We start from the raw sequence: 57,671 nt of genomic DNA on the forward strand, positions 1-57,671 counted from the left end.
GAAAAACCCCGCCTAGCGGCGGGGTTTTGTGCGTTTCAACGCCAATGGTCGATCAATGCCCACCGCCCGCGGACGCCGCACCCGCGCCTGCGCCGAACGGCGGCTTGGCCAGCCACAGGAAGGTGATGATCGCCAGGAAGATCCAGCCCAGCAGGAAGAAGATGTCGTTGAAACCCATCTGCGATGCTTGGTGGTTGATCATGTTGTTCAGTACCGCCGCGCCATGTTGCAGGTCGCCCTGCCCCATTGCCGTGACCTGCTCCTGCATGCCCGGCTGATAGGCCGAGATGTGCTCGGTCAGGTCGGCATGGTGCACCTGGGTACGCCGCGCCCACAGCCACGTCGTCAGCGAGGCCGCGAAGCTGCCGCCCAGCGTGCGCAGGAACGTCGCCAGGCCGGAGCCCGCCGCGATCTCGCGCCCATCCAGATCCGACAGCAGGATCTGCAGCACCGGCATGAAGAACAGCGCCACGCCAATGCCCATGATCAGCTGCACGCCGGCCACGTGCATGTAGTCCACCTGCAGGTTGAAGTTCGAGCGCAGGAAGCTGGTCATCGACAGCACGATGAAGGCCACGGTGGCCAGCATCCGCATGTCGAAGCGCGACGCATACTTGCCCACGAACGGCGTCATGATCACCGGCAGGATGCCGATCGGCGCGGTCGCCAGGCCTGCCCAGATCGCGGTATAGCCCATGTCACGCTGCAGCCACTGCGGAATCAGCAGCGCCACGCTGAAGAACGCCGCGTAGGCCACCACCATCGCCAACGTGCCGGCACGGAAGTTGCGGTGCCGGAACAGCTTCAGGTCGACGATCGGATCCTTGTCGGTCAGCTCCCAGATCAGGAACACCGTCAGCGTCACCACCGCCACGCAGGCCAGCACCACGATCTTCATCGACGAGAACCAGTCCTCGTCGTTGCCCAGGTCGAGCACCAGCTGCAGCGCGCCGACACCGATCACCAGCGTGATCAGGCCGACGTAGTCCATCTTCGGCTTCTCGATCTGCTCCGGGCGTCCCTTCAGCTGGTTGCCCACCACCAGCGCGGCGAAGATGCCCAGTGGCACGTTGATCAGGAAGATCCATTCCCAGCTGTAGTTGTCGGTGATCCAGCCACCGAGGATCGGGCCGCAGATCGGCGCCACCACCGTGATCATCGCCAGCAGCGCCAATGCCTGCCCGCGCTTCTCACGCGGATAGATCGAGACCAGCAGCGACTGGGTGATCGGGTACATCGGGCCGGCCACGAAGCCCTGCAGCGCACGCGACACCACCAGCATGCCCATGCTCTGCGCAAGGCCGCACAGCAGCGAGGTGATGACGAAGGCCAGGGTCGCCCAGACGAACAGTCTGCGTTCGCCGAAACGGCGGCTGAGCCAGCCGGTCAGCGGCAGCGCGATGGCGGTGCTGACCGCAAACGAGGTGATGACCCAGGTCGCCTGCTGCGAACTGGCACCGAGGTTACCGGCGATGGTCGGCAGCGAGACGTTGGCGATGGTGGTGTCGAGCACCTGCATGAACGACGCCATCGCCAGGCCTACGGTGCACAGGGCGACGCTGGGCGGCAGGAACCCGGAGGCCGCAGCCGGCGCCGCCGGTGCGCCCGGAGCGCCGGGCGCGGCTGGAGCTTGTGCGGACATGGCGACCTCAGCCCACCTTCGCCTGCTGCTGCGGCAGGTTGCCCTGGATGATCGTGTGGATCACCTCGTCGGCATCATGCAGCTGCTTGGCATACACGTCGGTGTCGAACACCGTGCCCTTGGCCGGGGTGCTCGGCAGCACTTCGCCCTTCTGGTCGCGCAGGCTCACTTCGGCCTTCATCGACAGGCCGATGCGCAGCGGGTGCTCGGCCAGCTGCTTGGCATCGATGGCGATGCGCACCGGTACGCGCTGCACGATCTTGATCCAGTTGCCGCTGGCGTTCTGTGCCGGCAGCAGCGAGAACGCCGAGCCGGTGCCCAGGCCCAGGCTCTGGATGCGACCCTTGTACTTCACGTCGCCGGCGTACAGGTCCGACTTCAGCTCCACTTCCTGGCCCAGGCGCATGTGGCGCAGCTGGGTTTCCTTGAAGTTGGCCTCGACCCACATCTGCTCGGTCGGCACCACGGCCATCAGGGCATTGCCCGGCTGCACGCGCTGGCCGACCTGCACCGAACGACGGGCGACGTAGCCGGAGACCGGCGCGACGATGCCGGCGCGGGCGTTGTTGAGGAAGGCCTGGCGCAGCTGTGCGGCGGCGGCCTGCACGTCCGGCTGGGTGGCGATCACGGTGTCGTCGACCAGCGCGCGGTTGCGCTCGACGGTTTCGCGCGAACCGGCCACGGCCGCTTCGGCCGCGGCCAGCTCGTCGCAGGCGTGGGCCAGTTCTTCGTTGGAGATGGCGCCGGTGGCGGCCAGGTCCTTGCGGCGGGCGTAGTCTTCGCGCACGCGCTTCAGGGTCACCTGGCGGGCGTTCAGGTCCGCCTGCGCGCCTTCCACGCTGCGGTACAGGCCGCGGGTCTGGCGCACGGTCTTGGCCAGGTTGGCTTCGGCCTGCTGCAGCGCCACTGCGGTGTCGGACGGGTCCAGCTGCACCAGCAGCTGGCCGCGCTCCACGCGCATGCCGTCATCGGCGTTGATGGCGACCACGGTACCGGCCACCAGCGGGGTGATCTGCACCTGGTTGCCCTGCACGTAGGCATCGTCGGTCTCTTCGAACCAACGGCCGAACATGAAGTACCACAGCGCCAAAGCGGCAAGCAGCAGCACGACGATCACGAACAGGCCGCGCAGCAGGTTGCCGCGGCGGTTGGGGGCGGCCGGGGCCGCGGTGTCTTGGGTCTGGCTCATGTCGGAGATCTTCAGGAATGCGAGGAATCGGAATGGGAGGCGATCGGTGCGCGGTCGGCGTCAGTGGGTTGGAAACCACCGCCCAGCGCCTTGCTCAGGCGCACCGAGGACTGCACCTGCTGCGACTGCAGGCCGGCCAGCTGCTGCTGCGACTGCAACAGGGTGGACTGCGCGGTCAGCACGTCCAGGTAGCTGCCGATGCCGGCACGGTAGCGCTGCTGGGCCAGGTCGAAGGCAGCGCGTGCGGTGTCCACCGCCTGCTGCTGCGACTGCGCCTGCTGTGCCAGCGAGCGCACCGCGTTGACCTGGTCGGCGACGTCCCGCAGTGCGTCGAGCACGGTCTGGTTGTAGTTGGCCACCGCCAGGTCGTACTGCGCATCGGTATTGGCCAGGTTGGCGCGCAGCTTGCCGCCCTCGAAGATCGGCAGGCTCAGCGCCGGGCCGATATAGGCAAAGGTGGAGCTGCTCTTCAGCAGGTCGCCCACGTTCGGGGCGACCACGCCGGCCAGCGCGGTCAAGTTGAAGCTCGGGTAGAACTTGGTCTTGGCGACCTTGATCTGCTTGTCGGCCGCTTCCACGCGCCAGCGTGCGGCGACGACGTCGGGGCGACGGCCGAGCAGTTCGCTGGGCAGCACGCCCGGCAGCTGCAGCGCCATTGGGTTCAACGGCTGCGGGCGCTGGATCGACAGGCCACGGTCCGGGCCCTTGCCGACCAGCGCGGCCAGTGCGGTGCGGGCCGCGTCGATACGCTGCTGGGCGGCCTGCACCTGCTGCTGCGCGGCCGGCACACGGGCCTCGGCCTGGCGCACCTGCAGATCACTGTCGATGCCGGCGCTGCGGCGCTGGCGGGTCAGTTCAAGTGACTTCTGCGAACGGGTCAGCTCTTCCTCGGCCACGTCGTTGAGCTGCCACGCGTAGGCCAGGTCGGCATAGGCCTGGGTGATGCCAGTGGACAGGTTCAGGCGTGCAGCCTGCGCTTCAACGGTGGCGGCGTGCGCACCGTCCACGGCGGCTTCCCAGGCGGCGCGCTTGCCGCCCCACAGGTCCACGCCATAACTGAAGTCGAAGGCGACCTGGCTGCTGCCGCCGTAACGGCCACCCATCTCGCTGCCGACCATCGATTCGGGCAGGCGCAGGCCGGTGTAGCCACCGGACACCGACAGGCTCGGCAGTTCGTCGGCACGTGCGGTGCCGACCTGGGCTTGGGCCTGGCGCAGGCGGGCATCGGCGGCGTCAAGGCTCGGGTGGCCGGCCAGGCCCTCGGCGACCAGCGCGTCCAACTGCGCATCACCCAGTGCCTTCCACCAGTCCTGCGCCGGGAAGCCGGTGGCGCTCAGGTCAGTGTCGGCCAGGGTGCGTTCGCTGTGCAGGCTGTCCAGGTCAAGCACGTGGCCCTGCGGGTTGAGGCCACGACTGCTGGCGCAGGCGGCCAGGGCCAGGGCCAGCGCTGACACCAGCAGCGCGCGCCCGGACCGGCGGAAAGTGGAATGCGGGATCGGGTTCATGGGGTCGTCAGTGAATCGCGGATTCGGGTAAGGAGGGACAGCAGCAGCGTGCGCTCGTCGGCGGAAAGATCACGCAGGGCGTAATCCATCACCGCGTCGCCACGCAGCTTCAAGCGCGCCCACAGCGCGCGGCCTTCGTCGGTCAGCACGATCTGCAATGCCCGCCGGTCCTGCGCATGCGGTTCGCGGCGGACGCAGCCCAGCGCTTCGAGCTTGTCCAGCAGCCGGGTCACCGCGCTGGGCACCTGATCGATGGCCTGGGCCAGTTCGTTGGCGGTGCACGGCGCCATGTTCGAAAGCACCTTCAACCCGATGTAGTGGGTGAAGCCGATGCCCAGATCTTCTTCAGCCATGGACGCGTCGAGTTGGCGGACCAGGCCGTCGCGCACCTGGCGCAGCAGCAGGCCGAAGCTGGGGGGAGTGGTTGCAGGACAGATCATGGGGGAGCATTCTCTTCCAAAAAAAATATTTCTCAATGGAAATATTTGATCTGGCATCGAATGCTGTGTTGCAGCAGTGGGCTGGATCAGTGAAGGCGCCTACCTTAATGACCTGGTCATGTGGCCCGGTAGTACAATCCAGCCAATGGATGACACATTTCAGCCAGCAGACATGATGAACAAGGCAGAAATCCCTACTCCCAAACGCCTGCTCAGGGACGAAGCGCTGGACTGGTTCGAGCGCAACGACGGCCCCCCGGTGGTCGGTTTCCGTTTCGACAGCCCGCAAGGGCTGGTCCGTGAAGTGGATTGGCATCATCACCAGCGCGCGCAGCTGATCTGCGTCGAGCGCGGCCTGCTGACCACCCGTACCTCGCACGGCACCTGGTCGCTGGCGCCGGGCTCGGCCGGCTGGATGCCACCGCTGGAGCCGCACACGGTCACCCTCGACGGCCCCCTGCGTGGCTGGGGCATGGCGCTGGCGGCTCCGGTCTGTGCCACCCTGCCCTCCGATCCCTGCGTGCTGGGCCTGTCCAAGCTGGCGCAGGCGCTGGCCGAGCGCATCTGTGACTGGCCACCGGGCTACGACACCACCTCCGAACGCCAGCACATCATCGAGGTGCTGGTGGACGAGATCCGCACAGCGCCACGCCAGCGCATGCACTTGCCGATGCCGCATGACCGGCGCCTGCTGAAGATCGCCTCGCAGCTGCTGGCCGACCCGTCCGACGAACGCAGCCTGGCCGAATGGGCGCACTGGGCCGGCCTGTCACCGCGCAGCCTGACCCGCCACTTCCGCGACGAGACCACGCTCAGCTTCGCTCAGTGGCGGCAGCAGGCCCGGCTCTCCGAAGCCCTGCGCCAGTTGACCGATGGCCGCAGCGTCGCCGACATCGCCCATGCACTGGGCTTCAGCAGCGCCAGCGCCTTCGTCACCGTGTTCCGCCGCCACTTCGGGCTGCCACCGGGGCGCTACCTGGCGCGGGCCGGCCACGGCCTGGAAACCGGGCTGGACCCTGCACGCGGCTTGGCATCCCCCGCCGCATCCGGATAATCACAGGATTGCGAGCGGCGACCTCCGTCGCCGCATCCCGACATAGGTAACAACGCCGCATGACCGAACTTGCCCGCCCCGTGTTCCACGGATTCGAACAACTGCCGCTGCGCGAGTACGCCGAACGCGCCTACCTCGACTACTCGATGTACGTGGTCCTGGACCGTGCCCTGCCGTTCATCGGCGACGGCCTGAAGCCGGTGCAGCGCCGCATCATCTATTCGATGAGCGAGCTGGGCCTGAATGCCGCGTCCAAGCCGAAGAAGTCCGCGCGCACCGTCGGCGACGTCATCGGTAAATACCACCCGCACGGCGACAGCGCGTGCTACGAGGCGCTGGTGCTGATGGCGCAGCCGTTCTCGTACCGCTACCCGCTGATCGAGGGCCAGGGCAACTTCGGCTCCAGCGACGACCCGAAGTCGTTCGCGGCGATGCGATACACCGAATCCAAGCTGACCCCGATCGCCGAAGTGCTGCTGGGCGAACTGGGCCAGGGCACCACCGACTGGGCACCGAACTTCGACGGCACCCTGCAGGAGCCGACCTGGATGCCGGCGCGGCTGCCGCACCTGCTGCTCAACGGCACCACCGGCATCGCCGTGGGCATGGCCACCGACGTGCCGCCGCACAATCTCAACGAGATCGTCAGCGCGCTGCTGCACCTGCTGGACAACCCCGACGCCACCGTGCGCGACCTGTGCGAACACGTGCAGGGCCCGGACTATCCGTCCAGCGCCGAGATCATCACCGCGGCCAATGACCTGCGCAACATCTACGAGACCGGCAACGGCAGCGTGCGTGCACGCGCGACTTTCACCAAGGAAGCCAGCAACATCGTGATCACGGCGCTGCCGTTCCAGGTGTCGCCGTCGAAGGTGATCGAGCAGATCGCCGCACAGATGCGCGCCAAGAAGCTGCCGTGGCTGGAAGACATCCGCGATGAATCCGACCACGCCAACCCGGTGCGCGTGGTGCTGGTGCCGCGTTCGAACAGGGTAGACGCCGAGCAGCTGATGGGCCACCTGTTCGCTACCACGGACCTGGAGCGCAGCTACCGCGTCAACCTCAACGTGATCGGGCTGGACGGCCGTCCTCAGGTGAAGAACCTGAAGATGCTGCTCAGCGAATGGCTGACCTTCCGCAGCAACACCGTCACCCGCCGCCTGCAGCACCGCCTGCAGAAGGTCGAGCGCCGCCTGCACCTGCTGGAAGGCCTGCTGGTCGCCTTCCTCAACCTGGACGAGGTGATCCACATCATCCGTACCGAGGACGAACCGAAGGCGGCGCTGATCGCGCGCTTCGGACTGTCCGAGGAACAGGCCGAGTACATCCTGGAAACCAAGCTGAAGCAGCTGGCCCGCCTGGAAGAGATGAAGATCCGCGGCGAGCAGGACGAGCTGGCCAAGGAGCGCGAGAAGATCCTCGGCATCCTCGACAGCAAGGCCAAGCTGAAGAAGCTGATCCGCGATGAACTGACCGCCGACGCCAGGAAGTTCGGCGACGCACGCCGTTCGCCGCTGGTGCAGCGTCAGGCGGCGCAGGCCATCGACGAGACCGAGCTGGTGCCGAGCGAGCCGATGACCGTGGTGCTGTCGGAGAAGGGCTGGATCCGTGCCGCCAAGGGCCACGACGTCGATGCATCTGCCCTGTCCTACCGTGAAGGCGACGGACTGCAGGGCGCGGTGCGCGCACGCAGCACCCAGCAGGTCGCGTTCCTCGACAGCGAGGGCCGCGCCTACTCGACGCCGGTGCACACCTTGCCCTCCGCGCGTGGCAATGGTGAACCGCTGACCGGCCGCTTCTCGCCGGCACCGGGCACCAGCTTCGTGACCCTGGCCAGCGCCGAGCCGGACACCCGCTTCGTGCTGGCCTCCAGCCACGGTTATGGCTTCGTCACCCGCTTCGAGAACCTGATCGGCCGCAACAAGGCCGGCAAGGCGATGCTGAACCTGTCGGCCGGTTCGTCGGTGCTGACCCCGTCGATGGTCGCCAACGTGGCCACCGACCGCATCGTGGCGGTGACCAGTTCCGGCAACCTGCTGGCGATCGCCGCCAACGACCTGCCAGAACTGGACAAGGGCAAGGGCAACAAGATCATCGAGATCCCGAAGGCCAAGCTCGCCACCGAACGCGTGGTCGCCATCGTGGCGATCAGCCCGGGGCAGACCCTGCAGGTGCGCAGTGGCCAGCGCACGATGGGGCTGAAGTTCAACGAGCTCGACGCCTACCTCGGCGCCCGCGCCACCCGCGGCCACCTGCTGCCGCGCGGCTGGCAGAAGGTGGAAGGGTTGTCGGTGGAGTGAGGAGCACCGGGGTCAGAGCCCTTTCCACCGGAAAGGGCTCTGACCCCGGACAACGCCCCTGGCAGGTGTCAACATTGGTTGACACGCATTACCCCGGTACACGCCAACCTCGGTTGGCAATTTCCAAGCCAATGGGATCAGAGCCGTTTTCGTCGAAAACGGATCTGACCCCGGACACGAAAAAGCCGGGGCATTCCCCGGCTTTTTCGTTGTCGGCTGGCAGGCGGTGGAGCGGCTGGCGGGCGAAGGCTGGCTGGCGGTGCTCCGGTGCTGGCGGGCGACAGAACGCTGTACTTCTTCTGGTAGAGCCGACCGCTGGTCGGCTGCATTTCGCAGAGCAGCCGACCAGCGGTCGGCTCTACCGGAACGCAGCCGAGCATTGGCTCGGCTCTACAAAAAGCGGTGCCGGCTCAGTGCGCCGCGGCGCCGGTGCCGTCGATCTTGCTCAGCTGGTACAGCTCCAGGCCGATGCGCTTGATCAGGCCCAGCTGCTGTTCCAGCCACCAGGCGTGGTCTTCCTCAGTGTCCTTCAGCTGCGCCAGCAGGATGTCGCGGCTCACGTAGTCGCCCTTCTCCTCGCAAAGCTTCATGCCGGCGGCCAGATTGTTCCGAACGGCGTATTCAGTGTCGAGATCCTTCTGCAGCATCTCTTCGACGGTTTTGCCCGGCTCGGTGGCGTGCGGGCGCATGTCCGGGTCGCCGCCCAGGAACAGGATCCGGCGCAGCAGCGCATCGGCGTGCTGGGTTTCCTCTTCCATCTCGTGGTTCAGGCGTTCGTACAGCGCGAACAGGCCCTGGTCCTCGTAGCGGCGGGAATGGATGAAGTACTGGTCGCGCGCAGCAAGCTCGCCGCGCAGCAGTTCCTTCAGGCAGGCGATGACGTCCGGGTTGCCTTTCATGAGGGGGGCTCCTGTGAATCGATGCGGCATAGGGTGCCGCATTTCAAAATACGGTGATCTAATCGGAATCAGTCGCAGTTGCGCCTGCGGCTACAATCGGCCCACGAGTTCGGAAAGGACGTGCGATGCGACGTACATGGCGTTGGGTGCTGGGCGTGTTGGTCGCCATCGTGCTGGTCACCGCACTGGTCCTGTGGCTGCTGCTGCGCGGCAGCCTGGCCGACCTGGACGGCGAGCATGCGCTGCCCGGCCTGGCCAGGCCGGTCACCATCGAGCGCGATGCGCTGGGCGTGGTCACCATCACCGCCACCAGCCAGGCCGACGCGATGCGCGCATTGGGCCGCGTGCATGCGCAGGAACGCTATTTCGAGATGGACCTGATGCGCCGTAGCGCCGCCGGCGAACTGTCCGCACTGTTTGGCCCGAAGGCGATCGATGCCGACAAGCGCATGCGCGTGCATCGGCTGCGCGCGCGCACCGAGGCGAACATGCAGGCTGCGCTGGGCGACAACGTCGACGCCGTGAGCGCCTATGTCGGTGGGGTCAATGAGGGCCTGGCCGACCTCTCCGTGCGGCCGTGGGCGTACCTGCTGCTGCGGCAGTCACCGCAGCCTTGGCAGGCCAGCGACAGCGTGCTGACCGGGCTGGCCATGTACGCCGACCTGCAGGATCCCGGCAACCAGACCGAGCTTGCGCTCAGCCGCATCCGCGCGGTGGTGCCGTCGGCGCTGTACGCACTGATCGCCCACGACGGCACTGAATGGGATGCACCGCTGTTCGGCGAACCGACCGGCAACGCCACGCTGCCCGATGCCAGCCAGCTGGACCTGCGCACGCTGAAGGGAAAACCGGGCACCGGGCAGGAAGAAGCCGACGCCGTCGGCAGCAACAACTTCGCGGTGGCCGGTGCGCTCACCGCCGACGGCCGCGCCATTGTTGCCGACGACATGCACCTGGGCCTGCGCGCACCCAGCCTGTGGTTCCGCGTGCGCCTGCGCTACCCCGACCCGCAGGCCGCTGGCGGCCAGGTCGACGTCACCGGCTTCTCGCTGCCGGGCCTTCCGGCCGTGATCGTCGGCAGCAACGGGCACGTCGCCTGGGGTTTCACCAACAGCTACATTGACACGGCGGACTACCGCACCGAACCGGCCCATGCCGCAGTGACGGTGCATGAAGAACGGATTGCGGTGGCCGGCCAGGCCGATGTGCGGTTCCCGGTACGCGAAACCGCCTGGGGACCGATCCTGCACACGCATGCCGATGGCAGCGGCGACGCGCTGCGCTGGGTCGCCCAGCTGCCCGGTGCGGTGCGCCTGGACTTCGGTGACCTGGCCCGCGCCGGTGATCTGGACGCAGCCCTGCAGTTCGCCGACCACGCCGGCATTCCCGCACAGAACCTGGTGATCGGCGACCGCACCGGACGCATCGCCTGGCGCCTGATCGGCGCCCGCCCGGATCGCGGTCCGGGCTGCGCGCCGGCCGGCTTCAACGCCGCCCACAACCAGGACTGCGCCCCCTGGCCGATCCGCAGCGATGCCTCGCCGGCATTGATCGATCCCCCCAACCATCGCCTGTGGACCGCCAACGGCCGCGTCCTCGACGGCGAGGCGCTGGCTACCGTCGGCAATGGCGGTTATGACCTGGGTGCCCGTGCGCGGCAGATCCGCGACCTGCTGGCGATCCAGGAGCGCTTCGATGAACACGACCTGCTGGCGATCCAGCTCGACGATCGCGCGGTGTTCCTGCAGCGCTGGTGGGCGCTGCTGCACGACGTCATCGAACGCAGTGACGACCCTGCACTGAAGCGCTTGAAGGAGGCCAGCCATCAATGGGGCGGCCGTGCCTCGGCCAGCTCGGTCAGCTACCGGGTGGTGCGTGAGTTCCGTACGCAGGTGATGACAACACTGTCCGATGCACTGCTGGCACCGGCCAATGCGCAGCTGGGCGATGACTATCTGGAGCCGCGCCTGGCGCAGCTGGAAGGCGTGGCCTGGCCGATGCTGCAGCAGCGGCCGGCCAATCTGCTGCCACCGGCCTTCGACAGCTGGGATGCGCTGCTGATCGACGCCGCACGCCGCACCGAGAGCGAGCTGGCCAGGCAGGGCCCACTGGCCAAGCGCAGCTGGGGCGAACGCAATACGGCGGCGATCTGCCACCCCATCGCACGGGCGCTGCCGGACATCGCCAAACACTGGCTGTGCATGCCGGCCGACCGCCTGCCCGGCGACCGCGACATGCCGCGCGTGCAGACGCCGAACTTCGGCGCTTCCGAGCGCATGGTGGTTTCACCGGGCCACGAGGCCGACGGCATCGTGCACATGCCCGGCGGCCAGAGTGGGCATCCACTGTCGCCCTACTGGGGTGCCGGCCACGAAGACTGGGTGCATGGCCGGCCGACGCCGTTCCTGCCCGGCAAGGCGCAGCACACCATGACGCTGGTGCCAGCGCGCTGACGGCGGCACCCACATGCCCGAGGGTGCGCTGCACGCTGTAGAGCCGAGCCCATGCTCGGCTGCTTCTGGCGCAGAGCCGAGCCCATGCTCGGCTCCGCGCCAGAAGCAGCCGAGCATGGGCTCGGCTCTACAGAATGCCCGCGCGGCGCTACCGGGTCAGCTTCTACGCCGCTCGATCAGGTTCAGCAGTGGCCCGGTCATCGCCGTTGTCACCAGCGCCATGATCACCAGCACCGCGAACAGCCGGTCACCGAGCAGGCCAAGTTCGTAACCCAGGTTGAGCACGATCAGCTCCATCAGGCCACGGGTGTTCATCAGTGCACCCAGCTGCCACGCCTCACGGGTGGGCATGCCGGCACTGCGTGCGGCACTGAAGGTGCCCAGCAGCTTGCCGGTCGTCGCTACCGCGATCACCACCACGCACAACAGGACATCGCTGGCCTGCAGCGTATCGGCGCGCATGCGCAGCCCGGTCATGGCGAAGAACAGCGGCAGCAGCAGCGTCACCGCGAACGGTTCGACGCGCGCCATCAGCAGCTCGCGCAACTGCACATTTGACGACACCGCCACGCCAGCCGCGAACGCACCGAACAGCGCATGGATGCCGAGCATCTCGGTGACCAGGGCACTGGCCAGCGACAGCAGCAGGATGCCGAGCAGCCAGCGTCCCTCACGACCCGGCGCGATCTGCTGGCGGGCGAACCACGGCTTCACCAGCCCCAGCATCAGCGCCACGAAGGCGACTACGCACAGCAGGTTGAGGCTGGCCGGCAGCCATCCGCTGGCCTGTGCAGCCGCCACGATCAGCGCCAGCAGGCACCACGCGGTGGCATCACCCAATGCAGCGCAGGCAATCGCGGTCTGCCCCAGTGGCGCCTGCGTGATACCGCGGTCGGCAAGGATGCGCAGCAACACAGGGAAGGCCGTGATGCTCATCGATATGCCAACGAAAAGTGCGAATGCGGTGAAGCCCACGCCCTGCGGACCGTGCTGCGGGTACAGCCAGATCGCCAGGGCGACGCCAAGCACGAACGGCACCGCGATGCCGGCATGGCTGACCGTAAAGGCAAAACGCCGGCGTCCACGCAGCGCCGCCAGGTCCAGCTCGGCACCGGCCACCAGCAGGAACATCAGCACACCCAACTGGCTGAGCATGCCCAGCGGGCCCAGCGAGCTGGGCGGGAACAGGGCTCCATGCAGCGGCGGCAACAGGCTGCCGAGCATCAATGGGCCCATCATCAGGCCGGCGGCCATCTCGCCGATCACCGCCGGTTGTCCAAAGTGCTTGAGCAGCGCGCCTGCGCCCTTGGCCACCAGCAGCAGCACCAGCAGCTGCAGCAGGAACAGGCCCAGCGGCGACGCCAGATGCTGCACCCAGGTGGCTTCGGCCGTGGCCGTGGCCGTGGCACGGGCAACAGCCTCGGGCGCCGCCGGCCCGGCATAACGGGCCAGCAGCACGCCAGCCAGCAGCGGGACCCCGACCCAGGCCAGATAGCGCCATCCCCACTTCGTCGGTGGCGCCGGGCCCCCGCTGTGTACTTCCATGAACATTCCCCAATGTGCAGGGGGGCGATCATACAAAAAGGGGACGGAGGGGATTAAGTCGTTAGTGGCACAAGCGCCCCGGCCCCCCTCCGTCCCTTTTTCGGGGCTTACGCCAGTGCCTGCTCGTGCACGCCAGCGATCGCGCGCCCCGACGGATCTGCAGCTGCGGCGAAGCTGGCATCCCACGCGATCGCCGCCGGCGACGAGCAGGCGATGGACTTGCCACCCGGCACGGTCTCGGCGGCCGCACGGCTCGGGAAGAACTGCTCGAACAGATGACGATAGTAGTAGGCCTCCTTGGTCTGCGGCGGGTTGTGCGGGAAGCGCTTGTCGGCCGCTGCCAGCACACGGTCGCTCACCTGAGCTTCGGCATGCGCCTTCAGCCCGTCGATCCAGCCATAGCCAACGCCATCGCTGAACTGCTCCTTCTGCCGCCACAGGATGCTGTCCGGCAGGTAGCCTTCGAACGCCTCGCGCAGCACCGCCTTCTCGATGCGGCGGCCACCAAAGCCCGCACCGACCATCTTGTGCGCGGCGTCGAAGCGCATCGCCACATCGAGAAATTCGCGATCCAGGAACGGCACACGCGGCTCCACGCCCCAGGCCATCATCGACTTGTTCGCGCGCAGGCAGTCGTAGTTGTGCAGCGCGTCGAGCTTGCGTACCAGTTCGTCGTGGAATTCACGCGCATCCGGCGCCTTGTGGAAATACAGGTAGCCACCAAAGATCTCGTCGCTGCCCTCGCCGGAAAGCACCATCTTCACCCCCATTGCCTTGATCCGCCGTGCCAGCAGGAACATCGGCGTCGATGCGCGGATGGTGGTGACGTCGTAGGTCTCGATATGGCGGATCACTTCCGGCAGTGCATCAAGGCCCTCCTCAAACGTGTACTCGAAGCCGTGATGCACGGTGCCCAGCGCTTCGGCGGCGATTGCAGCGGCGGCCAGATCGGGAGAGCCCTTCAAGCCGATCGCGAACGAGTGCAGGCGCGGCCACCAGGCTTCGGTCTGCCCCCCATCCTCGATGCGACGGCGTGCATAGCGCGCGGCCACCGCCGCCACCAGCGACGAGTCCAGGCCACCAGACAGCAGCACGCCGTACGGCACATCGCTCATCAGCTGGCGTTCCACCGCATGCTCGAAGGCCTGGCGCAGTTCGGCCAGATCGGCCTGGCGACCCTGCACGTCAGCGTAGTCGCGCCACGGCTGCTGGTAGTAGCGCACCAGCTCACCGCTGGCACTGTCGAAATAGTGACCCGGCGGGAACTGGGCGACGTCGGCACAGGTATCGACCAGTGCCTTCATTTCCGAGGCCACTCGCAGACGTCCCTGGGCATCGTGGCCCCAGTACAGCGGCACCACGCCGACCGGGTCGCGCGCCACCAGCACACGACCGGCACCACGGTCCCACAGCGCGAACGCGAAGATGCCATTGAGCTGCTCCAGCCACTGAGCCGGCGAAGCGCCCTGGCGGTACAGCGCATTGATCACTTCACAGTCCGAACCGGTCTGGAAGTCATAGGCGGTGGTCAGTGCGGCCTTCAGTTGCTGGTGGTTGTAGATCTCGCCGTTGACCGCCAGCGCCAGCTGGCCGTCGGCCGACAGCAGCGGTTGCGAGCCGCCGGCCGGGTCGACGATGGCCAGCCGCTCGTGGACCAGCAGCGCACCTTCGTCAAGATACACGCCGCTCCAGTCCGGGCCGCGGTGGCGCTGGCGCTGCGACAGTTCCAGCGCATGGCGGCGCAGGGCCGGAAGATCGTCACCGGCCTGCAGGCCGAAGATTCCGAAGATCGAACACATGGGGGAGCTCCTGTTGGGGAAATTTCACGGGTGGGAGGGTGTTCGACCGGCCATCCAGGCCCGGGTGGGGCTGCGCCCGGGCACAAAAAAACCCGCATCGACCGATGCGGGTTTTCTGGTGTCCGGGCGTGTGTTGCTGTCTATCTACCCAGGGCGCAGTCCCGCATCGGCCGCGCACGATTATTCGCGCGCAGATTATTGCGGTTGTTGTTATTGACGGCGGTGGCCAGGCGGATCGACATGGCATCGACCCTACCCCGGTTTCCGGCACGGCGCAACCGTTGCGTTGGCAACCAGGTGAAGGTGTGCCGACCAACGGTCGGCACCCAGCAGTCGGCACCCACAGGGGTAGCGCCGGGCCGTGCCCGGTGCCATGCCTCACACCAGCAGCCGCTCCACCAGCCGCTGGTACAGCCCCGGCAGTGCTTCCAGATCGTCCACACGCACGTTCTCGTCCACCTGGTGGATGCTGGCGTTGACCGGCCCCACTTCGATGCACTGCGCGCCCAACGGCGCGATGAAGCGCGCATCGGAGGTGCCGCCACCAGTGCTCTCCTCAGGGGCACGACCGATGTGCTCGGCCAGCACCGCGCGCGCGGTGGCGCGCAGGGTGCCTTCCGGGGTGTAGAACGGTTCGCCGCTGCGATGCCACTTCAGCGTGTACTGCAGGGCATGCCGATCCAGCAGCGCGGTGATCTCCGCTTCCAGTTTCGGCGCATCCCAGTGCGGGTTGTAGCGGATGTTGAAATCCACCTCGAGCTCGCCGGGAATCACATTGTTGGCGCCCGTACCGGCATGGATGTTGGAGACCTGCAGGCTGGTCGGCGGGAAACTCTCGTAGCCGTCATCCCAGCGCCGTGCGCTCAGCTCGGCCAGGGCGGGCGCCGCCTGGTGGATCGGGTTGCGTGCCTTCTCCGGGTACGCCACATGGCCCTGTACGCCCTGCACCCGCAGCTTGGCCGACAGGCTGCCACGACGGCCCACGCGCAGCAGGTCACCGAGCGTCGCCGTCGACGACGGCTCGCCGGTGATGCACCAGTCGATGCGTTGGCCGCGCTCGGCGAACAGCCGTGCGACGTGGCGCACGCCATCGATGGCATCGCCCTCCTCGTCGCTGGTCAGCAGCACCGCCAGCGTGCCGGGATGATCGGGATGCGCGGCCACGAACTGCTCGGCGGCCACCACGAACGCCGCCACGCTGCCCTTCATGTCGGCGGTGCCACGGCCGTACAGCACGCCGTCACGGATCTGCGGCGTGAACGGGTCGCTGGCCCAGGCCTCGCGCGGGCCCGCCGGCACCACGTCGGTGTGGCCCAGCAGCACCAGCACCGGCGCGCCCTGGCCATGGGTCGCCCACAGGTTGTCGACCTCGCCCAGCCGCAGGTGATCGCACTGGAACCCGGCCTGCTTCAGGCGTGCCGCCAGCAGTGCCTGGCAGCCGGCATCGTCCGGCGTCACCGAGGGCCGTGCGATAAGTTCGCAGGTCAGGTCGAGGACCGCGCTCATGCGTCACCCACGCCGAAGCGGGCCTTGAAGCCATTGTCACTGAAACCCTGGCTGACCGTGCCGTCGGCGGTGACCACCAGCGGGCGCTTGATCAGCTGCGGGTACTCGCGCAGCAGCAGCTTCCATTCCGCCTCGGAATCTGCGGCCTTGCGGTTGTCCGGCAGCTGCCGCCAGGTGGTTGAGGACCTGTTGACCATCGCGGCCAGGCCACCCAGCTGCTCAGCCCACGCCAGCAGTGTTTCCGGGCTCGGCTTGTTGTCGCGGTAGTCGACGAAGGTGTACGGCACGCCGAAGCGGTCCAGCCACTTGCTCGCCTTCTTGCAGGTATCGCAATTCTTCAAACCGTAGACAGTGGTACTCATGGCCATCTGTGATGCTGGAAAACAGAGGCCCAGAATCTCACAACAGGCGCTCGGACACGACCCGGAACGGTACCCTTGGCAGCCGGAAGGCCAGCCCCTCGTGCAGCGCCACGTCCATCGCCTGCAGGCGCGGGCACTGCAGTTCGCCTTCCAGCTGCAGCGGCTGCAGGCTGTCGACATCCACCTGCAGTGCGATGCGGGTGCTGGCCCAGCGCCGGTCACAGGTGCGCGCAATGGCCTCGTCCTGGCAGGTCAGGAAGCGCAGCAGGGCCTGATGGCCCCCGAAGGCCCCCCGCCACGCCCCGTCCTCCCAGCCCGCAGCGGCCCGCCACTGCAGGTGCAGCGCAGGCGCACTCCCCTGCCCGCCTTCGATCAGGGTGTGCCCATCGCCATCGACGCGCACCACATGCTCGAAGCGCGTGGACAGGTGTGGCTGCATGGCATCGCTGAAAGCGCGCGCGCCGGCGACGAAGGCCAGCTGGTCCATCACGTTGCGATCGAACAGCACGACCGGGGTCCCGCCCGGATCATCGTCACGGCGCAGGTACCAGCGCCAGTTGCTCTGCCCTGGCGACGGCATCAGGCAGCGCAGCGGTCCCGCCAGCGCCGGCCCGAAGTGGCCATGGCGATAGCTGAGAACGGTGTAAGGCGTGCGTCCTGCATGGACCACGTAGTGATGGCCACGTGGCGCTGGCGGGGCATGGCGCACATCGACCCACCAGCTCGCGTAGACCACGTCGCGCACGTCGCTGACCAGCACCGGCATCGGCCAGCGCCGTGACAGTGCCCGGCGCAACCGGGTCCAGCGCGGAGCGTGCAGCAGGCGCGGCAGCATCCGTCCGAACGCGTTGTCGGACGGATGCCGGTAGATCGCGGACTGCGCCAGGTCCTCCGGCGCACTCACCTTCAGTCGGCCAGGCCGCGCAGCAGGTCGTTGACGCTGGTCTTGCTGCGGGTCTTGGCATCAACCTGCTTGACGATCACCGCGCAGTACAGCGAGTGGGTGCCGTCCTTGCTCGGCAGCGAGCCGGACACCACCACGCTGTACGGCGGGATGTAGCCGTAGCTGATCTCGCCGGTGGCGCGGTTGTAGATGCGGGTGCTCTGGCTGAGGAACACGCCCATGCCGATCACACTGTGGTGGCCCACCACCACGCCCTCCACCACTTCCGAACGCGCACCGATGAAGCAGTGGTCCTCGATGATGGTCGGGCTGGCCTGCAGCGGCTCCAGTACGCCGCCGATGCCGGCGCCGCCGGACAGGTGGCAGTGCTGGCCGATCTGCGCGCAGGAACCGACGGTGGCCCAGGTATCGACCATGGTGCCTTCGCCGACGTAGGCGCCGATGTTGGTGAAGCTCGGCATCAGCACTACGTCCTTGCCGAAGTACGTGCCGCGGCGGGCGATCGCACCGGGCACAACGCGCACGCCGCCACGGCGGAACTTCGCTTCGTCATAGCCGGCGAAGCGCGATTCGACCTTGTCCCAGAACGGTGCCGGCCGTGCATCGACCACCGCCATGTCGTTGACGCGGAAATACAGCAGCACGGCCTTCTTCAGCCACTCGTTGACCTTCCAGCCGCCCTGGCCGTCCGGCTCGGCGACGCGGAATTCACCGCTCTCGAGACCGTCGATCACGCGGTTGACCAGCGGCCTGGTCGAGCCTTCCAGCTCATGCAGGGTCAACGTGGCGCGGCGCTCGAAGGCGCTTTCGATGCCGAACTTGAGTTCTTCCACGCCGGGTGCCGACGGCTTGCGCAGCGACTTGCGGGCGATGGTTTCGGCGCGGACGGCTTCGGCGCTCTTGGCCGGGGCTGGCTTCTTCACAGCACGCTTGACCGCAGCCGTTTTCTTCGCCGGGGCCTTCACCGCAGCGGCCTTCTTCGGCGCAGTGGCCTTCTTTGCGGCCGGTGCGGCTGCAGCAGGTTTCCGGGCCGCTGCGCTCTTGGGGGTCGCGGCGGTCTTCTTGGCGGGCTTGGTGGCCATCAGGCGGGGTCTCCGGCGTTTCGATCAGGGTCCAGGCAGGCCAGCATTGCGTCATGCAGCTGCTGCCGGGCAGGTTCAGTCAGGGGGAGGTCGTGTTCGTCACTGATCACGAAGGTGTCTTCGGCGCGCTCGCCGAACGTGGCAATGCGCGCATCATGCACGCGCAGGCCCTGGTTGCGCAGCACGAACGCCACGTCGGCCAGCAGGCCGGGACGGTCGGGAGCGACCAGGGCAAAACGGGTTGCGCCCGGTTCATCGCGGAACTCGATGCGCGGGGCGAAGCGGAAGTGCCGCAGTTGCCGCGGTACCACACGGCGCGACGGCCGCAGGCGCGACAGGTCACCACTGAGTGCCTCGCGCAGCGCCGCCTCCAGGTTGGCACTGCTGCCATCGGCAAACGTGTCGGCCGGGTTCACTTCGAAGGTATCGAAGATGGTATCGGCCGGACCGTCCAGCACGCGTGCGCGGTGAATGCCATAGCCCTTGCGGTCCAGGGTCATCACGATCGCGGCGAACAGGCCGTCGCGGTCGGGCGAGTGCACGAACACTTCCAGCGCCGGGTCATCCACACTGATCCGGCGCACCTTCACCAGCGCCTGGCCCTGCTTCACCGGTACCAGCGCGGCTGCCTGCCAGGCCAGCTGCTCGGGGCGCAGACGAATGAAGCCCTCATCCGGCATCACCGCGAACTGGCGATCGATGATGGCGTCGTCGTAACCCTGCTCGCGCACCAGTGCGCGCACGCTGTCACGTGCCTCGGCCACGCGTTCGGCGGCCGGTACCGGATGCTCCAGCCCCTCGCGCAGCGCGCGCCGGGTGGCGAAGTACAGGTCGGCCAACAGGCGGTCCTTCCAGGCATTCCACAGCTTCGGGCTGGTGCCGGCGATGTCGGCACAGGTCAGCAGGTACAGGTAGTCCAGGCGGTCGCGGCTGCCGACCAGGGTGGCGAAGCGATGGATCACCACCGGATCGGCGATGTCCTGCTTCTGCGCGGTCACCGACATGCGCAGATGCTGTTCGACCAGCCACGCCACCAGCTCGGTATCGGTGCCACTGAGCGCATGCGCCTGGCAGAACGCACGCGCGTCCACCGCACCCAGCTCCGAGTGGTCGCCGCCGCGGCCCTTGGCGATGTCATGGAACAGGCCGGCCAGCAGCAGTAGTTCCGGCTTGCGCAGGCGGGGCCACACTTCGTGCGCGATCGAGAAGCGTTCGTCGGCACGGCTGCTGGCGAACTGGCCGATGTTGCGCAGGACCATCAGCGTGTGCTGGTCGACCGTATAGACATGGAACAGGTCGAACTGCATGCGCCCGCTGACCTGGGCAAACGCGGGGATCCACTGGCCAAGCACACCCAGCCGCGCCATGCGCGAAAGCGTGTCGACCGGACGCTGGCCGCGCAGCAGGGACAGGAACTGCTCGCGTGCATCGGCATCGGCCTGGTCGTAGGCCGGCAACAACGGCAGCGCTTCGGCCAGCGCGCGCGCGGTCAGCGAATGCAGGCCTCGCACCTGTGGATTGTTGGCCCAGCTGGAAAACAGGGCGAACACCTGGCCGATGTCACCGCGCGGCCAGTCGGCCTCGTTGGCGGCCAGGTAGCCGCGGCGCAGGGAGAAGCCCACGGTCAGCGGTTCCGGCTGGGCCTCGCCATCGAACTGTTCCTCGAAGCGCTGCAGCAGGCGGTCGCTGATCCGGCGCACCACCAGCGCGGCGCGGTAGAAGCCCTGCATCATTTTCTCGACACCGAGATTCTCGGCATCGTCTTCGAAGCCCAGGCGCGCGGCCAGGGTCTTCTGGTAATCGAAGCGCAACCGTTCTTCCGGGCGGCGCGCGACCAGGTGCAGGCCGAAGCGCAGCCGCGCCAGCACCGCACGCTCGCGCTTCAGCGCAGCCGCTTCGTCGGCACCCAGGTGGCCCAGGCCGACCAGCGCTTCCAGGTCGCGTACGCCGAAGGCGCGCAGCGCCATCCAGCCCAGCGTGTTGAGATCGCGCAGGCCGCCGGGACCATCCTTGAGATCCGGCTCCAGGTTGTCGGCAGTGTCGCCGAAGCGCTGGTGGCGGTTGCGCAGCTCTTCCAGCTTGGCCAGGAAGAAGGCACGCGCCGGCCACAGCTCACGGTCGTCGATGGCCTCGCGCAGCGCACGGCGCGCCGCATCATCGGCCAGGATCGGACGCGCCTCGATCAGCGCGGTCAGCACGGTCTGGTCAGCCGCCGCCTCGCGGCACTGCAATGCAGAACGCACCGCATGGCTGACCGCCAATCCGCAGTCCCACAGCAGCGCGAACAGGCGTGCCAATGCCGCTTCATGCGCCCGTTGTGCGGGCGGGTCGCCGAACACCAGCAGGTCGATGTCCGAACGCGGAAACAGTTCACCCCGGCCATAGCCACCGACCGCGAACAGCGACAGGCCGCTGTCGGCCGGCAGGCAACGCTGCCAGGCCAAGCGGATCAGATGGTCGGCCGCGCGCGCCCGCAGCGCCAGCAGGCGCTCGATGTTGTCGCCCTGGTCGAAGCGGCGATACAGGCGCGCGTCGGCCTGCTGCAGCGCCTGGCGCGCGGCAGCAGCCCAATCCGGGTCGTTGAGCGACGCGGCCGGCGTGTCCAGCAGCGAACTCGCCGGCAGCATCGTCAGGAGACCTGCGACTCGCCCGGCGACAGCGTCAGCACGTCGACGCCGGTCTCGGTGACCGCGACCATGTGCTCCCACTGCGCCGACAGCTTGCGGTCCTTGGTCACCACGGTCCAGCCATCCGGCAGCACCTTGTTGTAGCGGGTACCCTCGTTGATCATCGGCTCGATGGTGAAGGTCATGCCCGGCTGCAGCACCAGGCCCTGGCCCGGGCGGCCGTAATGCACCACCTGCGGCTCGTCGTGGTAGACCTTGCCGATGCCGTGGCCGCAGTACTCGCGCACCACGCTGAAACGCTCGCCTTCGGCATAGCTCTGGATGGCATGGCCGATGTCGCCCAGGGTGGCGCCCGGGCGCACCGCGCGGATGCCGCGCCACATGGCTTCGTACGTGGTTTCCACCAGGCGGCGCGCCATCACCGACGGGGTGCCGACGAAGTACATGCGGCTGGTGTCGCCGTGCCAGCCGTCCTTGATGACGGTGACGTCGATATTGATGATGTCGCCATCCTTGAGCACCTTCCCTTCGCTGGGGATGCCGTGGCAGATGACATTGTTGACCGAGGTGCACACGGTCTTCGGGAAGCCGCGGTAGCCGACGTTGGCCGGAATCGCGCCCTGCACGTTCACGATGTGGTCGTGGCAGATGCGGTCCAGTTCCTCGGTGGTGACACCGGGCTTGACGTGGGGGGTGACGATGTCGAGCACTTCGCTGGCCAGGCGGCCGGCGATGCGCATCATCTCGATTTCCTGCGGGGTTTTCAGATTCACGCTCATGGCACCCATTATCGCCGATCCGGCCGCAATCTGAACGAACGCCACCCAACTGCCGATCCGGGTGATGCACGGTTCCGGCAAGGAAAGTGAAAGCGTGATGGTCTCCGCTCTTTCGTCTGCCTAATTATCACGGATTACAGACACTTACGCCTCCTAAGCTGCACTCACCGTCGTCAAAGCGGCACCGAACGTGCCGTCTTCGCCTTGTTCAACGGACCTTCGGGTTAGGGAGGTTGTTCATGCGATCCCCAGTTCGATCCCCGCTGGCATGGGCCGTGGCCGGGTTCCTGCTGTCCAGCCCGGCACTGGCCGCCGACACCACCACCTTCAATGTCACCCTGGTGGTCACCAAGGCCTGCACCATCACGGCGGCGGCCGCCACCAACGTGGACTTCGGCACCGCGGCCTCGACCACCACCACGCCCACCCTGGGCCAGGGCACGGTGACCGCGCAGTGCTCGGCACTGACCCCGTACACGATCTCGCTGAATGCGGGCGCCAATGCCAGCACCGCCAACGACGTCACCACCCGGCGGATGAAGAACACCAATGCAGCGGTGACCGCCAACAACTATGTTGGCTACCAGCTCTACCAGGATGCCGCACATACCCTGGTCTGGGGCGCCACGACCGGCACCAACACCCAGGCCGGCATCGGCACCGGCCTGGCCGTGCCCTACATCGTCTACGGCCAGATCCTGAACCTGAGCACCAACAACCCGGCCGCCGGTAGCTACCTGGATACGGTTACCGCCACGATCACCTATTGATGGAGCACGCCCGCATGGCCGGATCCCGCCCGTGGCGCGCCACCGGCGTGGCGCTGCTCGCCCTGTACCTGCTTGCCATCGCGGCCGCCGGCGCCACCAGCCTGCAGGTGGCCCCGACCAGCCTGCAGCTGGAAGCCCGCCAGCGTGCCGGCGAATTGTGGCTGACCAACAGCGGCACCTCGCCGGTGAAGCTGCAGGTACGCGTGTTCCGCTGGGTGCAGCAGGACGGCCAGGAACAGCTGCTGCCCACCGATGCGTTGATGGCCACCCCGCCGATGCAGGAACTGGCCGCCGGACAGCAGCAGCTGGTGCGGGTCATGCGTGCGGACAAGGAACCGCCAGCGGCACAGCAACATTACCGCCTGATCGTTGACGAGGTGCCCGACCTGGCCATCCGCGCGGGTGGCATGCAGTTCGTCCTGCGCTATTCGATCCCGGTGTTCGTGCAGCCCTCGGCCGGCACGCTGGCGCCGCAGCTGCAGGCCCGGCTGGCAAAGCTGGCGGACGGCCGCAACGGCGTCGAAGTAGCCAATTCGGGCAACAGTTACGCTCAGATCGCCGATCTCGCGCTGGGCAGCGCCACGCGCCCACGCATCGTCCATCCCGGGCTGCTGGGCTACGTACTGCCCGGCCAGGTGATGCGCTGGCCGATCGAACGCACGGCGATCGACCGCGACAACGACCAGATCACGGCCAAGCTCAATGGCGAGTCGGAACAGACGCCACTGTCGCCCCCACCGGCTCGCTGAGGCCATGATGGGCGCGTTGCTGGCTGCCCTGGTTCCCGCGGCGACCGAGGCCGCCGATGTGTCCGGCGTGGCCACGGCGGCTGATGTGTCCGGCATGTCGGCCGATGCGATCCTGCCCCCCCCCACCCCGCTGACCGCCAGCCAGACGCTGTACCTGGATGTGTCGCTCAACAGCACGCCGCGCGGCCTGCTGCCGTTCACCGAGAACCGTGGCCGGCTGCAGGCCAGCCCCGAAGTGCTGCGCCAGCTCGGCTTCAACGCCAGCGGCGATGCACCGGTCTACCTGGACCAGATCAGCGGTGCGGTGGTGCGCTACGACGCCCACATGCAGACCTTGGCGCTGGACGTGCCGCTGGACCAGCTGACACTGCCCACCACCGTGCTCAGCCGCCCGCAGACGCGCGCCCCCACCGGCAGCGCCTCGCCCGGCGTGCTGCTCAACTACAACGTCTACGGCAGCCGGGTGGACACGCTCGGCAACCTCAGCCTGAGCTCGGAGCTGCGCGTATTCGGTATCGGCAATGGCACTTTCGAGAACACCGCCATCAGCCGCCGCTACCAGCAACCCGGCGACCGCCATTGGCGCGGCGAGAGCGTGCGCCTGGACACGCGCTGGAGCCTGGATTTCCCCGATAGCGCAACGACCCTGGAGATCGGCGATTTCTACAGCGGGTTCGTCGACTGGACCCGCCCCGTGCGCCTGGGTGGCCTGCAGATCGGCCGCAACTATGGCCTGCAGCCCTACCGCGTGCTGACGCCCACGCCGAGTTTCCTCGGCCAGGCCGTGGTGCCCTCCACGGTCGAGCTGTATGTCGATGGCCTGCGCCAGTACAGCGGGCAGGTGCCGGTCGGTCCCTTCCAGCTCGCAGCACAGCCCGGCATCAGCGGCACCGGCAACGCGCAGGTGGTGGTGACCGACGCATTCGGCCGCATGCAGACGCTGGACTTCAGTTTCTACGGCACCCAGCAGCTGCTGGCCAAGGGCCTGTCGGACTGGTCGGTCGGCGTCGGCCACCTGCGCCGGGATTTCGGCGAGCGCTCCTTCGCCTATGACGATCGCACGGTGGCCAGCGCCAGCTGGCGCGGCGGTGTCACCGACACGTTCACCGGCGAGGCGCATGCCGAAGGCGGCGGCGGCCTGGCCCAGGGCGGCATTGGCGGCTGGTGGTTGCTCGGCGCCGCCGGCGTGTTCAATGCCGCCTATGCGCACAGTGACTACCACGGCCTGCAGGGTGGGCAATGGGCGCTGGGCTACAGCTGGAACAACCGTCGCTTCAACGTCAATCTGCGCCGCGTGCGCAGCCACGGCGACTACCGCGACCTGGGCGCGCTGCAGGGCAACCTGCCACCAAGCATCAGCGAGCAGGCCACGGTCGGCCTGGACCTGCTGCGGCTGGGCACGCTCAGCGCCAGCTATCTGCGCCTGCGCTACCCCAACGGCGACGACAACCGCTATGCCAGCCTGTTCTGGTCGCGCACCTGGAGCCAACGCTGGTCGGCCTACCTGTCGGTGAACCAGAACCTGGACCGCAGCGATGACCGCAGCATCTACCTGTCGATGACTGCCAGCCTGGGCAACAATCGCCAGGCCAGCCTCTCCAGCCAGCGCAACGGCGACAGCCAGAGCTGGGTCGCGGACGTGACCCAGCCGGTGCCCGGCGATGGCAGCGCCGGCGGCGTCGGCTGGCGCGCGCAGCTGCGCCACGGCGAGGACGGCAACGGCGGCCTGGCCGAGGTCGGCATCCTCAACGATGTCGGCCGCTATTCTTTCGGTGCCTCGCGCCAGGGCGGGCTCAACTATGCCTACGCCAGTGCCAGCGGCAGCCTGGTGTGGATGGGCGGGCACGCCTTCGCCACGCGCGAGGTATCCGATGCGTTCGCGGTGATCAGCACCAATGGCGTCGGCGGCGTCCCGGTGCGGCTGGAGAACCGCTTGATCGGTGTCACCGACGATCGCGGCCTGTTGCTGGTCAGTCCGTTGCTGTCCTGGCAGCGCAACCGGGTCTCGATCGACACCCTGGACCTGCCCGAAGACATGCGTGCCGACCGCATCGAGGACTGGGTCACGCCGCGCCAGCGCGCCGGCACCCGCGTGACCTTCCAGCTGCGTTCGCGGTCGTCACTGAGCCTGACCCTGCTGGCGATGGACGGCCAGCCTCTGGAGGCGGGCAGCGAGGTGCAGCTGCCTGACGGTCGCCAGGCCACGGTCGGCTACGACGGCCTGCTCTATCTGGAAGATGTCGCCGCCGGCAGCGTGCTGTACGTCACCACCAGCCATGGCCCGTGCCGGGTGAAGGTACCGGACCCGCCCAAGGTGGTGGCGTCCGGTGCCCGCCCGAAGCCGGCACCGCAGCAGTGCATTCCGGAGGTGGCGCCATGAGGGTGCCGCTGCTCGTCCTGCTGCTGTGGGCCGGCCTGCTGGCAGCGGCGCCGGCCGGTGCCACCGCGGTCTGCACGGCGGTCGCCAATCCGACCCTGCCGTTCGGCAACATCAACAGCAATGCACCCGGCCCGAGCACGGCCAACCTCAACATCACGGTGACCTGCACCACCGCCGCGCTGAGCCTGCTGGCCACCACCGGCGTGCGCGTCTGCGTGGGCATCGGCGCAGGCAGTGGCGGCGGCAGCAGTTCCACGTTCCGCACGATGGCCACCTCCACCAGCGACACGATGAACTTCCAGCTATATAACAACGCCAGCTTCGGCCAGGTCACTGGCCTGGTCCCGCGCGGCACGCCGCCAGCGCAGGAGCTGACCATGAGCTACAACGTACCGCTGCTGACCGGCGGCAGTGGTGCGCAGACTGTGCAGCTGTTCGGTCAGATTCCGGCCAACCAGGTCCTGGCCTCCGGCGCGTACAGCAGCACCTTCAGCGGCGCCAGCGTGGTGCTGACCTGGGCCTGGAACGAAGTCCTGCTCGGCACCGCCACCGTTCCCGCCACCTGCAACGGCGGCGCCACCGGTACCAACAGCGCGAGCGCGGCCTTCAGTTTCACCGCCACCGCCAACGTGCTGCCGCAATGCGGCAGCTACGTCACCACCAACATGAATTTCGGCAACGTCACCGGCGGCATCCCGGCCAACATCGACCAGACCGCCACCCTGACCCTGACCTGCCTGAAGAACACCGCCTTCCAGGTCGGCCTGAACAACGGCCAGAACAATCCCGCCGCCACCACCACCCGGCGCATGGCCACCACCATCGGCAACAGCACCTATTACCTCCCCTACGAGCTGTACCGGGATCCGGCACGAAGCCAGCGCTGGGGCAACACCCTGACGGTCGACACGGCCAGCAGCACCGGCACCGGAAGCGCACAGCAGCTGACCATCTACGGCCGGGTACCGCCGGTCACCGGCCAGCCCCCGGCCGGCACCTACAACGACCTGGTGACGGTGACGATCACCTACTGACCTGCGTGCCGACCAACAGTCGGCACCCACCGGACGAAGGCCGTGCCGAGCGCGGGCTCGGCGCTACAGTTGCGGCGCATCCGGCCGATACCGCGCAGCGAGTCTTTCAGCACGGTGGGTGGCAGTTGGTTCGCGCATTTCTGATCGGGGCGATGCTGGTCGCCAGCACGCCGGCCCGCGCCGAACCGCGCAGCACCACGCTGCAGATCCGGCTGACCGTGGTCGAATCCTGCAGCGACGATGCCGGCGCTCCCCGTTGCGCGGCGCCACACCAGCGCAGTGACGACGCCAAGGTGCCGCCCCAGGTCCGCGACCTCGCACCACCGACGACAGACGACAGCGCAATGCCCTCCGTGACCCTCATCTACTGATGCGCGCGCTGCTGATCCTGCTTGGACTGCTGCTGGCGCAGCCCTCGGCGGCGCTGGAGCTGTTGCCGACCACCCTGCAGCTACCCGCCGAAGGCGGCCGCGCCGAACTGTGGCTGCGTAATCCGGGGCCCGGCCGCTGGCAGGGCCAGGTGCAGGTGCTGGCCTGGGAGCAGCAACTGGACGCCGAACGACTGCAGCCCAGCGACCGGATCCGGGTCAGCCCTGCGCGGCTGGACCTGCCCCCTGGCAGCACCCAGCGCGTCTGGCTGCTGCCAGGCGGTCCGCCAGCATCCGTGGGTGAACAGGCCTATCGGATCGTACTGGCGCCGGCCCTGCCGGGATTGCCCCGCTACTCGCTGCCGTTGTTCCGCGGCCCAGCGGCGCCGGCGCTGCATGCCCGGCTGCAGGCCCGCGTCGAGGCACATGGGCCTCAGGCCATGCTGCGACTCAGCAATTCCAGTACGCTGCGTGGCCGCCTGCACGATCTGCGATTCATAGCGGCCGACGGCCAATCGTCGCTGCTGGTGGCCGGGCTGGCCGGCTATATCCTCGCAGGCCATGAACGCCGCTGGCCCCTGCCTGCCCGCACCGATGGCTATGTGGGCGGCCACTTCCGGGCCCGCCTGCAGGACGGCCGCGAGGTCGATCTGGCCGCATCTGACCCTGCAATTGCAGCGGACGCCCCCAGCGGGCTATAATCGACCGGATTCCTGCCGCCTGCGTGCGCGGGAGCCCGTCCACACCGGACGTCACCGGTGAATCCACACCTGCTGCCCCCATCCGTGCCGGGGTGCTCCGCGAGGAGTTCGGCCACGGAGGCAACAGGGAAGCCCAACCCCGGAACCGATCGCGCTTCCAAGCGTCCCGCATACCTATCCCGCGGGCGGAATCGCTGGTTCCATATCAGGAGTATTGCAATGCCCCAGGTCACCATGCGTCAGATGCTGGAAGCCGGCGTCCACTTCGGCCACCAGACCCGCTACTGGAACCCGAAGATGGCTCCGTACATCTTCGGCGCCCGCGGCAAGATCCACATCATCAACCTGGAAAAGACCGTCCCGCTGTTCAACGATGCGATGAACTTCATCTCGTCGGTTGCCCAGAAGCGCGGCACCGTCCTGTTCCTGGGCACCAAGCGCAGCGCCCGCGAAACCATCAAGGAAGAAGCCGAGCGTTGCGGCATGCCGTTCATGAACCAGCGTTGGCTGGGCGGCACCCTGACCAACTTCCGTACCGTCAAGCAGTCGGTTGCCCGCCTGAAGGAACTGGAAGCCGGTGAAACCGACGGCACCTTCGAGAAGCTGGTCAAGCACGAAGTGCTGGGCCTGCGTCGCGAGCGCGACAAGCTGGAAGCCTCGCTGGGCGGCATCAAGGACATGAACCGCCTGCCGGACGCCATCTTCGTGATCGACATCGGCCACGAAGACATCGCGATCAAGGAAGCCAAGAAGCTGGGCATTCCGGTCATCGCCGTGGTCGACACCAACTACAACCCGGAACTGGTGGACTACGCCATCCCGGGCAACGACGACGCCATCCGCGCTGTGCAGCTGTACGCCCGCGCCGCTGCCGACGCCGTGCTGGAAGGCAAGGCCGCTGCGCCGCACGCCGCTTCGGTGCGCGAGGAAGAGTTCGCGGAAGCCGCTGCTGAAGGCGAAGAGAAGCCGGCCCGCCGCGCTCCGGCCAAGAAGGCTGCCAAGAAGGGCGACGACGCCCAGGCCTGATCCAGGCCCGGGTGGACGCCCAGCGTCCACCCTCCCTGCACGCAGCCCCTGGCGCGTGACAGGACCGTGTCACACGGGCCGGCCACCATGCCGGCCCAACCCCTTTCTTTCGTGAGGTAATCCCGTGGAAATCACTGCTTCCCTGGTCAAGGAACTGCGCGAGCGCACCGGCGCCGGCATGATGGAATGCAAGAAGGCGCTTACCGAAGCCAACGGCGACATCAACGCCGCTGCTGAAGCCATGCGCAAGTCCGGCGCTGCCAAGGCCGACAAGAAGGCTGACCGCGTGGCCGCCGAAGGCCGTCTGGGCCTGGCCCAGGACGGCGGCAAGGCCGTGCTGGTCGAAGTCAACTCGGAAACCGACTTCGTTGCCAACGATGACAACTTCAAGTCCTTCGTCAACGCCGTCGCCGCCGCTGCCCTGGCATCGGGCGCCAATGACGTCGAAGCCGTGAAGGCCGCCACGCTGGCCGACGGCCGCACCGTTGAAGAAGCCCGCGCCACCGCCGTGCAGACCCTGGGCGAGAACATCCAGATCCGCCGCATGGTCAAGGTCGACACCACCGGCAACATCGGTGCCTACGTCCACACCAACGGCAAGGTCGGCGTGCTGGTCGACCTGATCGGCGGCGACGTCGAGCTGGCCCGTGGCCTGGCGATGCACGTGGCCGCGCTGAAGCCGCCGCACAACAAGGCTGCGGACGTTCCGGCCGAGTTCGTCGAAAAGGAAAAGGAAATCGAGCTGGCCAAGATGACCGAGAAGGACAAGGCCAAGCCGGCCGACATCCTGGAAAAGATCATCAGCGGCAAGATCAACAAGATCGTCAGCGACGTGACCCTGTACGGCCAGACCTACGTGCTGGGCGACACCACCGTCGAGCAGGTGGTCAAGGCCGCTGGTGCGGACGTGGCAGGTTTCAAGCTGCTGATCGTCGGCGAAGGCATCGAAAAGGTGGTGGAAGACTACGCCGCCGAAGTTGCCAAGGCGATGCAGGTCTGATTCCAGCCCTCCGGCTGTGAAGCGACCAGAAGGAGCCGCGGGAAACCGCGGCTCTTTTTTTATGCCCACTCCACCCGTGGGTGACCACAACCGAGGGTGCGCACACCCGTCCCGGCACCTTTGCGTTGCGCTCGAATCAAGCCGATACTCAGTCGCAGGGAATCCTCAGTCACTTAGCAGGAACGAAAATCGCGGACTGTGATGCATTCCTAGGTATTCTTGTCCCAATGGAATTGAACGACCCGACATGCCTCCCGAGCTGACAGCTGCCCTGGCGCTCTGCCGCAACCTGCCTTCGCCACCCGGTATTGCCCTGCGCATCATCGAACTGGCTCAGGACCCGGAAGCGGACATCGCCACCGCCGCCGACATCATCGCCATCGACATGGCGCTGAGCGCTCGCATGCTGCGCATCGCCAATTCGCCGCTGTATGCCAGCCGCCGCCGCATCGAGAACCTCGGCCAGGCGCTGACCATGCTGGGCCTGAACGCCACGATCAGCCTCGCCCTCGGCTTCACCGTCACCCAGGGCCTGACCGGCGGTGGCGCCGATCATGACCTGCGCCAGCGCGCGTGGAAGCGCAGCATCCTCAGTGCCCTGGCCGCCAGCCAGCTGGGCCAGGCGCGCGGCCTGCGCCGGCTGGAGGAGCTGATGCTGGCCGGACTGCTGCAGGACCTGGGCGTGCTGTGCCTGGCCCAGGCCGAGTCGGAGCGCTACCTGCCACTGCTGCGCGAGGCACGCGACAACATCGACCTGGTTTCCCGCGAGCGCGAGGCGCTGGGCTGCAGCCACGCCGACGTCGGCGCCTGGGTGGCCGAGCAATGGGGCCTGCCACGTTACCTGGTGGAGAGCATCAGCCACAGCGAGGACGAGGACGCCGCCGAATCGCCATTCCAGGCCTGCGTGCAACTGTCCGGCGCAGTGGCCGACATCTGGCTGGATAACGATGCCGATGCCGCGCGCGAGCGCGCACTGCAGCAGGTGCACGACCGCCTGGAGCTGGACAGCGCGCGCTTCGACCAGGTGCTGGCCCGCATCAGCGAGGCCCTGCCCGACATCGCCAGCCTGTTCGATGCCGGCCTCAATTCGCCGGCGCGGGTGCGCGAGCTGATCGATCACGCGCAGGAACTGGCCACGCTGCGCAACCTGCGCGAACTGCAGGATGCCGACCAGGCACGCCGCCGTGCCGACGAATTCGAGGCGCGCGCCAAGCGCCTGGCCGACCAGGCCCATCGTGATGCATTGACAGGCGTGCTCAACCGCCGCCAGCTGGAAGCGGTGCTGGAGCAGGAATTCCTGCGTGCCGGCCGCCAGGGCTGGCCACTGTCGGTGGCCTTCATCGACCTGGACGACTTCAAGAAGATCAACGACGCCCACGGCCACCTGACCGGCGACGAGGTGCTGCGCGCCTTCGCCGGCAAGCTGCAGGGCCAGTTGCGCAACAGCGACACCGTGGCCCGCTTCGGCGGCGAGGAGTTCGTCGCGCTGCTGCCCAACACCAGCGAAAGCGTGGCCCTGGACGTGATCCGCCGGGTGCTGGCCAACATCGTCGCCACGCCGATGGCCGAGCTGGAGGGTGGTCCGCTGTTCGTCACCTTCTCCGCCGGCGTGGCCACCCAGGGCGGCTACGAGCGCTTCGCCGACGTCCAGGACCTGCTGCGCGCCGCCGACGACGTGCTGTACCGCTCCAAGAACCTGGGCCGCAACCGGGTGATCGCCCGCTCGCCGGGGGCGCTGGGCCATGACGAGCTGTCGGCCACGGCCAGCGCCGAACTGGGCTGAACGGGGCGCCCCGGCCGACCGGGCGAACCACCGGATTCTGCGCCGCAGTGCACAAAACACTTTGGCACAACGCCGCATGCGCGTAGAATCGCCCGCGATTTCCACGCACCCGAGGTCCCCATGTCCAAGCTCGCCTATCGCCGCATCCTTCTGAAACTGTCCGGGGAGGCGCTGATGGGAGACGAGGACTACGGCATCGACCCGAAGATCATCAATCGCCTCGCCCGTGAGGTCATCGAAGCCCAGCAGGCCGGTGCCGAAGTGGCGCTGGTGATCGGAGGTGGCAACATCTTCCGCGGCGCCGGTCTGGCCGCCGGCGGCATGGACCGCGTAACCGGCGACCAGATGGGCATGCTGGCCACCGTCATCAACGCCCTGGCCATGCAGGACGCCCTCGAGAAGCTGGGTGCCAAGGCCCGGGTGATGAGCGCGATCAAGATCAACGACGTGTGCGAGGACTACATCCGCCGCCGCGCCATCCGCCACCTGGAAAAGGGCCGCCTGGTGATCTTCGCTGCCGGCGTCGGCAGCCCGTTCTTCACCACCGACTCCGGCGCCGCCCTGCGCGCGATCGAGATCGGCGCCGACCTGCTGCTGAAGGCTACCAAGGTCGATGGCGTGTACGACAAGGACCCGAACAAGCACAGCGATGCGGTCCGCTTCGACAGCCTGAGCTACGACGAAGTGATCCGCCGCGGCCTGGAAGTGATGGACACGGCGGCCTTCGCTCTGGCCCGCGACAGCGACCTGCCGATGCGCGTGTTCGACATGGGCCAGCCGGGCGAACTGCTGAAGATCCTCAACGGCGCGAACATCGGCACCCTGGTCCAGGGCCGCGACCCGGCCTGAGCCTGAGCGCAAAGCGACAACCGGGCCGATTCAGGCCCGGCAGCGTCCCGTATTCGCCTATAATCGCCCGATTCCAGATACATCCAGGACCGGGCGATGCTCAACGACATCAAGAACAACGCGCAGACGCGCATGGCCAAGAGCATTGACGCTCTGAAGCACACCCTCACCTCCATCCGGACCGGCCGCGCCACCCCGGCCCTGCTGGACCGCGTGACGGTCAGCGCCTATGGCAACGCCAGCACCCCGCTGAACCAGGTCGCGTCGATCTCCAACGCCGACGCGCACTCGCTGCTGGTCACCCCGTTCGACAAAGGCATGATCAAGGAGATCGAAAAGGGTCTCTACAACGCCGAGTTCACTCCGAACACGCTGGGCACTGCGATCCGCATCAACATGCCGCCGCCGACCGAAGAGCGCCGCAAGGAGCTGGTCAAGCAGGTGCAGAAGGAAGGGGAAGGCGCCAAGATCGCGATCCGCAACATCCGTCAGGACGCGAACAAGGAAATCGCCAAGCTGGTCAAGGACAAGGCGATCAGCGAAGACGAGAAGAAGCGCGGCGAAGACGACATCCAGAAGCTGACCGACGCCAACATCAAGGACGTCGACAAGGTCGTTTCCGACAAGGAAAAAGAACTGCTGTCGGTCTGAAGTCGATGCCTTCAGTCCCGCCTCCGTTGCCTGCCTCCCTGCCCCGCCACATTGCCATCATCATGGATGGCAATGGGCGTTGGGCACAGCAGCGCCGTCGCCCCCGCGTGATCGGCCACCGTGCCGGCGCGCGCGCGGTCAACCGCACCATCGAGCGCTGCCTTGAACTGGGCGTTCCGGCGCTGACCCTGTTCGCCTTCTCCAGCGAGAACTGGGGCCGGCCGCAGGAGGAAGTGGACGCGCTGATGAAGCTGTTCCTCGGTGCACTCGACCGCGAAGTGGACGAGCTGCACCGGCGTGGCGTGCGCGTGCGCTTCATCGGCGAACGCGAGCGCTTCGGCGCCGGGCTGGTCAGCCGCATGCAGCTGGCCGAGCAGCGCACCGCCGACAACACCACCCTGACCCTGTCGATCGCCGCCAGCTACGGTGGCCGCCAGGACATCGCCCGCGCCGCGCGCGCCCTGGCCATCGAAGTGGCGGCCGGTCGCCTTCTGCCCGAGCAGATCGATGAATCGCTGCTGGGCAGCCAGGTGGCCCTGGCCGACCTGCCGCCGCCGGACCTGTTCATCCGCACCGGCGGCGACACCCGCATCAGCAACTTCCTGCTGTGGCAGCTCGCCTATACCGAACTGTGGTTCACCGAGGCCCTGTGGCCGGACTTCGACGCCGGGCAGCTGCAGCAGGCGCTCGACGCCTATGCCGGTCGCGAGCGTCGTTTCGGCCTGACCAGCGCCCAGATTGCCGCACTGGCCACCGAGACTTCCAGCCCATGACCAAGACCCGAGTCCTTGCCGCGCTGATCATGGCGCCGCTAGCCATTGCGGCGATCCTGCTGCTGCCTACGCAATGGCTGGCCGCCGCCGCCGCCGCCGTGCTGCTGATCGGCCTGTGGGAATGGCTGAAGCTGGCCGGTATCGAAGACACCCTGGCGCGCACCGTGCTGCTGGTGCTGAACCTGCTGCTGATGGTGCTGCTGGTCTGGGCCGATGGCAGCACCCTGGTCCTGTTCCAGATAACCACGCTGGCCGGCGTTGCCTGGTGGCTGGCCGCGCTGGTCTGGTTGCGCTTCTTCAACTTCGGTGCGCAGCCGTCGGCACCCTCGCGGATCCTGAAGATGCTGGCCGGTACCCTGGCCATCGTGCCGGCGTGGGCCGCGCTGGTGCTGATCCATGCCGGCGGCGATCCGCCGGGCCAGCAGGGCCACCTGTGGCTGCTGGCTGCGCTGGCGCTGGTGTGGGCGGCCGACTCGGGCGCCTATTTCGCTGGCCGCCATTTCGGCAAGCACAAGCTGGCGCCGCGGATCAGCCCCAACAAGACCTGGGAAGGCCTGTTCGGCGGCCTGCTGGCCGGTGTCGCCGTGGCCCTCGGCCTGGGCTGGCTGGCTGGCATCGATGCCGCACACCTGCCCGGCCTGTTGATCACCGCGGTGGTGGCGGTGTTCGCCTCGGTCCTGGGCGACCTGTTCGAGAGCCTGATCAAGCGCCATGCCGGCGCCAAGGACTCGGGCCACCTGATCCCGGGCCACGGTGGCGTGCTCGACCGGGTCGACGGCGTCCTCGCCGCCGTGCCGGTGTTCGCGCTGGGCAAGGAAATCTTCGGGTTCTGACCATGAATGCAGCTGCAGACCTGCGCCGGGTCGCCGTGTTCGGCGCTACCGGCTCGATCGGCGCCTCCACGCTGGACGTGATCGCCCGCCACCCGCACCGCTACCAGGCCACGGTGCTCGCTGCCGGCCGCCAGGTGCAGGCGCTGCTGGCGCTGTGCCGCCAGCACAGACCCGCGCACGCGGTGATCGCCGACGCATCGCTGTTCGCCGAGCTGCGTGACGGCCTGCGCGAGGCCGGACTCACCACCGAGGCTCATGCCGGCCAGGCCGCGCTGGACCAGCTGGCCGCCAGCGATGCCTGCGATACCGTGGTCGCGGCCATCGTCGGCGCGGCCGGCCTGTCCTCGACCCTGGCTGCCGCCGCCGCCGGCAAGCGCATCCTGCTGGCCAACAAGGAATCGCTGGTGCTGGCCGGCGAACTGCTGACCCGGACGGCCGAACGTGCCGGTGCCGAAATCATCCCGATCGACAGCGAGCACAGCGCGATCTTCCAGTGCCTGCGCTCGCGCGATGCCAGTGTCGACGGCGCCGGCGTGCGCCGGATCCTGCTGACCGCCTCCGGCGGCCCGTTCCGTGGCCGCAGCCGCGCCGAACTGGCCCAGGTCACCCCCGCCCAAGCAGTTGCCCACCCCAAGTGGTCGATGGGGCCGAAGATCTCGGTCGATTCGGCGACGTTGATGAACAAGGGCCTGGAAGTCATCGAGGCCCACCACCTGTTCGGCGTGCCCGGCGAGCGCATCGAGGTGCTGGTGCACCCGCAGAGCCTGGTCCATTCGCTGGTCGAGTTCGTCGATGGCTCGACCCTGGCCCAGATGGGCCTGCCGGACATGCGCACCACCCTCGCCGTTGGCCTGGGCTGGCCGCAGCGCATCGAATCGGGCGTGGCCGGGCTGGACCTGCTGGCCCAGGGCCGCCTGGATTTCGAGGCCCCGGATACCGACGCCTTCCCCTGCCTGGCGCTGGCCTGGCAGGCGATGCAGGCCGGCGGCACCGCGCCGGCGGTGCTGAACGCCGCCAATGAAGAGGCGGTTTCAGCGTTTCTTCAGGGCCGGATCGGTTTCCTGACGATCCCGGAGCTGGTTGCTAACGCTCTTTCAACACTGCCGACCCAGCCAGCCGATACACTGGAGGTCCTGTTGTCCGCCGACCAGCGGGCACGCCAGCTCACCCTGAACGCCATCGACGCCGCCTGAACGACCGCCTCGCCCAGCATGACGCCGCCGCCCTTGCCCACCACTGTGAGCCTGCATGACTGACTTCATCGGATCGGTCTGGTGGATGATCGTCAGCCTCGGGCTGCTGGTCACCTTTCACGAGTTCGGGCATTACTGGGTCGGGCGCCTGTGCGGGGTCAAGATCCTGCGTTTCTCGGTCGGCTTCGGCCGGCCGCTGTGGTCGCGCCGCGACCGGCACGGCACCGAGTTCGCCATCGCCGCCATCCCGCTGGGCGGTTACGTGAAGTTCCTCGACGAACGCGAGGTCGAAGTCCACCCGCACGAGCGCGGCCAGGCCTTCAACCACAAGACCGTCTGGCAGCGTATCGCGATCGTTGCCGCCGGCCCGATCGCCAATCTGCTGCTGTGCATCCTGCTGCTGTGGGCGATGTTCGTGATCGGCAAGCAGGATTACTCGCCCACCATCGGCCGTGTCAGCGGCATCGCCGCCAGTGCCGGCCTGGCCAGCGGCGACCGCGTGCTGCGCGTAGACGACCGCCAGGTGGTCACCCTCGGCGAGGCCAGCATGGCGCTGACCGCAGCCGCGATGGACCGCCGCGACGTGAAGCTGGAAGTGCTGGATACGGCCGATCAGGTACGCACGCGCACCCTGCCGCTGTCGCAGCTGCCGGCGGGTTTCGATGAGCGGCGGGTGCCGATCCTGGCTGGCCTGCACTGGCAGTCGTGGCTGCAGCCGGCGCAAGTGGAGTCGCTGACTGCGGACTCCGTGGTGGCAGGGCAACTGCAGCCAGGCGACCTGATCGTGGCCATCGACGGCCAGCGCATCGACAGCGTCGACCAGGTGATCGGCGAGATCCAGGCCCTGGGCCGTGCCGGCGGGCCGGGAATGATCGAGGTCCTGCGTGGCGGCGAGCGCCTGGCGCTGGAAGTCACCCCGCGCCAGGGCAAGGACGGCAAGGGCAATCCGGTCTGGCAGATCGGCGTCGGCTTCCCCACCAGCTACAGCCCCGCCTATGACACGCTGCTGCGCTATGGCCCGCTGGATGCGGTGACCGTGGCGGTGCGCGAGACCGGCCGCCTGGCCGCCGACTCGCTGGGCATGATGGGTCGCATCGTGACCGGCAAGGCCTCGCTGCAGAACGTTTCCGGGCCGGTCACCATCGCCCGCGTGGCCAATGTCTCGGCCAAGCGCGGCCTCGACTGGTTCCTGCAGTTCCTTGCCCTGCTGTCGCTCAGCCTGTGCATCATCAACCTGCTGCCGATCCCGATCTTGGACGGCGGCCACCTGCTGTATTACCTTATCGAGTTGGTCAAGGGCAGCCCGCTGAGCGAGCGTGCCATCGCCGCCGGCCAATACATCGGCCTGGCGTTGCTGGCCGGGCTGATGGGGTTGGCGTTCTACAACGACATCCTCGGCCTGGTCCCGCGATGAACTTTTCCACGTTGTTGCCGTCTACAGCGTCGGCATCCCGCACCAATGAAATCGACCTTCCTACCGGACGTGACATGACGCGACTCCCCAATCGCCGCCTGCTGGCCCTCGCCCTCGCCGCCGTCACCGGCGCTCCCGCCCTGGCCCAGGCAGCCGAGCCCTTCACTGTCAGCGACATCCGCGTCGATGGCCTGCAGCGCATCAGCTCGGGCACGGTGTTCACCTACCTGCCGGTGGAACGCGGCGAGACGATCACCGACAACAAGGTCGGCGAGACGATCCGCGCCCTCTACAAGACCGGCTTCTTCGAAGACGTGCAGCTGGACCGCCAGGGCACGATCCTGGTGGTGACCGTCAAGGAACGCCCGGCGATCAACAAGCTGACCGTGACCGGCAACAAGGACATCAAGTCCGACCAGCTGCTCAAGGGCCTGTCCGACATCGGCCTGACCGAGGGCGGCACCTTCGATCGCCTGAGCCTGGACCGCGTGACCCAGGAACTGCGCCGCCAGTACAACGACCGTGGCAAGTACAACGTCGACATCACCCCGACGGTGAGCCCGCTGGACCGCAACCGCGTGGACATCGCCATCGCCATCAAGGAAGGCAAGGCCGCCAAGATCCGCCACGTCAACCTGGTGGGCACCGAAAAGTTCGAGAGCAAGGACATCCTGGAGACCTGGGAGTCCAAGGAGCACAACTGGGCGTCGTGGTACCGTCGTGACGACCAGTACTCCAAGGAAAAGCTGTCCGGCGACCTGGAAAAGCTCAACTCCTGGTACCTGGATCGCGGCTACGTCGATTTCAGCATCGATTCCACCCAGGTCTCGATCAGCCCCGACAAGCGCGACATGTTCCTGACCGCGGGCGTGACCGAGGGCGCGCAGTACAAGATCTCCGAGATCAAGGTCAGCGGCGACACCATCCTCCCGCAGGAGGACGTCGAGCGCATGGTGATCCAGAAGTCCGGCGACACGTTCTCGCGTGCCCTGCTGGAATTCAGCTCGGACACCATCACCAATTCGCTGTCCAACATCGGCTACGCGTTCGCCAAGGTGAATCCGATCCCGACCACCAACCGCGCCGAGCAGACCGTGGCCATCAACATGCAGGTCGTGCCCGGCCCGCGCGTGTCGGTGCGCCGCATCCTGTTCCGCGGCAACACCCGCACGTCCGATGAAGTGATGCGTCGCGAAATGCGCCAGTTCGAGAACAGCTGGTACTCGCAGGCCGCGATCGACCGCTCCAAGATCCGCCTGCAGCGCCTGGGCTACTTCGAATCGGTGGAAGTGGAGACCCCGGCCGTCAGCGGCAGCAACGACCAGGTCGACGTCGTCTACAACGTCAAGGAAACCACCTCGGGCAGCTTCGTGTTCGGCCTGGGCTACTCGCAGTCCTACGGCATGACCACGTCGGTGCAGCTGTCGCAGAACAACTTCCTCGGCGGCGGCAACCGCGTGTCGGTCGAAGCCTCGCGCAGCAGCTACCTGCAGCGCTACGGTTTCAGCTACACCAACCCGTACTTCACCGATGACGGCGTGTCGCTGGGCTACAACCTGTCCTGGCGCGAACTGGATTACTCCGACTTCAACACCGCGCAGTACAACAGCACCAACGGTGCCGCGCAGGTGGTGTTCGGCGTGCCGCTGACCGAGACCGACACCGTCTCGCTGATGTTCGGCATCGACAGCAACCAGATCACCACCTACGAAGGCTCGACCCCACCGTCGATCATCGACTACATCAACGCGGTCGGTCGCCGGACCTTCCATGCCTGGCGCACCGAGCTGGGCTGGGCGCGCGACTCGCGCAACGACTACTTCATGCCGACCCGCGGTACTTACCAGCGCATCGGCCTGGAAACCACGCTGCCGGGTTCGACCATCGAGTACTACAAGCTGAACTACCAGATCAGCAAGTACTGGCCGATCATGCCGTCGCTGGTGATCAACACCCGCGCCGAAATCGGCTACGGCGATGCCTACGGCAAGGATTACAGCCGCACGTTGACTGAAACCGATGGCACCGTCCGCACCGTGACCGCCAGCGGCCTGCCGTTCTTCGAGAACTTCTACGCCGGCGGTACCAACTCGGTACGCGGCTTCGAGGACAACACCCTCGGACCGCGCGAAGTCACCCGCGGCTACCCCGAAGGGCAGCCGCTGGGTGGTTCGCTGAAGACTGTCGGTTCGGTCGAAGCCTACTTCCCGCGCCTGTTCGACAGCCCGTCGGCGCGTGTCTCAGCCTTCGTCGACTTCGGCAACGTCTACACCGGCGTGGACAACTTCAAGGCCAACGAGCTGCGCGTGTCGACCGGTGTCGCCCTGCTGTGGCGCGCCCCGGTCGGCCCGATCTCGATCAGCTATGCCTTCCCGCTGAAGAAGGAAGACGGCGACAAGATCGAGCGGCTGCAATTCACGTTCGGTGGCCAGTTCTGAGGAACTCTGTTCCTCAGAACTGACCCACCTCCGGTGAATTGCCCCCCGCATTCACCTATTCCCGCGCCGCTACGCATGCCATCCATGGCATGCGCCCTTCGGGCCGTTGCATAGCAACGTTGGGAATCGCTCCTGCGATTCGCAGGCGCGCGCCCCCCTTAACAAAGGGAGGCTCTCCACCAGACGGGGTGCGAAGCGCCGGGCATTGCCCGGCGTTTTCGTTTGGCCTGGATGCCGGAAGCGCCCGCTCTGCTTTTGATCTTTTCTGTTTTTCCGTGGCTGGCACTCGCGCCAAGCCGTCGGAGGTCGGACGGGGCGGGGCTGCGGGGGTGTGAGCCGCATGGATGCGGCGACCAAGGCTACATGGACGTACTTGCGCCGCCCCCCGCAGTCCCGCCCCGTCCGACCCAGCCCATGACACTGGCACTGCCGGCCGCGAGGGGGCCTGCCGTTGGCTGCATATGCCCCCCGCATGACCGAAATGGCGTCACACGTTAAACTCCCGCCGTGAATACTCCCACCTACACCGCCCAGCAACTCGCCGAGCAGTTCGGCCTGCAGGTCCATGGCGATCCCGCTACCGCCATCCATGGCGTGGCCACCCTCGCCCATGCCGGACCTGGCCAGCTGACCTTCCTTGCCAACCCGCGCTACCGCGCCCAGCTGGCCGACAGCCGGGCCTCGCTGGTGGTCCTGCGTGCCGATGACGTCGAGGCCGCCCCCGGCGCCGCGCTCGTCGCCAAGGACCCGTACACCGCATTCGCCAAGATTGCCGCACTGTTCGACATCGCGCCGACCCGCCCGCCGGGCATCCATCCCAGCGCAGTGATCGATCCCAGCGCCCAGGTCGCGGCCAGCGCCCATATCGGTCCGTTCGTCTCGGTGAGTGCGCGCAGCGTCATCGGCGAGAACTGCATCATCGGCGCCGGCAGCGTGATCGGCGAGGACTGCAGCCTGGATACCGGCTGTGAACTGATCGCCCGCGTGACTCTGGTTACCCGGGTCACGCTGGGCAAGCGCGTGCGCGTGCATCCAGGTGCCGTGCTCGGCGCCGATGGCTTCGGCCTGGCGATGGATGCTGGCAAGTGGATCAAGGTGCCGCAGCTCGGCGGCGTCCGCATCGGCGATGACTGCGAGATCGGCGCCAACACCTGCGTCGACCGTGGTGCGCTGGAAGACACCGTGCTGGACGAAGACGTGCGCCTGGACAACCTGGTGCAGATCGCGCACAACGTGCAGATCGGCGCGCACTCGGCCATTGCCGGCTGCACCGGCATCGCCGGCAGCGCCAAGATCGGCCGCTACTGCCTGCTCGGCGGCCACGTTGGCGTGGTCGGCCACCTCGAGATCTGCGACAAGGTCGTGATCACCGGCAAGTCGGTGGTCCGCAACTCCATCCATGAGCCGGGCGAGTACTCGTCCGGCACCCCATTGACCGACAACCGCACGTGGCGCAAGAACGCCGCGCGCTTCAAGCAGCTGGACGCATTGGCTCGCCGCGTTCTGGCTGCTGGCAAGGAGAAAGAATGAACGATTCGCTGCAGCTTCCGATCGACGTCTGCCAGATCCAGGAACTGCTTCCGCACCGCTACCCGTTCCTGCTGGTGGACCGGGTGCTTGAACTCGACGTCGAGGCCAAGCGGATCCTGGCGCAGAAGAACGTGAGCATCAACGAGCCGTTCTTCCAGGGCCACTTCCCGGGCCGCCCGATCATGCCCGGCGTGCTGATCATCGAAGCGCTGGCGCAGGCCGGCGGCGTCATGACCCAGCTCACGCTCGGCCGCGATGCGCAGTCCAAGCTGTTCTACATGGTCAAGGTGGAAAACGCCCGCTTCAACAAGCAGGTCGTGCCCGGTGACGTGCTGATGCTGGACGTGCAGATGAAGCGCCTGATCCGCAACATGGGCTGGTACTACGGCGAAGCCAAGGTCAACGGCGAAGTCGTCGCGTCGGCCGAGGTCATGTGTGCCGGCGCCAAGGGCTGATCCACTGGAGGCAGCAATGACTGACAACGCACTGCGGATCCACCCCACCGCCGTCATCGACCCGGCCGCACGCCTGGCCGACGATGTCCAGGTGGGCGCCTTCACCCTGATCGGCCCCGACGTTGAAATCGGTGCCGGCACGGTGGTGGGCCCCCATTGCAGCATCCACGGCCCGACCCGGATCGGCCGCGACAACCGCTTCGTCGGCCATGCCGCGATCGGTGGCGAGCCGCAGGACAAGAAGTTCGGCGGCGAGCGCACCGAACTGGTGATCGGCGATCGCAACGTGTTCCGCGAGTTCGTCACGCTCAACCGTGGCACCGGCGGCGGCGGCGGCATCACCACCATCGGCAACGACAACTGGATGCTGGCCTACACGCACGTGGCACACGACTGCCATGTCGGCAACTTCTGCGTGTTCTCCAACAACACCACTCTGGCTGGCCACGTGACCGTGGGCGACTACGTGATCATCAGCGGCTTCGCCGGTGCCCACCAGTTCTGCCGCATCGGCGCGCATGCCTTCCTCGGCATGGGCGCGCTGACCAATGGTGATGTACCGCCGTTCACCATGGTCGGCACCGATTCGCTGGGACGCCCGCGCGGCATCAACAGCGAAGGCCTGAAGCGGCGCGGCTTCGACGCTGACCGCATTTCGGCCATCAAGCGTGCGTACCGCACGCTGTACGTCGCGGGCCTGCCGCTGGCAGAGGCCAAGGTGCAGCTGACTGAACAGGCGCGTGACAGCGACGACGTGAAGGCGATGCTGGACTTCATCGAGCACGCCGAGAGGCCCCTGCTGCGATGAGCAGCTCGACCGGCCAGGCGCCGGCCGGCGCCGCGGTGATCCCGCTGGCCTCGATGGCCGGCAGCGTTCCCGCACAGCGGGTGCTCAGCGAGCGCCCGTTGCGGATCGCGCTGGTTGCCGGTGAAGCCTCCGGCGACCTGCTCGGTGCGGGCCTGGTGCGTGAACTGAAGGCGCGCTTCCCGAATGCCGAGTTCGCCGGTATCGGCGGCGATGCCATGCGCAGCGCCGGCTGCCAGACCTGGCACGATGCCAGCGAGCTGGCGGTGATGGGCCTGACCGAAGTGCTGCGCCACCTGCCACGCCTGCTCAAGCTGCGCTCGGCATTCCGCCAGCGTGCGCTGGACTGGCAGCCGGACGTCTTCATCGGCATCGACGCCCCCGACTTCAACCTGGGCATCGAGCGCTGGTTGAAACAGCGCGGCGTGCGCACCGTGCATTACGTCAGCCCGTCAGTCTGGGCCTGGCGCGAAAAGCGCGCCGAGAAAATCGGCAGCAGCGCCGACCTGGTGCTGTGCCTGTTCCCGATGGAGCCGCCGATCTATGCCCGGCACGGCATCGACGCGCGCTTCGTCGGCCACCCGATGGCCGATGACATTCCGCTGCAGGGCAACCGCGAGGAAGCACGCGCCGCGCTCGGCCTGCCGGCCTCGGCCAAGGTGCTGGCGGTGTTGCCGGGCAGCCGCCTCGGCGAGATCTCGCGCCTGGGCGAGCCGTTCTTCGAAGCGGCCTGGCAGGTCTCCGAACGCATTCCGGGCCTGCATGTGGTGGTGCCTGCCGCCAACCCGGCCTGCAGGCAGCTGATCGAAGAACAGCTGTCGCGCTCGGCGCTGCCGGTGGCCTACTCGCACGTGCTTGACGGCCAGGCGCGCAACGCGATGATCGCCGCCGACGTGGTGGTGCTGGCCTCCGGCACCGCGACCCTGGAAGCCATGCTGGTGAAGCGGCCGATGGTGGTCGGTTACCGCGTCAACGAACTGACCTATCGACTGGTCAAGGCGCTTGGCCTGATCAAGGTCGACCGCTTCGCCCTGCCCAACATCCTGGCCGGCCAGGACCTGGCACCGGAGCTGATGCAGCACGACTGCACGCCGGACAGGCTGGCCGCGGCCATCCAGCAGTGGTTCGACCACCCGCAGCGGGTGAGCGACCTGCAGGACACTTACGTGCGCCTGCACCAGCGACTGCGACGCAACGCCTCGGCGCGTGCCGCCGATGCCGTCGGCGAGCTGCTGATGCGCGACCAGGCGCAGGCATGAGCCGCCGCCACGCCGCAGCAGCCAGCCTGGCCCTGTTCGACGGTACGGCAGTGATCGAGCCGGAGCGCCTGGTCGCCGGTGTCGACGAGGCCGGGCGTGGCCCGCTGGCTGGGCCGGTGGCGGTGGCGGCGGTGGTATTCGATCCGTCACGGCCACGGATCAACGGCCTGGATGATTCCAAGCAGTTGACCGCTGCCCGCCGCGAGCAGCTGCATGACCGCATCATCGAGCGCGCCCTGGCCTGGCATGTGGTGCTGGTGGACGTGGACACCATCGACCGCCTGAACATCTACCAGGCCACCCTGCAGGGCATGCGTGACGTCGTTGCAGCGGTCGCCCACGTGGCCGGCTTCGCCCGCATCGATGGCAACGTGGTGCCCAAGGGCCTGGTACTGCCGGCGCAGGCGCTGGTCGGCGGCGATGGCATCGACCGCGCGATCATGGCCGCCTCGATCCTGGCCAAGGTCTCGCGCGATCGCTACATGCAGGCCGTGCACGCCCGCCACCCTCAGTATGGGTTCGAGCAGCACAAGGGCTATGGCACTCCGGCCCACCTGGCCGCCCTGCGCGAGCACGGCCCCTGCGTGGAGCACCGGCGCAGCTTCGCCCCGGTGCGCGAGTGCCTGGAAGCGTCGGCTGTCGCGGCCATCGCCTGAGGCTGCTGGAGTTGTAGCGCCGAGCCCATGCTCGGCTGTTGTGAACAGCCGAGCATGGGCTCGGCGCTACTGAAGGCGGCCTCCCGCACGCCTGAATCCGGCGCCACGCCGTGCCCCTGTCAAGCCTTGTGGCAACCCCCTGCCCTCGCTACCCTGACCGGGCATTCCAGCGCTTCCCGACCCCGGCGACGAACCTCCGTCAGCACCCGGGGCCCGCGCGCTCCAACCTGGTCCGGCATGTCCAACTCCCGCTTCGTACATCTCCACGTCCACACCGAGTTCTCGCTGGCGGACTCGACCATCCGCGTGCCGGCCAAGCCGGACCAGGCGGACCCGAAGAAGGCCAAGCAGGCCAACCTGCTGTCGCGCTCGGTCGAGCTCGGCCTGCCTGCGCTGGCGGTGACCGATCTCAACAACCTGTTCGCCCTGGTCAAGTTCTACAAGGCCGCCGAAGGCGTGGGCATCAAGCCGATCGCCGGTGCCGACGTGCTGATCGCCGAGGAAGGCCAGGACCCGTGGCGGATGACCCTGCTGTGCCGCGACCGCGAGGGCTACCTGAGCCTGTCACGGCTGCTGACCCGCGCCTGGATGGAAGGCCATCGCCCGGAAGGCGGCGTGGCCATCCACCCGGACTGGCTGAAGGCCGGCAATGCCAACCTGTTCGCGCTGGCCGGCCGGCAGAGCCTGGCCGGGCGCCTGGCACTGGACGGCAAGCATGAACTGGCCGAGCAGCAGCTGGCCGACTGGCAGCGCGTATTCGGCGATGGCCTGCACCTGGAGCTGACCCGTACCGGCCGCGAGGGCGAGGAAACCTTCAACCAGTTCGCGCTGATGGCCGCTGGCCAGCGCGGCCTGCCGGTGGTCGCCAGCAATGACGTGCGCTTCCTGTCGCCGTCGGATTTCAGCGCGCACGAAGCGCGCGTGTGCATTTCCACAGGCCGCGTGCTGGACGATCCCAAGCGTCCGCGCGAGTACAGCGACCAGCAATACCTGAAGTCGGCCGAGGAGATGTGCGCGCTGTTCGCCGACATCCCCGATGCGATCGACAACACGCTGGCGCTGGCCGAGCGCTGCAACATCGAGATGCGGCTGGGCACCTACTTCCTGCCCAACTACCCGGTGCCCGACGACGAGACCCTGGACACCTGGATCCAGAAGATGTCGCGCGATGGCCTGGAAGAGCGCCTGGAGAAGAATCCGCTGGCGCCGGGCAAGACCCGTGAGGAGTACTTCGAGCGCCTGGAGTTCGAGCTCAACACCATCATCAAGATGGGCTTCCCCGGCTACTTCCTGATCGTGGCCGACTTCATCCAGTGGGGCAAGAACCAGGGCATCCCGATCGGTCCCGGCCGTGGTTCGGGTGCCGGCTCGCTGGTGGCGTGGGCGCTGAAGATCACCGACCTGGACCCGCTGCCGTACAACCTGCTGTTCGAGCGATTCCTGAACCCGGAACGCGTGTCGATGCCCGACTTCGACATCGACTTCTGCATGGACCGCCGCGACGAGGTGATCGACTACGTCGCGCGCAAGTACGGGCGCGAGCGCGTCAGCCAGATCATCACCTACGGCACCATGGCCGCAAAGGCGGTGGTGCGCGACTCCGGCCGCGTGCTCGGCTTCCCGTATGGCCTGGTCGACGGTGTTTCCAAGCTGATCCCGAACATCCTGGGCATCCACCTGAAGGATGCGCTGGGCAAGGGCAAGGAAGGCCCGAGCTCGGAAATGGCCTCGGCCGAACTGATCCAGCGCTATGAAACCGAGGACGATGTCCGCGACCTGATCGACCTGGCGCTGCAGCTGGAAGACCTGACCCGCAACGCCGGCAAGCACGCCGGTGGCGTGGTGATCGGGCCCGAGCCGCTGAGCGAGTTCTGCCCGCTGTACGCCGAACACGACGAAAATGGGCTCGGCAAGAATCCGGTCACCCAGTTCGACAAGAACGACGTGGAAGAAGTGGGCCTGGTGAAGTTCGACTTCCTCGGCCTGCGCACGCTGACCATCATCGACTGGGCAGTGAAGGCGATCAACAAGCGCCACGAACGCGCGGGCATTCCGCCGGTCGACATTGCCGCGATCCCGCTCGACGATGCGCCCACCTACAAGGACATCTTCGCCAACGGCAACACCGGCGCGGTGTTCCAGTTCGAATCCTCGGGCATGCGCCGCCTGCTGAAGGACGCGCGCCCCGACCGCTTCGAAGACCTGATCGCGCTGGTGTCGCTGTATCGCCCCGGCCCGATGGACCTGATTCCCTCCTTCAACGCGCGCAAGCACGGCCAGGAAGAGATCATCTATCCCGATCCGCGCACCGAAGCGATCCTGAAGGACACCTACGGCATCATGGTGTACCAGGAGCAGGTGATGCAGATGGCGCAGATCGTCGGCGGCTACTCGCTGGGCGGCGCTGACCTGCTGCGACGCGCGATGGGCAAGAAGGTGCCGGCGGAAATGGCCAAGCACCGCGAGATCTTCCGCGAAGGTGCAGCCAAGGGCGGCGTCGACGGCCCCAAGGCCGACGAAATCTTCGACCTGATGGAGAAGTTCGCCGGCTATGGCTTCAACAAGTCGCACGCCGCTGCATACGCACTGGTCAGCTACCAGACCGCCTGGCTGAAGCGCCATTACCCGGCCGAGTTCATGGCGGCCACGCTGTCTTCGGACCTGGACAACACCGACAAGGTGGTTGGCTTCCTCGACGAGGTGCGCAACCTCGGCCTGACCGTGCTGCCGCCGAAGGTGAACCAGTCGGCCTTCATGTTCGAAGCGGTCACGCCGGACACGATCCAGTACGGTCTGGGCGCGATCAAGGGCGTCGGCCAGGGCGCCTGCGAAGCGGTGGTCGAGGAACGACTGAAGGGCGGACCGTTCAAGGATCTGCTGGACTTCTGCACCCGCGTCGGCTCGGCCAAGCTCAACCGGCGCACGCTGGAAGCGATGATCAACTGTGGCGCGCTCGATGAACTCGGCCGCAACCGTGCCTCGCTGATGCTGCAGCTGCCGGAAGTGATCAAGGCCACCGACCAGATGGCACGCGAGCGTGCGTCCGGGCAGAATTCGCTGTTTGGCGGGCCCGATCCGAGCACCGTTTCGATCCAGCTGGACCTGCCGGAAGCCGAAGAATGGCCGCTGCTTCAGCGCCTCAACGGCGAGCGCGACACGCTGGGCTTCTACCTCAGCGGCCACCCGTTCGATCCCTGGCGCGACGATGTGCGCGATCTGGTAGGCAACGACCTGGGTTCGGTGGAGAAAATCTGGAGCGCCAACAGCGGCGGCGGCGGTGGCGGCGAGAAGCGCTGGCGCCCGGAAGTGCAGACCGTGCTGGCCGGCCAGGTGGTCGGCGTGCGCCGCAAGGGCGAAAGCCAGATCTTCATCCAGCTGGAGGACGGTCGCGGCCGGGTGGAGTGCAGCGCGTTCTCCGATGCGATGGCCGAGTTCGGCCACCTGATGACCAAGGACCGCATCCTGGTGGTCAAGGGCGGCCTGCGCGAGGACGAATTCAACGGCGGCTACGCACTGCGCATCCGCCAGTGCTGGGACTTCGACGAAGTCTGCGCCAACTACGCCACGCGGCTGTCGTTGCGCCTGGACCTGCGCCAGCAGCGCCCGGTCTGGGAGCGCATCAATGCCCTGCTCGACCGCCATCGCCCGGGGCGGACGCCGCTGCGCCTGGACCTGCTGCTGAAGGGCCCGCACGGCGGTGTCGCCGGCATGCTGGATGTCTCCGGGCAGAGCGCAGTGCGCATCGATTCCAAGCTGATGGAGGCGCTGCGCGCCGACCCCGCCGTACGTACGCTGAAGGTGCGCTACAGCCCGCCGTGGGCCAGCTGAGGCTGGCTGCTTCGTGTTCCTGTTTTCCCGTTCCAGTCATCAAGGACGATCGCCAATGAAGACCCTGCTGTTCCCGTTCGTTGCCGCACTGGCGCTGGCCGCCTGCTCGCCGTCGAAGATCGAGTTCCAGATCGACAACCCGACCGACACGCCGCTGGCGCTGAGCATCGACGGCCAGGACCTGCCGGTGGCCGCGCACGGCTCGCGCCCGGTCTCGCTGGCCGTTGGCGAGCATCGCCTGCATACCGACACGCTCGGCGACGTGCGCTTCATCGTCTACGTCGACGGTCGTGGCGGCCTGATCAACCCGACCCTGAGCGAATACGTGATCGCACGCGAGGTCTACGTCACCGACGAGAGCAAGCTGAAGAACTTCGGCACCGGCAAGGCTGGCATCGAGCTGGGCGGCGTCGACTTCGAGGGCCCCTTCGAGAAGCACCACGACCTGTTCATCGACAAGACCTGGACCTACGGCGTGCGCGAACCGTTCCCGAAGGAAAAGGTGGTCGCCCACGTCGATTCCAGTGGTGGCCAGATCGTCGCCAAGGTGTTCACGACACCGGATTTCATCGCCTACGTCGAGGAAGGCATGGGCGAGCCGGGCGCGTTCAAGCGCGAACAGCCGGCCGGCTACGTGGCCCCGGCATACAGCCTTGAACCGGCACCGTCCAGCCTGCCGGCGCTGGCACCGGCCTTCGAGGCGCATGCCGCGCCGCTTCGCGAGGTCTACGCGCGATGGCTGAAGGCCACCACCGCCGATGAACAGAAGGCCCTGCGCAAGCAGGACTTCGCTGCGCAGATGGCCTTCACCTCGGCCACTGCCACCCTGGGCAGCGGCCTGGGCCGGGAGGCCAACGAGGCCTACAACGACTTCGTTTCCCAGCGCAGCCAGTTGATGGGCCGCAGCGCCCTGGTGGTGCCCTGAGCTGACTGGCGCCGCCTGCCCGGCTGCGCTACCGTCGCCTTCCAGACGAAGGCGTACGGGTGGTTTGCACGCATTCGGCTAGAATTGCCCCCTTCTTTACACGACGGCTTCCGATGAATCCGAACTACCTCGACTTCGAGCAACCCATCGCCGACCTGGAAGCCAAGATCCAGGAACTGCGCAACGCCAGTGCCGGGCCGGCGGTCAATGTCGAGGCGGAAGTGCACGCGCTGCAGGACAAGCTGCGCATGCGCACCGCGCAGATCTTCCGCAACCTGACCTCGTGGCAGGTGCTGCAGCTGGCCCGGCACCCGTCGCGTCCGTACACCGCCGACTACATCCGCGTCATGTTCGATGAGTTCCAGGAGCTGGCCGGTGACCGCGCCTTCGCCGACGACAAGGCGATCATGGGCGGCCTGGCCCGCATCAATGGCCGCGCGGTAATGGTGATCGGCCACCAGAAGGGTCGCGACACCAAGGAAAAGATCAAGCGCAACTTCGGCATGCCCAAGCCGGAGGGCTACCGCAAGGCGCTGCGCCTGATGAAGATGGCCGAGCGCTTCGGCCTGCCGGTGCTGACCCTGATCGACACCGCCGGTGCCTGGCCGGGTATCGACGCCGAATCGCGCGGCCAGTCCGAAGCGATCGCGCGCAACCTGATCGAGATGGCCGAGCTGAAGGTGCCGATCATCTGCACCGTGATCGGTGAAGGCGGCTCCGGCGGCGCGCTGGCGCTGGGCGTGGGCGACCGCACCGTGATGCTGGAATACGCGGTGTACTCGACCATCACCCCGGAAGGCTGCGCCTCGATCCTGTGGAAGGACGCGGGCAAGGCCAAGGAAGCGGCCGAACAACTGGGCCTGACCGCCCCGCGCCTGAAGAGCCTGGGCCTGGTCGACAAGGTCTTGCGCGAGCCGACCGGTGGCGCCCACCGCAACCCGACGCAGATGGCCAAGCGCCTGAAGGCCGTGCTGCTGAACGAGCTGGACGCGCTGGAAAAGCTCTCCACCGAGCAACTGCTGGAGCAGCGCTACACGCGCCTGCGCAGTTACGGCACGTACGAAGCGGCCTGATTCATCGGCTTGTTACTTTCTTGCTCGTGCAAGAAAGTAACCAAAGAACACGCCGCCGAACGCGAGCCGGTGCCACGCACCGGTTCCCTGCGCTTCTCGGTGAATCAGGGGGACGGCGCCGAACTCGCTGCGCTCAGACATCGGCGCCTCTTCGCCCCTGTTTCACCTGCGATGCTCGGCTCGCTCATGGCGGACCTGAACATCAAAAGCCACAGCTGCACCCAGTAGATCCACGCCATGCGTGGATGCATCTGTGCGATGCGCTGCGCGCCCCGTTCAGAACGGCTTGGCCAGCACCAGCCACACGATCGGAATGAACGCCAGCAGCGGGATCTCGTTGATCCAGCGCAGCGCGCGCGACGACGGCAGCGCCCTGCCCTTGGCCACGCCCTTCAACAGACGGCCGATCCAGCTGAAATACACCAGCAGCAGCACCACCAGGCCCAGCTTGGCGTGCAGCCAGCCAGCGCCGCCCGGCGCGACCATGGTCGGGAAATCCGGGATGACCTTGTAGCCCAGCCACAGCACCAGGCCCAGCACAAAGGCCAGGCCGAACATCGAGTGGCCGAAACGGTACAGGCGCAGGCCCATCAGCTGCAGGCGCTCGGTCACCGCCGGCTGGCCTGCGGTCTCGGCCAGGTTGACCAGGATGCGCGGCAGGTAGAACACCGTGGCCATCCACGCCACCACGAATACGATGTGGAAGGTCTTGACCCAGTAGTAGCTCTGCATGCGCTCGCTCCGGCGGCTGGCGTAGATGGGCGCCTATTGTCGCAGTAGAGCCACCTCCTGGGTGGCTGCCGCGTCCAATCGCCGCATCAGGACAGCCACGCATGGCGTGGCTCTACTGCGGGTCCGCCACACCCGGGGGCGCAACACCGTACGATAGGCGCCGTTTTCCCCGAACGCGCACCGCCCCATGGACAAGACCTACGACGCCGCCTACTTCCAACGCTGGTACCGCCGCGCCGACATCGGCGGCAGCGCCCGCCTGGCGCGCAAGGTTGCCCTGGCGGTGGCCAGTGCCGAGTACTACCTGGAACGACCGATCCGCAGTGTGCTGGACATCGGCTGCGGCGAAGGCGCCTGGCGCGCACCGCTGCTGAAGCTGCGTCCGAAGGTCGAATACCTGGGCTTCGACAGCAGCGAGTACGCTGTGCGCCGCTACGGCCGCACCCGCAACCTGCACCTGGCCCGCTTCGGCGACTTCGCCTGGCTGCGGCCCTGCGCGCCGGTCGACCTGCTAGTGTGTTCGGACGTGATGCACTACGTGCCCGACCGCGAGCTGCGCGCCGGCCTGGCCGGCGTGGCCGAGCTGACCGGCGGCGTGGCCTTCCTGGAGACCTTCGCCGCCGAGGACGCGTTCGAAGGCGACCACGACGGCTTCCAGGCCCGCCCAGCACGCTGGTATCGGCGGACGCTGGCCCGGCACGGCCTGCAGCCGGTCGGGTCGCACTGCTGGCTCGGCCCCGCCCTGGCAGGCGATGCCGCCGCGCTGGAACGGATGTGAATCCAGATTCATTATTTTCAGCCAACTTAACCTGCGGGACACCCGGATGGGATATGCTGCGCGGCAACATATGACCATACATATTCGGTCGTCATGCTCTATCAACTGCACGAACTGACCCGCAACCTGCTCGCCCCCTGGGTGCACCAGGCCCAGGCCAACGCCAGATTCTTCGCCAACCCGGGCCACTGGTGGTCGCAGATGCCCGGCGCCGATCGCCTGGCGGCGGTCAATGAGCTGTTCCACCGCATCGGCAAGGATTACGAGAAGCCCGAGTGGGGCATCAACGAAATCGAGGTCGACGGCGAGCGCGTGCCGATCGTCGTGCACGAGGAAGTGAGCAAGCCGTTCTGCAAGCTGCTGCGCTTCAAGCGCCACAGCAATGAAGCCGACCAGCTGCACACCATGCTCAACCAGCCGTTCGTGCTGGTCGTGGCACCGCTGTCCGGGCACCACGCCACGTTGCTGCGCGATACCGTGCGCACGCTGCTGCGCGACCACCGTGTGTACGTCACCGACTGGGTGGACGCGCGCATGGTGCCGGCCAACGAAGGCGAGTTTGGCCTGGACGATTACATCGCCTACATCCAGGAGTTCATCCGCCATCTGGGCGTCGAACGCCTGCACGTGGTCAGCGTGTGCCAGCCGACGGTACCGGTGCTGGCCGCGGTTTCGCTGATGGCCAGCCGTGGCGAGCCGACACCGCGCACCCTGGTGATGATGGGCGGCCCGATCGATGCACGCTGCAGCCCGACCGCAGTGAACAACCTGGCCACGCAGAACCCGCTGTCGTGGTTCGAGAACAACGTCATCCACACCGTGCCGGCCAGCTATCCCGGCGCCGGCCGCCGCGTGTATCCGGGCTTCCTGCAGCACGCCGGCTTCCTGTCGATGAACCCCAGCCGCCACTTCAGTTCGCACTGGGATTTCTACACCGACCTGGTCAAGGGCGACCTGGAAGACGCCGACGCGCACCGTCGCTTCTACGACGAGTACAACGCGGTGCTGGACATGCCGGCCAAGTACTACCTGGATACCATCCGCGTGGTGTTCCAGGACTTCCTGCTGCCGCGTGGCGAGTGGGTGGTCAATGGCGAGAAGGTCGACCCGTCGGCGATCCGCGATACCGCGCTGCTGAGCATCGAGGGCGAACTGGATGACATCGCCGGACTCGGCCAGACCGAAGCAGCGCAGGCGCTGTGCACCGGCATTGCTGCTGACCGCCGCGAGCATTTCATCGTCGAAGGCGCCGGCCACTACGGCATCTTCAGCGGCCGTCGCTGGCGCGAAGTGGTGTACCCGAAGGTCCGCGACTTCTTCGCTGCGCATGCCGAGGCACCGGCGGCGAAGGCCACGAAGAAGAAGAGCAACGTCACTCCGTTGCGGCGAAAGGCGGGGTAACTCCCCGCCGTGGGGTCGGATCCCTTTCCAACGGAGGGGGCTCTGACCCAGCATGATGGGATCCGGGGTCAGAGCCCTGTTCTGCGAACAGGGATCCGACCCCTGGCCTGTTACAACCGCACCAGCAGGTTCTTGGCAATCAGCCCGTGCAGCTTGCCGATGCCCCGTGCCAGGTGCATCGTCAACAGCAGCAGCAGCACGCCCACAGCTGCGATCACGATGCCCACCAGCGGCGAGGCGGCCATCGGCAGCACGTTCACGCCATCGATGTAGACACCCGGAATGTCACCGCTGAACAGCGCGGCCACGGGCGCCCAGATGAGCCCCAGTGACAGCGACAGCAGCGTCACCGCGATGGTGAAGTAGACCACGCCCAACGGCAGCATGAGCACGAAGTACAGCAGGGTCAGCCAGGTACGGCCATCGGTGAACATGTCGCCGATGCGCTGCAGCCACGTGCGGCTACGGTCGGTGTAGCGCGGACGGCGCGGCATGCGCTCGCCCAGCAATGCTTCCACGAGCCGCCCTTCCAGCAGCGCCAGCCCGCGCACTGAGCCGAAGAACAGCACGGTCAGCGGAATCCCGACGATCAGGATCAACAGGCCGAGCGAGAGCGACAGGCCGGTCACCACCCAGGTGAAGAAGAAGATGCCGGTGGCCAGCGACAGCAGCATGTAGAACAGCGCGCCATAGGTATGCGGATCGGCCACCACCCCGAAGAATCGCGCCAGCAGCGAGCGTTGCACCGGCGCCGGCGGCGGCGCGGCCGGTTCGACGCCACTGGCTTCGGCAGCGGCACGCAGTACCGGCGCGGTATCCGCACGCGGCGTACGCAGCGCGCGGTTCACCGTCACTTCGGTCTCGCGGTAGATGTCGGCCACTTCGTCCGGCGCGCCATAGCTGCCGGCCACATCGGCGATCACCTCGGCCTCGCTGCGGCCGGGCTGCGCCGCCAGCTCCGAGCGCAGGTATTCCTCGGCGTCGTACAACGCGTCCTGCACCATCGCCGGATCGGCACCTTCCAGCGCCGCGCGCAGCTGCGCCAGGTACTGCGGAATGGTGGTCGGCAGGGCGCGGCCTGCCAGGCTCGGGTCGTTCATTGCGGTACCCCCTCCAACACGGAATCGACGGAATCACGGGTGGCCTGCCACGCCTGGCGCCACTGCGCCAGCACCTCGCGGCCACGTTCATTGATGCGGTAGTAGCGCCGCGGCGGCCCGCTGCTGGACGGTTCCACATGGCTTTCCAGCAGGCGGGCGCCCTCCAGGTTGCGCAGTACCGGGTACAGCGCGCTCTGCTTGCCGCTCAGCACCCCCTCGCCCACCCGCTCCAGCTCCTTGGCAATGAGGTAGCCGTACAGCGGCTCCCCGGCCCGGGCCAGCACCGCCAGCAGGGCCAGCGACACCGTTCCGGCGCTGAGCTCCTTCTGGAACTTCTTCAGGTGGACATCGTCCTCGGACATGACCGGCCCTCCACTACGTTGAAGTCCACAGTAGTGCGAAGTTCGGTATAGCGAATGTGTCGTTAGTCACTCTGCCGGTTGGCGTGACCGAATTGCTCGCGCAGAATCGAAGCCTTGTTCATGTTCCGGGGTTCCCATGCCGCACCGTCGTCGCCTTGCCCTGACCGCCCTCGCCCTCGCCTGCCTGCTGCCCGCCCTGGCCAGCGCCGCCACGCCCTACCGCAGCCCGCAGCAGATCCTGGACGCTTCGGCCGCCAGCGATTGGCGTACCCCCGCCCGGCCAATCTGCTGTACATGGACCTGCCGGCCGGGCGGGTGATCATCGAGCTGGCGCCGCAGTTCGCCCCGCGCCATGTCGCCAACATCCAGACCTTCGCCCACGAGCACTTCTGGGACGGCACCAGCATCTACCGCTCGCAGGACAACTTCGTGGTGCAGTTCGGCGATGCCGACGCCGATGACGCAGCCAAGGCCAGGCCGTTCGGCAGCGCCGCGCGCAAGCTGCCGGCCGAGTTCGAGCGCGCCAGCGCCGGCCTGAAGGTCAGCGTGCTGCCGGATCGCGATGGCTGGGCCGCGCAGACCGGTTTCGTCGACGGCTTCCCGGTCGGCCAGGACCCGCAAGCCGGCAAGGCCTGGCTGGCGCACTGCTACGGCATGCTCGGTGCCGGCCGCAGCAACGAGGAAGACAGCAGCATCGGCGCCGAACTGTACGTGGTGACCGGCCAGTCACCGCGTCAGCTGGACCGCAACATCACCCTGGTTGGTCGCGTGCTGAAGGGCATGGAGCTGCTCAGCGCAACGCCGCGCGGACCGGCGCCGATGGGCTTCTACACCGACCCGAAGCTGCGTACGCCGATCGTGTCGATCCGCCGTGCCAGCGATGTGCCGGTGGCCGAACGCACGCCGATCCAGGTACTGCGTACCGACTCGAAGACCTTTGCCGATACGGTGGAGGCGCGACGCAATCGCGTGGATGATTTCTACAAGCGCCCGGCCAGGCATATCGATCTTTGCAATATCCCGGTGCCGGTGCGCTGATGGTTTCCTGCGTGTGACGCGTGCTGAAGGGGCTTCATTGTTCATGGGCGTCACTTTTCTTTTCGCGCAAAAAGAAAAGTAACCAAAAGAAAAGCGCCGCCGGGTCGCGAGCCGCCGTGCTTCGCACGCCGGTCCCCTGCGCTTCTCAGTGAATCAGGGGACGGCGTGCACAAGGCAGCCGACTAGCAGTCGGCTCTACAGGACATCGGCAGCTCTTCGCCCCTGATTCCCCTGCGATGCTCGGCTCGCGCAAGGCGGACTGAAAAATCAAGATCAACAGCAAAAACATCCGCGCATGGCGTGAATCTACTGGGTGCAGCTGTGGCCTTTGATCTGGGTCCGCCTTGAGCGAGCCGAGCACCGCAGGTCCGGCGAGGGCGAAGAGGCGCGGGTGTCTGAGCGCAGCGAGTTCCCGCGCCGTCCCTCGACGGGCCGAGGAGCGCAGGGTACCGGTGCGAAGCACCGGCTCGCGACCTGGCGGCGTGCTTCTTTGGTTACTTTCTTTGCACGAGCAAAGAAAGTGACACCTCCCCGCAGGCGCGGAAATGGGCCCGCCGGGCATGGCTCGGTGCTACCGCTGCGTGCGCGCGCTCAGCCCTTCTGACTCACCGCCACGCTACCCAGAATCAACGCACCGGCAATCAGCATCTGCAGCGTCACCGGCTCATCCAGGAACAACCACGCAAACGCCGCACCGAACAACGGAATCAGGTAGGTCACCGTAGACGCCCGCGACGGGCCGATACGGCCAATCAGGCGGTAGAACATCAGGAACGCCAAGCCGGTACAGGCCACGCCCAGCGCGATCGCAGCGCCCCAGGCCTTCAGCGGGATCGCCGCCTGCGGCCAGTGGCTGACCGCCATCGGCAGCATCCACAGCGAGGCGCACGACAGCGTTGCCGCCGCGGCGGCGGCCGACGGCAACCCGGTCATGTGCCGCTTCACCAGGTTCACGCCCAGGCCGTACAGCAGCGATGCCGCCGCACCGGCCAGCACTGCGGTGCCGATGCTCAGGCCGGAAACCTTGGCCGTGGCCAGCACCACCACGCCGGCGAAGCCGACCAGCAGCGCCCCGGCACGGCGCATGCCGATCTTCTCGCCGAAGAACAGGAACGCGATCAGCGCGGCGAACAGCACCGTCATCGCATTGCAGATCGCACCGATCGCAGCCGGCGCCTGCTCGGCGGCATAGGCAAACAGCACGAACGGCAGCGCCGAATTGATCAGGCCGATCGGCGCCAGCCACAGCCAGCGGCGCGGCGGGAACTGCGCGCGGGCGCGCCACAGGAACGGCAGCAGCACCAGCGCGCCCAGCGCCAGCCGCACCTCGACCAGCGCGAATGGGCCGAACGACGGCACCGCCACCCGCATGAACAGGAACGAGCAGCCCCAGATGGCGCCCTGCAGGGTCAATTCCAGCGGCGTGCGCCAGTCGCGCTCGGCCGCCTGTGGGATCGCATTCATGTCCTGCCTCCGTCCATCGTCTGTTCCTCGCCAAGGCAGACAGGATCAGGCGCAGACGCCCGCCGCACAAGCGCGTAGTATCGCTGTCAGCCACAAATATGGTTTGAGGCTCGACATGCTGCTCCGTCCTTCCCTGCTCCCCGCACTGGCCGTGTTCGCGGTCGCCGCACGCCACCAGAATTTCGCCCAGGCCGCGCAGGAGCTGCACCTGACC

At 67.3% G+C, this 57,671-nt stretch carries 47 protein-coding genes and 1 pseudogene (1 of these 48 running past the window's edge); 31 read left to right on the forward strand and 17 right to left on the reverse strand.

The annotated features are described in order from the left end of the window. Window positions 1-52 precede the first annotated feature (52 nt). Genes emrB through emrR form a run of 4 tightly spaced genes read right to left on the reverse strand, consistent with a single transcriptional unit; the run spans window position 53 to window position 4,776 of the window. Complete coding sequence (emrB, locus tag ACM0PK_RS05590) at window positions 53-1,642, reverse strand: multidrug efflux MFS transporter permease subunit EmrB (RefSeq protein WP_065177423.1); 1,590 nt, start codon at window positions 1,640-1,642, stop codon at window positions 53-55. Between the two features lie 7 nt (window positions 1,643-1,649). Continuing rightward, a complete protein-coding gene (emrA, locus tag ACM0PK_RS05595) occupies window positions 1,650-2,831 on the reverse strand; it encodes a multidrug efflux MFS transporter periplasmic adaptor subunit EmrA (protein ID WP_414606878.1) in 1,182 nt (393 codons plus the stop codon). A gap of 11 nt (window positions 2,832-2,842) precedes the next feature. Beyond that, window positions 2,843-4,336: a multidrug efflux transporter outer membrane subunit EmrC gene (gene emrC, locus ACM0PK_RS05600; protein ID WP_414606879.1), complete on the reverse strand. Its 1,494-nt coding sequence runs from the start codon at window positions 4,334-4,336 to the stop codon at window positions 2,843-2,845. Further along, the gene (gene emrR, locus ACM0PK_RS05605) at window positions 4,333-4,776 is read right to left on the reverse strand and encodes a multidrug efflux system transcriptional regulator EmrR (protein ID WP_005415875.1); all 444 of its coding nucleotides are present in this window, start codon (window positions 4,774-4,776) and stop codon (window positions 4,333-4,335) included. Before emrR ends, emrC begins: the two co-directional genes overlap by 4 nt. Before the next feature lie 172 nt (window positions 4,777-4,948). Between emrR and ACM0PK_RS05610 the strand changes: the two genes are divergently transcribed. Then, window positions 4,949-5,830 (forward strand): helix-turn-helix domain-containing protein, encoded by an 882-nt coding sequence (locus ACM0PK_RS05610; protein ID WP_180884620.1) that lies wholly within the window; start codon window positions 4,949-4,951, stop codon window positions 5,828-5,830. A 59-nt stretch (window positions 5,831-5,889) separates the two neighbouring features. Next, entirely contained in the window at window positions 5,890-8,133 is a 2,244-nt protein-coding gene (parC, locus tag ACM0PK_RS05615) for a DNA topoisomerase IV subunit A (protein ID WP_134971341.1), read from the forward strand. A 410-nt stretch (window positions 8,134-8,543) separates the two neighbouring features. Here the strand turns inward: parC and bfr are convergent, their stop codons facing one another. Continuing rightward, the gene (gene bfr / locus ACM0PK_RS05620; RefSeq protein ID WP_111202195.1) at window positions 8,544-9,032 is read right to left on the reverse strand and encodes a bacterioferritin; all 489 of its coding nucleotides are present in this window, start codon (window positions 9,030-9,032) and stop codon (window positions 8,544-8,546) included. A gap of 125 nt (window positions 9,033-9,157) precedes the next feature. On the opposite strand from bfr, the gene ACM0PK_RS05625 reads away from it, so the two are divergent. Then, window positions 9,158-11,485 carry a penicillin acylase family protein gene (locus ACM0PK_RS05625; protein ID WP_414606880.1) on the forward strand — a complete coding sequence of 776 codons (2,328 nt, stop codon included), beginning with the start codon at window positions 9,158-9,160 and terminating at the stop codon, window positions 11,483-11,485. Window positions 11,486-11,641: 156 nt separating this feature from the next. Here the strand turns inward: ACM0PK_RS05625 and ACM0PK_RS05630 are convergent, their stop codons facing one another. From ACM0PK_RS05630 to map, 8 genes are all read right to left on the reverse strand, one after another. After that, window positions 11,642-13,030, reverse strand: a complete 1,389-nt coding sequence (locus ACM0PK_RS05630) for a cation:proton antiporter domain-containing protein (RefSeq protein WP_414606881.1) — start codon at window positions 13,028-13,030, stop codon at window positions 11,642-11,644. Window positions 13,031-13,137: 107 nt separating this feature from the next. Beyond that, window positions 13,138-14,829 (reverse strand): asparagine synthase B, encoded by a 1,692-nt coding sequence (gene asnB, locus ACM0PK_RS05635; protein ID WP_072166802.1) that lies wholly within the window; start codon window positions 14,827-14,829, stop codon window positions 13,138-13,140. Between the two features lie 378 nt (window positions 14,830-15,207). Next, on the reverse strand, window positions 15,208-16,335 hold the full coding sequence (dapE, locus tag ACM0PK_RS05640) for a succinyl-diaminopimelate desuccinylase (RefSeq protein WP_065177428.1): 1,128 nt from the start codon (window positions 16,333-16,335) through the stop codon (window positions 15,208-15,210). Beyond that, window positions 16,332-16,703, reverse strand: coding sequence for an arsenate reductase (locus tag ACM0PK_RS05645; protein WP_170944942.1), 372 nt, complete (start codon window positions 16,701-16,703; stop codon window positions 16,332-16,334). Before ACM0PK_RS05645 ends, dapE begins: the two co-directional genes overlap by 4 nt. A gap of 31 nt (window positions 16,704-16,734) precedes the next feature. Continuing rightward, window positions 16,735-17,601 (reverse strand): hypothetical protein, encoded by an 867-nt coding sequence (locus ACM0PK_RS05650; RefSeq protein ID WP_414606882.1) that lies wholly within the window; start codon window positions 17,599-17,601, stop codon window positions 16,735-16,737. 2 nt (window positions 17,602-17,603) lie between these two features. Next, entirely contained in the window at window positions 17,604-18,683 is a 1,080-nt protein-coding gene (gene dapD / locus ACM0PK_RS05655; RefSeq protein WP_414606883.1) for a 2,3,4,5-tetrahydropyridine-2,6-dicarboxylate N-succinyltransferase, read from the reverse strand. Next, complete coding sequence (locus ACM0PK_RS05660; protein ID WP_495498517.1) at window positions 18,683-21,292, reverse strand: [protein-PII] uridylyltransferase; 2,610 nt, start codon at window positions 21,290-21,292, stop codon at window positions 18,683-18,685. The genes dapD and ACM0PK_RS05660 overlap by 1 nt, the downstream gene beginning before the upstream one ends. A 20-nt stretch (window positions 21,293-21,312) precedes the next feature. Further along, window positions 21,313-22,098: a type I methionyl aminopeptidase gene (map, locus tag ACM0PK_RS05665; RefSeq protein ID WP_032955117.1), complete on the reverse strand. Its 786-nt coding sequence runs from the start codon at window positions 22,096-22,098 to the stop codon at window positions 21,313-21,315. A gap of 230 nt (window positions 22,099-22,328) precedes the next feature. On the opposite strand from map, the gene ACM0PK_RS05670 reads away from it, so the two are divergent. The 24 genes from ACM0PK_RS05670 (at window position 22,329) to ACM0PK_RS05785 (ending at window position 50,582) form a co-directional block, all read left to right on the forward strand. Then, window positions 22,329-22,859 (forward strand): Csu type fimbrial protein, encoded by a 531-nt coding sequence (locus ACM0PK_RS05670; RefSeq protein ID WP_414606885.1) that lies wholly within the window; start codon window positions 22,329-22,331, stop codon window positions 22,857-22,859. Further along, the gene (locus ACM0PK_RS05675) at window positions 22,859-23,608 is read left to right on the forward strand and encodes a fimbrial biogenesis chaperone (RefSeq protein WP_414606886.1); all 750 of its coding nucleotides are present in this window, start codon (window positions 22,859-22,861) and stop codon (window positions 23,606-23,608) included. Before ACM0PK_RS05670 ends, ACM0PK_RS05675 begins: the two co-directional genes overlap by 1 nt. 7 nt (window positions 23,609-23,615) lie before the next feature. Beyond that, window positions 23,616-25,988 carry a fimbria/pilus outer membrane usher protein gene (locus ACM0PK_RS05680; protein ID WP_414606887.1) on the forward strand — a complete coding sequence of 791 codons (2,373 nt, stop codon included), beginning with the start codon at window positions 23,616-23,618 and terminating at the stop codon, window positions 25,986-25,988. After that, on the forward strand, window positions 25,985-27,022 hold the full coding sequence (locus ACM0PK_RS05685; protein ID WP_414606888.1) for a Csu type fimbrial protein: 1,038 nt from the start codon (window positions 25,985-25,987) through the stop codon (window positions 27,020-27,022). The genes ACM0PK_RS05680 and ACM0PK_RS05685 overlap by 4 nt, the downstream gene beginning before the upstream one ends. Before the next feature lie 152 nt (window positions 27,023-27,174). Beyond that, complete coding sequence (locus ACM0PK_RS05690) at window positions 27,175-27,393, forward strand: hypothetical protein (protein WP_072166940.1); 219 nt, start codon at window positions 27,175-27,177, stop codon at window positions 27,391-27,393. Continuing rightward, a complete protein-coding gene (locus tag ACM0PK_RS05695; protein WP_111201413.1) occupies window positions 27,393-28,091 on the forward strand; it encodes a fimbrial biogenesis chaperone in 699 nt (232 codons plus the stop codon). The genes ACM0PK_RS05690 and ACM0PK_RS05695 overlap by 1 nt, the downstream gene beginning before the upstream one ends. A gap of 219 nt (window positions 28,092-28,310) precedes the next feature. After that, complete coding sequence (rpsB, locus tag ACM0PK_RS05700; protein ID WP_005408748.1) at window positions 28,311-29,117, forward strand: 30S ribosomal protein S2; 807 nt, start codon at window positions 28,311-28,313, stop codon at window positions 29,115-29,117. 124 nt (window positions 29,118-29,241) lie between these two features. Next, window positions 29,242-30,117 carry a translation elongation factor Ts gene (gene tsf / locus ACM0PK_RS05705; protein WP_053463562.1) on the forward strand — a complete coding sequence of 292 codons (876 nt, stop codon included), beginning with the start codon at window positions 29,242-29,244 and terminating at the stop codon, window positions 30,115-30,117. 247 nt (window positions 30,118-30,364) lie between these two features. After that, window positions 30,365-31,900 (forward strand): GGDEF domain-containing protein, encoded by a 1,536-nt coding sequence (locus tag ACM0PK_RS05710; RefSeq protein ID WP_005415855.1) that lies wholly within the window; start codon window positions 30,365-30,367, stop codon window positions 31,898-31,900. A 120-nt stretch (window positions 31,901-32,020) separates the two neighbouring features. Beyond that, window positions 32,021-32,749, forward strand: coding sequence for a UMP kinase (gene pyrH / locus ACM0PK_RS05715; RefSeq protein ID WP_005415854.1), 729 nt, complete (start codon window positions 32,021-32,023; stop codon window positions 32,747-32,749). 96 nt (window positions 32,750-32,845) lie between these two features. Next, a complete protein-coding gene (gene frr, locus ACM0PK_RS05720; protein ID WP_061480180.1) occupies window positions 32,846-33,400 on the forward strand; it encodes a ribosome recycling factor in 555 nt (184 codons plus the stop codon). A 5-nt stretch (window positions 33,401-33,405) separates the two neighbouring features. Next, complete coding sequence (gene uppS / locus ACM0PK_RS05725) at window positions 33,406-34,173, forward strand: polyprenyl diphosphate synthase (protein WP_111201414.1); 768 nt, start codon at window positions 33,406-33,408, stop codon at window positions 34,171-34,173. Then, window positions 34,170-35,006: a phosphatidate cytidylyltransferase gene (locus tag ACM0PK_RS05730; protein WP_061480179.1), complete on the forward strand. Its 837-nt coding sequence runs from the start codon at window positions 34,170-34,172 to the stop codon at window positions 35,004-35,006. Before uppS ends, ACM0PK_RS05730 begins: the two co-directional genes overlap by 4 nt. Before the next feature lie 2 nt (window positions 35,007-35,008). After that, window positions 35,009-36,199, forward strand: a complete 1,191-nt coding sequence (locus ACM0PK_RS05735) for a 1-deoxy-D-xylulose-5-phosphate reductoisomerase (protein WP_072166812.1) — start codon at window positions 35,009-35,011, stop codon at window positions 36,197-36,199. Window positions 36,200-36,254: 55 nt separating this feature from the next. After that, window positions 36,255-37,613, forward strand: coding sequence for an RIP metalloprotease RseP (gene rseP, locus ACM0PK_RS05740; RefSeq protein WP_061480177.1), 1,359 nt, complete (start codon window positions 36,255-36,257; stop codon window positions 37,611-37,613). A gap of 74 nt (window positions 37,614-37,687) precedes the next feature. Then, window positions 37,688-40,051 (forward strand): outer membrane protein assembly factor BamA, encoded by a 2,364-nt coding sequence (gene bamA, locus ACM0PK_RS05745; protein WP_111201417.1) that lies wholly within the window; start codon window positions 37,688-37,690, stop codon window positions 40,049-40,051. Between the two features lie 507 nt (window positions 40,052-40,558). Further along, complete coding sequence (lpxD, locus tag ACM0PK_RS05750) at window positions 40,559-41,581, forward strand: UDP-3-O-(3-hydroxymyristoyl)glucosamine N-acyltransferase (RefSeq protein ID WP_414606889.1); 1,023 nt, start codon at window positions 40,559-40,561, stop codon at window positions 41,579-41,581. Beyond that, window positions 41,578-42,036: a 3-hydroxyacyl-ACP dehydratase FabZ gene (gene fabZ / locus ACM0PK_RS05755; protein ID WP_005415845.1), complete on the forward strand. Its 459-nt coding sequence runs from the start codon at window positions 41,578-41,580 to the stop codon at window positions 42,034-42,036. Before lpxD ends, fabZ begins: the two co-directional genes overlap by 4 nt. A gap of 16 nt (window positions 42,037-42,052) precedes the next feature. Beyond that, a complete protein-coding gene (gene lpxA / locus ACM0PK_RS05760) occupies window positions 42,053-42,844 on the forward strand; it encodes an acyl-ACP--UDP-N-acetylglucosamine O-acyltransferase (RefSeq protein WP_134971279.1) in 792 nt (263 codons plus the stop codon). Window positions 42,845-42,897: 53 nt separating this feature from the next. Further along, window positions 42,898-44,100 (forward strand): lipid-A-disaccharide synthase, encoded by a 1,203-nt coding sequence (gene lpxB / locus ACM0PK_RS05765; RefSeq protein WP_235648417.1) that lies wholly within the window; start codon window positions 42,898-42,900, stop codon window positions 44,098-44,100. Beyond that, window positions 44,097-44,756 carry a ribonuclease HII gene (gene rnhB / locus ACM0PK_RS05770; protein WP_111201420.1) on the forward strand — a complete coding sequence of 220 codons (660 nt, stop codon included), beginning with the start codon at window positions 44,097-44,099 and terminating at the stop codon, window positions 44,754-44,756. Before lpxB ends, rnhB begins: the two co-directional genes overlap by 4 nt. A gap of 237 nt (window positions 44,757-44,993) precedes the next feature. Further along, window positions 44,994-48,584 (forward strand): DNA polymerase III subunit alpha, encoded by a 3,591-nt coding sequence (gene dnaE, locus ACM0PK_RS05775; RefSeq protein WP_049416729.1) that lies wholly within the window; start codon window positions 44,994-44,996, stop codon window positions 48,582-48,584. A 55-nt stretch (window positions 48,585-48,639) separates the two neighbouring features. Beyond that, complete coding sequence (locus ACM0PK_RS05780; protein WP_414606890.1) at window positions 48,640-49,509, forward strand: YajG family lipoprotein; 870 nt, start codon at window positions 48,640-48,642, stop codon at window positions 49,507-49,509. Between the two features lie 113 nt (window positions 49,510-49,622). Continuing rightward, window positions 49,623-50,582 (forward strand): acetyl-CoA carboxylase carboxyltransferase subunit alpha, encoded by a 960-nt coding sequence (locus tag ACM0PK_RS05785; protein ID WP_414606891.1) that lies wholly within the window; start codon window positions 49,623-49,625, stop codon window positions 50,580-50,582. Window positions 50,583-50,858: 276 nt separating this feature from the next. On the opposite strand, the gene ACM0PK_RS05790 is transcribed toward ACM0PK_RS05785, so the two are convergent. Then, the gene (locus ACM0PK_RS05790) at window positions 50,859-51,314 is read right to left on the reverse strand and encodes a CopD family protein (RefSeq protein WP_111201423.1); all 456 of its coding nucleotides are present in this window, start codon (window positions 51,312-51,314) and stop codon (window positions 50,859-50,861) included. Between the two features lie 187 nt (window positions 51,315-51,501). Here ACM0PK_RS05790 and ACM0PK_RS05795 point away from each other — a divergent pair, with 187 nt between their 5' ends. After that, window positions 51,502-52,092, forward strand: coding sequence for a class I SAM-dependent DNA methyltransferase (locus tag ACM0PK_RS05795; protein WP_049440893.1), 591 nt, complete (start codon window positions 51,502-51,504; stop codon window positions 52,090-52,092). A gap of 93 nt (window positions 52,093-52,185) precedes the next feature. Further along, window positions 52,186-53,493: a polyhydroxyalkanoate depolymerase gene (locus ACM0PK_RS05800; RefSeq protein ID WP_414606892.1), complete on the forward strand. Its 1,308-nt coding sequence runs from the start codon at window positions 52,186-52,188 to the stop codon at window positions 53,491-53,493. Window positions 53,494-53,603: 110 nt separating this feature from the next. Here ACM0PK_RS05800 and ACM0PK_RS05805 read toward each other — a convergent pair whose 3' ends face one another. Continuing rightward, the gene (locus ACM0PK_RS05805) at window positions 53,604-54,593 is read right to left on the reverse strand and encodes a sensor domain-containing protein (RefSeq protein WP_414606893.1); all 990 of its coding nucleotides are present in this window, start codon (window positions 54,591-54,593) and stop codon (window positions 53,604-53,606) included. Continuing rightward, window positions 54,590-54,955, reverse strand: a complete 366-nt coding sequence (locus ACM0PK_RS05810; protein WP_414606894.1) for a PadR family transcriptional regulator — start codon at window positions 54,953-54,955, stop codon at window positions 54,590-54,592. Before ACM0PK_RS05810 ends, ACM0PK_RS05805 begins: the two co-directional genes overlap by 4 nt. A gap of 166 nt (window positions 54,956-55,121) precedes the next feature. On the opposite strand from ACM0PK_RS05810, the pseudogene ACM0PK_RS05815 reads away from it, so the two are divergent. Then, window positions 55,122-55,993, forward strand: a pseudogene (locus ACM0PK_RS05815) (peptidylprolyl isomerase); the annotation flags it as partial. 591 nt (window positions 55,994-56,584) lie between these two features. On the opposite strand, the gene ACM0PK_RS05820 reads toward ACM0PK_RS05815, so the two are convergent. Continuing rightward, window positions 56,585-57,457 (reverse strand): DMT family transporter, encoded by an 873-nt coding sequence (locus ACM0PK_RS05820; protein WP_414606895.1) that lies wholly within the window; start codon window positions 57,455-57,457, stop codon window positions 56,585-56,587. Between the two features lie 115 nt (window positions 57,458-57,572). Between ACM0PK_RS05820 and ACM0PK_RS05825 the strand changes: the two genes are divergently transcribed. After that, window positions 57,573-57,671 carry the 5' portion of a LysR substrate-binding domain-containing protein gene (locus ACM0PK_RS05825; RefSeq protein WP_414606896.1) on the forward strand. It continues 846 nt past the right edge of the window, so only the first 99 of its 945 coding nucleotides appear in the window; its start codon is at window positions 57,573-57,575; its stop codon lies beyond the right edge, outside the window.

Origin of the sequence: Stenotrophomonas sp. FR010, from assembly GCF_047520755.2 — a bacterium.
GTDB lineage: Bacteria > Pseudomonadota > Gammaproteobacteria > Xanthomonadales > Xanthomonadaceae > Stenotrophomonas > Stenotrophomonas sepilia.

What these genes read in the sequence shown, in the direction of transcription:
- emrC (WP_414606879.1), bottom strand. Translation starts at nt 4,336, where the DNA reads ATGAACCCGATCCCGCATTCCACTTTCCGCCGGTCCGGGCGCGCGCTG.
- ACM0PK_RS05820 (WP_414606895.1), bottom strand. Translation starts at nt 57,457, where the DNA reads ATGAATGCGATCCCACAGGCGGCCGAGCGCGACTGGCGCACGCCGCTG.
- ACM0PK_RS05735 (WP_072166812.1), top strand. Translation starts at nt 35,009, where the DNA reads ATGAATGCAGCTGCAGACCTGCGCCGGGTCGCCGTGTTCGGCGCTACC.
- ACM0PK_RS05690 (WP_072166940.1), top strand. Translation starts at nt 27,175, where the DNA reads ATGCTGGTCGCCAGCACGCCGGCCCGCGCCGAACCGCGCAGCACCACG.
- frr (WP_061480180.1), top strand. Translation starts at nt 32,846, where the DNA reads ATGCTCAACGACATCAAGAACAACGCGCAGACGCGCATGGCCAAGAGC.
- emrB (WP_065177423.1), bottom strand. Translation starts at nt 1,642, where the DNA reads ATGTCCGCACAAGCTCCAGCCGCGCCCGGCGCTCCGGGCGCACCGGCG.
- dapD (WP_414606883.1), bottom strand. Translation starts at nt 18,683, where the DNA reads ATGGCCACCAAGCCCGCCAAGAAGACCGCCGCGACCCCCAAGAGCGCA.
- ACM0PK_RS05645 (WP_170944942.1), bottom strand. Translation starts at nt 16,703, where the DNA reads ATGGCCATGAGTACCACTGTCTACGGTTTGAAGAATTGCGATACCTGC.
- ACM0PK_RS05625 (WP_414606880.1), top strand. Translation starts at nt 9,158, where the DNA reads ATGCGACGTACATGGCGTTGGGTGCTGGGCGTGTTGGTCGCCATCGTG.
- bamA (WP_111201417.1), top strand. Translation starts at nt 37,688, where the DNA reads ATGACGCGACTCCCCAATCGCCGCCTGCTGGCCCTCGCCCTCGCCGCC.
- ACM0PK_RS05780 (WP_414606890.1), top strand. Translation starts at nt 48,640, where the DNA reads ATGAAGACCCTGCTGTTCCCGTTCGTTGCCGCACTGGCGCTGGCCGCC.
- lpxB (WP_235648417.1), top strand. Translation starts at nt 42,898, where the DNA reads ATGGCCGGCAGCGTTCCCGCACAGCGGGTGCTCAGCGAGCGCCCGTTG.
- ACM0PK_RS05730 (WP_061480179.1), top strand. Translation starts at nt 34,170, where the DNA reads ATGACCAAGACCCGAGTCCTTGCCGCGCTGATCATGGCGCCGCTAGCC.
- rnhB (WP_111201420.1), top strand. Translation starts at nt 44,097, where the DNA reads ATGAGCCGCCGCCACGCCGCAGCAGCCAGCCTGGCCCTGTTCGACGGT.
- uppS (WP_111201414.1), top strand. Translation starts at nt 33,406, where the DNA reads ATGCCTTCAGTCCCGCCTCCGTTGCCTGCCTCCCTGCCCCGCCACATT.
- lpxA (WP_134971279.1), top strand. Translation starts at nt 42,053, where the DNA reads ATGACTGACAACGCACTGCGGATCCACCCCACCGCCGTCATCGACCCG.
- bfr (WP_111202195.1), bottom strand. Translation starts at nt 9,032, where the DNA reads ATGAAAGGCAACCCGGACGTCATCGCCTGCCTGAAGGAACTGCTGCGC.
- ACM0PK_RS05795 (WP_049440893.1), top strand. Translation starts at nt 51,502, where the DNA reads ATGGACAAGACCTACGACGCCGCCTACTTCCAACGCTGGTACCGCCGC.
- emrA (WP_414606878.1), bottom strand. Translation starts at nt 2,831, where the DNA reads ATGAGCCAGACCCAAGACACCGCGGCCCCGGCCGCCCCCAACCGCCGC.
- dapE (WP_065177428.1), bottom strand. Translation starts at nt 16,335, where the DNA reads ATGAGCGCGGTCCTCGACCTGACCTGCGAACTTATCGCACGGCCCTCG.
- ACM0PK_RS05785 (WP_414606891.1), top strand. Translation starts at nt 49,623, where the DNA reads ATGAATCCGAACTACCTCGACTTCGAGCAACCCATCGCCGACCTGGAA.
- dnaE (WP_049416729.1), top strand. Translation starts at nt 44,994, where the DNA reads ATGTCCAACTCCCGCTTCGTACATCTCCACGTCCACACCGAGTTCTCG.
- ACM0PK_RS05610 (WP_180884620.1), top strand. Translation starts at nt 4,949, where the DNA reads ATGATGAACAAGGCAGAAATCCCTACTCCCAAACGCCTGCTCAGGGAC.
- emrR (WP_005415875.1), bottom strand. Translation starts at nt 4,776, where the DNA reads ATGATCTGTCCTGCAACCACTCCCCCCAGCTTCGGCCTGCTGCTGCGC.
- ACM0PK_RS05685 (WP_414606888.1), top strand. Translation starts at nt 25,985, where the DNA reads ATGAGGGTGCCGCTGCTCGTCCTGCTGCTGTGGGCCGGCCTGCTGGCA.
- ACM0PK_RS05695 (WP_111201413.1), top strand. Translation starts at nt 27,393, where the DNA reads ATGCGCGCGCTGCTGATCCTGCTTGGACTGCTGCTGGCGCAGCCCTCG.
- rseP (WP_061480177.1), top strand. Translation starts at nt 36,255, where the DNA reads ATGACTGACTTCATCGGATCGGTCTGGTGGATGATCGTCAGCCTCGGG.
- rpsB (WP_005408748.1), top strand. Translation starts at nt 28,311, where the DNA reads ATGCCCCAGGTCACCATGCGTCAGATGCTGGAAGCCGGCGTCCACTTC.
- ACM0PK_RS05790 (WP_111201423.1), bottom strand. Translation starts at nt 51,314, where the DNA reads ATGCAGAGCTACTACTGGGTCAAGACCTTCCACATCGTATTCGTGGTG.
- pyrH (WP_005415854.1), top strand. Translation starts at nt 32,021, where the DNA reads ATGTCCAAGCTCGCCTATCGCCGCATCCTTCTGAAACTGTCCGGGGAG.
- ACM0PK_RS05810 (WP_414606894.1), bottom strand. Translation starts at nt 54,955, where the DNA reads ATGTCCGAGGACGATGTCCACCTGAAGAAGTTCCAGAAGGAGCTCAGC.
- ACM0PK_RS05680 (WP_414606887.1), top strand. Translation starts at nt 23,616, where the DNA reads ATGGGCGCGTTGCTGGCTGCCCTGGTTCCCGCGGCGACCGAGGCCGCC.
- ACM0PK_RS05675 (WP_414606886.1), top strand. Translation starts at nt 22,859, where the DNA reads ATGGAGCACGCCCGCATGGCCGGATCCCGCCCGTGGCGCGCCACCGGC.
- ACM0PK_RS05805 (WP_414606893.1), bottom strand. Translation starts at nt 54,593, where the DNA reads ATGAACGACCCGAGCCTGGCAGGCCGCGCCCTGCCGACCACCATTCCG.
- ACM0PK_RS05670 (WP_414606885.1), top strand. Translation starts at nt 22,329, where the DNA reads ATGCGATCCCCAGTTCGATCCCCGCTGGCATGGGCCGTGGCCGGGTTC.
- ACM0PK_RS05630 (WP_414606881.1), bottom strand. Translation starts at nt 13,030, where the DNA reads ATGGAAGTACACAGCGGGGGCCCGGCGCCACCGACGAAGTGGGGATGG.
- ACM0PK_RS05800 (WP_414606892.1), top strand. Translation starts at nt 52,186, where the DNA reads ATGCTCTATCAACTGCACGAACTGACCCGCAACCTGCTCGCCCCCTGG.
- map (WP_032955117.1), bottom strand. Translation starts at nt 22,098, where the DNA reads ATGGGTGCCATGAGCGTGAATCTGAAAACCCCGCAGGAAATCGAGATG.
- ACM0PK_RS05710 (WP_005415855.1), top strand. Translation starts at nt 30,365, where the DNA reads ATGCCTCCCGAGCTGACAGCTGCCCTGGCGCTCTGCCGCAACCTGCCT.
- asnB (WP_072166802.1), bottom strand. Translation starts at nt 14,829, where the DNA reads ATGTGTTCGATCTTCGGAATCTTCGGCCTGCAGGCCGGTGACGATCTT.
- fabZ (WP_005415845.1), top strand. Translation starts at nt 41,578, where the DNA reads ATGAACGATTCGCTGCAGCTTCCGATCGACGTCTGCCAGATCCAGGAA.
- parC (WP_134971341.1), top strand. Translation starts at nt 5,890, where the DNA reads ATGACCGAACTTGCCCGCCCCGTGTTCCACGGATTCGAACAACTGCCG.